Here is a 57,671-nt window from a genome sequence, read left to right as displayed (position 1 = left end):
GAGCGGACTTCATAGTTTGTTAAACCAGGGAAGTCTTGCCAGATCTCCTCAATGGCTGTATTGCTGTTATTACGGCCTGATTCCTGCTCAAAGTAGCCAGTCTCTAAAAACTCGCCCTGGTCAATCTTGCCTGAGACCGGTGGAATGATGCCAAGCAGTGTTTTTAGAAGCGTACTCTTACCAAGGCCATTTACGCCGCGAATCGCCACTTTTTGCCCGCGTTCCAGAAGAATATCTACAGGTTTAGTCAACGGTTCATTGTAGCCAAGGACAAGATCTTTGGCTTCCACTATCGTCCGTGACGGTGTGCGGGCTTCCACAAAGCGGAAGGTTGGTTTCGGTTTTTCTCGGGGTTTTTCAAGAATTTCCATTCTATCAAGCTGCTTTTGGCGGCTTTTCGCCCGGCCAGTTGTGGAGATACGGGCTTTGTTGCGGGCAATGAAGTCTTCTAGCTTATCAATTTCCTGTTGCTGCCGCTCATAGGCTTTTTGCTCCTGATCCTTACGGATCGAGTGTAATTGCTGGAATTGTTCATAATCGCCTGTATAGCGGGTGAGAAGCGTGTTTTCTACATGATAGATCACATTGACGACAGAATTTAAGAACGGAATGTCATGGGACACAAGAATGAAGCTGTTTTCATAGTTCTGCAAATACCGTTTTAGCCATTCAATGTGTTCGACGTCGAGATAGTTTGTCGGTTCGTCTAGGATGAGGATACTAGGGTTTTCTAAAAGTAGTTTGGTAAGGAGAACCTTGGTACGCTGGCCGCCGCTGAGATCCTGCACTTCGCGATCGAGGCCAATGTCACGTAGGCCGAGGCCGCCTGCTACTTCTTCGATTTTCGTATCAAGGATATAAAACCCGTTTTCTTCAAGGATGCTTTGAATTTCGCCGACATCTTCCATCATTTTGTCAAGATCTTCCGGTGAAGCGTCGCCCATTTTGTCATAGAGGCTGAGCATTTCCGCTTCTAAATCATACATACCCTTGAAAGCGTCACGCAATACATCGCGGATCGTTTTTCCTTCTGTTAGTGTCGTATGCTGGTCTAAATAGCCGACTGTGACGCGGCGGGCCCATTCCACTTTACCGGCATCAGGCGTTAATTCACCAGTAATAATATTTAAAAAGGTCGATTTGCCTTCGCCGTTGGCGCCGACAAGACCGACATGTTCGCCCTTTAAGAGGCGGAAGGAGGCGTCTTCAAGAATTTTACGGGCGCCAAAGCCGTGGGTTACATTTTCAACAGTTAAAACACTCATGCATAACTCCTGTAATATAAGATTTTGTTGGATCAAAGATTTACTTATTTGCTATAACGATCATACAGGAGAAAGGCCAAGAATTCAAGGCTCTTTCGCTAGGAGAATAGCGGAAGAGTTATTTTTATGGCGAAAAAGTAATTTTTCGACTATTTTGATGGTTTCCTTGGTTTCTAAGGCGGGAGAGTAGCAGGTAAAATGTTTTTTTTCGAGAATTTATTACAAAAAGCGCAAGAACGACATAACGGTGTTAGAGCTAGGATTAAGCGGGGAGGTTTGCCGAAATGAACTTAAAACAAAAATTAATTGCGGCATTTTTGGGAACCGGTTTGACTGTTGTCTTGATTTTAAGCGGGTATTACCTTTTTGACACCATGCAAAAGGAGAAAAAAGATTTACAGGAATATCGTTCGGTACTTATGGAGCAATTCGATTATGATATAAAAAATCAGGTAGAGGTCGCCTATACGCTTGTTGATACCATTTATAAACAGCAGCAAAAAGGGCTGTTATCAGAAGCGGAGGCGAAAAAACGAGCTGCCGATATTGTTCGCGAACTTCGTTTTGCTGGTGGAAACTATTTTTGGATTGATACAGAGCAAGGCGTCAATATCGTTCTGTTAGGGCGTCCGGCAGAAGGCAAGAGTCGCTTTGATGATGTCGATAAGAAAGGTAATAAATTTATTCAAGACATCATTGCGAATGGGAAAAAAGCAGGCGGCGGCTATACGGATTACTGGTTTCCTAAACCCAATCAACAGGAAGCGCTGCAAAAACGCAGTTATAGCCTGCTATTTAAGCCCTATGGCTGGATCATTGGCACAGGAAACTGGATTGAAGATATTGATAAGCTTGTTGCTGCAAAAACTGCGGAATACAATCAGCAAATGATGCGAAATATTGTTGTGCTTGGCGGGGTCAGTGTCTTAAGTTTTGTTATTTTACTTTCCATGGCTCTGGCTATTAGTAAAAAGGTTGCCGACCCGATTATTGCCATTGAAAGAAATGTGGGTGAAATTGCTCGAGGAAATTTGAGTGTAGACGATATTGTTATGGAGCGGTCTGACGAGATTGGCGCTTTGGCAACCGCTTTTAATGCGATGAAAGCGAATTTAAATAATTTACTCAAAACCGTATCAGGGTCTTCCACTCAGGTGGCTATGGCCTCACAGCAACTTATGGAAAACTCCGATAAATCAGCCGAAGCATCCAATCAAGTAGCAGTGGCAATCACTGATGTAGTACAAGGGACGCAAGAGCAAGTAGAAGCTGTTAATCTGGTTTCTAATATTGTAGAAGGCTTTTCGACATCTATTAAACAGATTGCTTCGCAGTCCAATAATGCTTCCGATAAAGCCATAACCGCAGCAAATCGAGCTGATGCAGGACGTGATTCTATGGGGCGGGCCATTTCCCAAATGGGACAGATTGAAACAACAGTAGATCATTCCGCACAAGTAATCGGGCAGCTTGGCAATCGATCTAGTGAGATTGGCGAAATTATTGGCACCATTGTCGGCATTGCTGGTCAGACTAATTTGCTTGCTTTAAATGCGGCAATTGAAGCGGCACGAGCCGGAGAACAAGGCAAAGGCTTTGCCGTGGTAGCTGAAGAAGTTCGCAAGCTAGCTGAGCAGTCAGCAGAGGCGGCGAAAAAAATTACAGCTTTGATTGGTGAAGTGCAACACGATACTGGGAGAGCTGTTGAGGCTATGGAAAAAGGTCGTCAAGAAGTCAAACGCGGCTCTGAAGTTGTTCAAGAGGCCGAAACAGCTTTTGATGGCATTCGTCAGCTTGTTTTAGACGTATCAGGACAAATCAAAGAAATTGCCGCAGCGATTCAAACTATGGCGCAGGGAAGCCAAAAAATTGTTACATCAGTTCAAGCCATTGAATCTTTAAATAAGCAATCGGCGCAAAGGGCTCAGACCGTATCGGATGCGACAGAGGAACAATTAGCATCTATGCAGGAAATTGCCGCTTTCAGTCGTGAGTTAGCGCTCATGGCTGAGAAAATGGAAACGGTCATCAAGTCTTTCCGGGTATAACGGTTAGCTATAATGAAAATAGATCAGCGATAGACGAGAATTCTTAGCGAGTAAGAATCCGGCCTATCGCTTTTTCTTTTAAGGTGCGGAAACTTTTTTAGTCGCCTTCACATAAAATAAGGAAGAAGGCGAGTTATTGTAAAGGAGGCTTATTTTATGGAAGAACTATATCAAGATGATGAATTTCTTGCCGATTGCCAAGAAGACGCTGTGAGCCGCGAAGGTCGCTTTGTATTGGCTCATGCTTATGTTCCTTGGCAGTTTTATAAACGCGCCTATAAACCGGCGGAAGCCTTATGTAAAGGAACCTTATTTCCTGAGCTATTTGGCGTTTATCCAATTCCAAAGTAGCAATGGAGTCAAGACTGAGCGATTAAAAACGGAGGGGAGCCTGTTATGGAATGCGACCAAATGGCGTTATTGAAAAAGATCCAGGAAATACAATTTGTCGCCATTGAGCTTGCCTTATATTTAGATACTCATCCTTGCGACAAGGAAGCCCTTGACGACTATAATTGCGCCGTAGAGGTGGTAGAACGTTACCTAAATGAATATATGAATCAATTTGGATCACTCTTATGGTTAGGCCATCACGGCGTCGAAGGCAAATGGGATTGGGCCGACCAGCCCTGGCCCTGGCAAATGTAGAGGGGGAGAAACAATGTGGATTTATGAAAAGACAATGGAGCATCCCGTACGGGTCAGCCGTCCCGATGTCGCTTTTGCCAAGCTGGTGATTACCCAATACGGCGGCCCTGATGGGGAACTATCTGCCTCGCTGCGCTACTTAAATCAGCGCTATTCTATGCCGACAGGGGCAGCGAAAGCTATCCTTACGGATATTGGCACGGAAGAACTTGCCCATATGGAGATGATTGCTGGTCTTGTTTATAAACTGACCGATGGCGCTGACCCGAAGGATTTTCAAGAAGCTGGCTGGGACGGCCAATATGTACAGCATGACCATGGTCTTTTTTGGACCGACGCCAATGGCGTGCCCTGGACGGCAAAATACATTGCCTGCTTAGGCGATCCGATTACCGACTTAACGGAAGATATGGCAGCCGAGCAAAAGGCCCGTTCCACTTATGAACATTTGATTCATTCTACCTGCGATCCTTTAGTGAAAGATACGCTGCGCTTCTTGTGGGAAAGAGAAGTGGTCCACTTTCAGCGCTTTGGCGAAACACTGGATCGGGTGCAGCAATGGATGAATGAAAATAAGCATGCCTGGTGCGGCTGTGAAATGAAGAAATAGAAAATCGAGAAATTGAGTAATTTGAGAAGATGCGGAAGGCTTGTGGCGAGGAACCACAGGCCTTTTAATATTCATAAATCTCTTTGATTCTTTCTTTTCATAAATTTCAAATAGTTTTATTCTCAAAAGTGTGTACTTTACACTGCTCTTCTGTGGTATTTTATACTAAAGTAGTAGTAGATGAAATGCTAAGGGGGATGCGCTGTGAGTGAAATGGATAGCCGGATTCAGGAGATTTTAAAAAAGCGCGGCATTGCTGTAGGTAATGTGGATACTTTATTAGAATCAGATATTCCTGAACCGAAGGAAAGCACGAAAAAATTAATGGATATTTACTATAAACTCAAAGTAACGGCTGATATGGAGGCTGCTTACTGGTATAACCGCACTTGGTGGGAAAATGATGGTGAAATTCTTGAGGTAAGACGAGCCAAAGCAGTGGCGGCCTCATTAGCTCATATGACACCGACTATTCTGCCTTATGAAAAACTGGTTATGAATAAAACGAAGCATGTTCGCGGCGCCTTTCCTTTTCCTTGGGTTTGTGCTAGCTTTTTTAATGCCCAAGCAGAAGCACTCATGGAGGAAGTGGATGCACCAGCGGAGAGTGAAGCTGATTCCGTCAGCGTCGTTGGCTCTGGCGGCGGCAATGTAACGCAAAGTCAGGGAAATGTCATTTCGATTGCTAAGAAATTTGGCATGCGTAAAGAGGAAATTCCGGTTCTCGTAAAGACGGCAAAGCCTTGGAAAGGCATTTCCGTGGAAGAATTGAGTGATAAATATTCACAAATGACGCCAGGCTACAGTCAGTTTAAAGAGATTATGGACAGTGTCATCTGTATGTTTGACTCCTTTGCCATTCCCCAAGGACGAGAAGTCATGAATTATTATTTACCGCTGCAATATGGATTTGATCGCATTATGGAAATGTGCGATCAGAAAATTGCGGAACTCATGGGCGAAGCTGGCGAAGACGGCGATTTTGGCATGAGTCGGGGGTACTATTATGTAGCCATGAAAGAGATTACCAAAGGGCTGAGTACTTGGTGTGAAAACTATGCCCGACAGGCTCGGTATCTGGCATCGATTGAAACCGACGCGGCGCTTAGGCAAAACTATGAGAAAATTGATGAAGTGATGAGCAATATTGCTCATAAGAAACCGGCTTCGTTCTGGGAAGCGCTGCAATTGACTTTATGCTGTCATTTAGGCGTTGTTAACGAAGATCCGCAGTCAGGCCTGTCGATAGGACGGCTTGGTCAAGTACTTCAGCCCTTTTATGAAAAAGATATCATCGATCAAGTAATGGATCAGGAAGCAGTTATTGAACTCTTGGAGTTATACCGCATTAAGATTACTTGTATTGAATGTTTTGCTTCAGCTGGCGTATCTGGCGGTGTTTTATCAGGCAATACCTTTAATAACTTGTCGCTAGGCGGTCAGAATTATGATGGTCTCTCAGCAGTAACACCGCTGGAGTATTTGATTATTGAAGCAGGCATGCGCAATCAGACGCCGCAGCCGACGCTCAGTATTTTATATGACGAAAAGACACCGGAAGATTTCTTGATGAAAGCAGCGTCTTGTACGAAGCTGGGGCTTGGTTATCCCGCCTGGATGAACAACCAAACTGGTATGAATTTTATGCTGCGTAACTATGGACCGGAAGGAATGGATTTGCATGATGCCAGAGCCTGGTGTTTGGGCGGCTGTCTGGAATCGGCGCCAGGCTGTTTTTTACCGCTCGACTATAACGGCAAACGTACCATGATTCCTGGCGGCGCTTCACCGACTTGCGGTACAGGCGTTCACTTTATTGCGATGCCGAAGGTGCTAGAACTTGTTTTGACAAATGGTTTTGACCGTAGAACTGGCAAGCAAGTCTATCCGCCTCATAAGCAGTCGATTGATTCCTATGATGCAATGCTTGATCAATGGAAAGCGTATATGGAACTGACCACAGAGGTAGTCAATCGTTGTAATAACTTACAGATGGATATTTGGCGTAAATATAATATGCCGGTAGTGAATTCGCTTTTAAAACCGGACTGCTTTACGAAAGGAAGACATATTGGCACAATGGGAGCTCGCTATAATGCTTCGATTAATTTCGAATCCTGCGGGACGATCACCTTCATTAATTCCTTAGCCTCGCTGAAAGAGAATGTGTTTGATAAGCATCGTTTTACCTTAGCGGCAATGACTGAAGCGATGCTGCATAACTTTGGCTTTAAAACAGCTTATGATACAGGCGTATATTCACCGGATTACCGCGAGAATACGGCAGAGAGCGCTCAATTTGAACAGATTTTTGCGGCTTGTCTCAACGCTCCCAAGTATGGCAATGCCAATTCTTATGCTGACGAAATTTTTAAAGCCTATCATGACTATATGCATGCAATGACGCAGCGTTATCGCTCCTACTATGGCAAGCCTTTATATCTTTGCCAGATTTCTGTTTCGACACATGGGCCGCAGGGCTTTGTGACGTTAGCGACAGCAGATGGACGGCTAGCGGGGACGACCTATTCCGATGGTTCCGTGTCAGCGGCTGCCGGTACGGATCAAAATGGAATCTATGCAATCTTTGAATCCGCTACGGTTTATGACCATTCGCTTCATCAAAATTCGCAAATGAATTTAAAACTGCATCCTTCGGCGGTGCGTGGCGTAAGCGGCACGAGAAAATTGCTTGATGTCGTTCGCTCCTATATGCGAAAAGGCGGTTTTCATGTACAGTTTAATGTCGTAGATAGTGCGACCTTGCGTGATGCCCAAAAGGCGCCGGAGAAATATCGCGATCTCATGGTGAGGGTTGCCGGATTTACGCAATACTGGTGTGAAATTGGCAAACCAATTCAAGATGAAGTCATCTATCGGACGGAATATGACGAAGCATAATAATCTGTAGCGGAGGCGAATACTATGACTCATTATGACTGTAAGAATTATATTAACTTAGATTGTGAAAAGGGCATGTGCGCTATTAGTAAACAGTTTGTAGTAATTGACGGCGAAGGCAGCGAAGCTTGTCCTGACTTTAAGCCAGCGGAAAAATGCGGTAACTGCAAACATTTTAGTAATCCTGACGATTATGGCGTCGGGACCTGTACGGGCTTAGAAAAAGAACACTGGGCTTATGCAACTTGCGGCGCTTTTTCCTGCAGCGGCTATGCTGGTCGTTGAGGTTAGTTGATGGAAAAGAAAGGCTATTTATTTGATATACAAAGTTTTTCGGTTCATGATGGGCCAGGCTGCCGAACGAATGTGTTTTTTTCTGGCTGTCCGCTACAGTGTCGGTGGTGCGCCAATCCAGAAAGCTGGATTGTGAGACCTCATCTGTTGTTTGCCGAAGCGGTTTGTAAAGGGGATAAAGGCTGTCAGGCTTGCGCTGGCACTTGTCCGAACGAAGCGCTTACAGTGCAAGCAACAGGAATGCCTCGGCTTGACTGGGAGATTTGCCAGAACTGCACGACTTTTTCCTGCATAGAACTCTGTCCCAATAAGGCCTTAAAGCAGTGTGTTAAAACTTATACTGTGGCGGAATTGTTGCAGTTACTGCGCCGTGATTTTAACCATTGGGGACCAACAGGCGGTGTGACTTTTTCTGGCGGTGAGCCCTTGTTGCAAGCCGATTTTTTACTAGCGATCCTGGCAGGCTGTCGGCAGCATCAGATTCATACGGCGATCGAAACAAGCGCCTATGCGAAACAGTCGGTTTTTTTAGCAATATTAGAAAAAATTGATTTTGCTTTTATTGATGTAAAGCATATGGAGGAAGCGGCTCATCGCCAGGGAACTGGGGTTTCGAATCAGTTGATTTTAGACAATATTGCAGCTTTAAAGCCGTCAGGGTGGCAGGGGCGCCTCGTATTGCGCCAGCCAACGATTGCCGGATATAATGACAGTGTAGAAAATGCCCTTCACGTAATTGATTTTATGAAACAACATGATCTGTATGAAATTAACTTGCTGAAATTTCATCGCTTTGGCGCTACGAAGTGGCAGCAGTTAGGCAAGAATTACGAGTTTATGAATCATGGCGATGTAACCGAGGAAACTTTATACAACTTGCAAAATCTGTATCTCAATCACGATATAGCCTGCTATATTGGTGATGATACGCCTTTTTGAAGAGTGTTTATAAAGAAAAACGATGAGGAATTGCTGCTTGCGATTCCTCATCGTTTTTTATTATGATTAAGATAGAGAAACGAACGAGCGAGTGGGGGATACTCTGTGGAGTTAGTTAATACTTGTATTTATGAACATATTAAAGCGTATTTGCCGGTAATTGCTATTGTCCAATATAAAAAGGGACAATATATTCTTCGCTCTGAGGAAGATTTTAGAGAGATTTACTTTATTCTTGAGGGAACGGTTCGCGTGGAGTGTATTACGGAGTATGGCAAGAGTTTTCTTGTTGACGAGCTTTCGGAAAATGAGTTTGTCGGCAAGATCAGTTATATCTATGAACAGAATTTTTCCTGCGATATGAAAGCCGTCAGTTCGGTACGACTCTTAAGGCTTGACCAAGCAACCTTTGATAAGCTAAAAATGAATCCAGCATTTCTTAAGCTTTTTTTATATAAAACAAGTCATCGGATTTATATTATGTACAAAAAATTGATGATGAAGAATCTCTTTAGTTCGGAAGAATTATTTGCTTTCTATCTATTACAGAATGCCGAGACTGACCGCTTTCAATTTAAAAGCGTAATGGAGCTTTGTAATTTTTTCCCCATTAGTCGTAAAGGTTTATATAACGTGATGAATCGTTTGATTGCAAAAAAAATCATCAAGAAAGAGAAAAACTGTATTCGCATTCTTGATGAGGCTTATATTGAGAAGCTAGCTGTCCATGTTAAGGCCTTTAATCAGGAAAGTGAAAGTACGATTCGCCTTGAATGAGTAAATTTTCAAGATTTCTTTGTTTTATTGAACAGAGTTTGACGACTTACGCCTAATACTTTAGCCACTTGTGTTTTAGAGAGTCCTTTATCAAGGAGATTTTGAATAATTACGCTATCGATTACACTATTTAGTTCTTTGAGGTTTATTTGCAGTTGATCATCAATGAGATCTCGTTTTTGTAAAGCTTCTTTTTGTTTTGTTTCCGCAAATAAATATTTATATTGATCCCTGTCCTGCCAAATTAAATATTTCTCTACTGCTCCGGTTAATTCGCGGATATTGCCCCACCAATTATGGTTCAGAAGTATTTCTTCCAGCCCGCTTGCGAGCTGGATTTTTTCTAAGGGCTCGTTACGCCGCTTGGCTATAAAATGCTTAAATAAAAATAAAATATCTTCTTTGCGTTCATTGAGGCTGGGGAGATTTAAGGTAAAGGCATTGAGGCGGAAAAAAAGATCTTGGCGAAAATTTCCATGGTGGACTTCGGATGTCAAATTGCTGTTGCTTGCCGAAACAATACGGATATCTAAAGGAATTATATAATCAGATCCTAGTCGCATGACTTCTTTCGTATCCAGAACGCGCAGCAATTTTGACTGCAAATGTAACGACATACTGTTAATTTCATCAAGAAAGATCGTGCCTTGATGAGCTAGTTCAAATAGTCCTGCCTTGCCTTCTTTGCGAGCGCCCGTAAAGGCGCCGCTTACATAACCGAATAATTCGCTTTCCAGAATGTTTTCCGGCAGGGCGGCGCAGTTCACAGCAATAAAGGGGCCGTTACGGCGCGGACTTTCGTTATGAATACTCTGAGCAAATAGTTCTTTGCCTGTTCCGCTTTGGCCTTGAATTAAAACAGGAAAGTCATGACAGGCGATCGTTCTCGCTGTTGCAATTAGTTCCTTCATAGCTTTGTTTTGCGTAAGAATATCAGAAAATATATAGGCAGCTGTTAACCCTTTTTGGGTCAGCTTCATTCGGACTGTTTTCTCTAACGCTTGGATTTTGCTGACATCCTGAATTACGATGATATATTCTTTGGTTTTATTGGCGGGAAAAGAAGACAGACGGACAATTAAAGTATATTTGCCTCGTTCGATTACATGCTCTCTAGTTGGAAAGGTCATAGTCTGCAGGTTGAAATCAGGAAATAATTGCGTTAATGCAGGAATTTCTATCAACGAAAAGCCTAAATAATCGGCTGCTTTTTGGTTTGCATGGGCGATTTTTTTCTCGCTATTAATAAATAAGATGCCGTCTTCAATATTCGATAAAATGGCTTCTAGTACGGAAAGACGATAATTGTCGCGAAGATTTAGTTCAATCAAGTCTCGGGCATATTGGTAAATCGATAAAATGGTAGACGAGCTTGGCATAATGGACACGGTGGGAACAGAGCCATCAGTTAAGCGAGCTAGCAAGGCACTGCCAACGATAATGCCTGTGGGGTCAGCGGGGATTTTTTGTAAGAGAAGCGCTAGATCTTCTTTTCCTTGATAACGCAGAAGATGAATCTCTTTGTCGATTACTTCTTGACAGCAATCCTGGTCAAAGAGAATGCGCTCATTTAACAGGAGATAAATAGAGCGGTGGTGGTTTTGAATTTTACTCAGTGTGTAGATGATATCATTCGTGGAAATCGACAAATTGATAATGGGGATGGAATCAATTGCTCGGCATAAATCAAAATACGTTCCGCCACTCGTAATAATTACTTGAACGCCGCTGTCAACTAAGGCTTTGCCTTGGCTGATAATATCTTCAAAGCGTAATGCTTCGATAAGAATTTCATCTTCTTGGCCCGGCAAATTTGCCAGGGATTTTTTTACGAGTTGCGTAACTGTGTCGCTGGCTGTTAAAAAAGCGATTTTTCGCATTAAGCTTCCTTTCTATTCCAAAAGTATTTGTCATAATTATTTATAAATGTAGCTTGAATTTGTGGGAAAGTAAAGCAGTTGCTAAAGAAAAAAATCAAATATTGTCACGGCATTTAATCGTGTATCAGAGCAATCCCCTCAACTTCTGACTATCAGAATGAAGTGAGGGGATTAATTTATGTAAAAATGCGTAAAGAAATTTTTACGAATGGAGTTGACTGCTTTTTAGGATGGGTGGCGAAAGTGTGCGTAAAATCTGATTTTTTTGTGATTGCTGGAATTTGGCATAGTTATTGCAAAAATATAAATTCGTTAGAGCGATGAGGTATTCCCTAGCATCACTTAGTATGCAGATGTTTGAGGAATGCCCAACACATACGCTGGTATGTGAATTAAAAAGAAAAGGATGTTTGATTAATGAGCAATGGCGTATTAGCAGGAATTCGAGTCTTGGATTTTACTCAGTTTTTATCAGGACCTTATTGCGGCATGTTTTTAGCTGATATGGGCGCTGATGTAATTAAAGTAGAAAATCTAGTGACAAAAGGTGAGTTTGTCAGAAATGCCCGACCAAAAGAGCAGAAAACCGGGCGCAGTATGTATTTTCAGAACTTAAACCGGAATAAGCGCGGTGTCAGTCTCAATCTAAAAACCGAAGAAGGAAAGAAGATTTTTGCGGAACTGATTAAGGGTGCTGATGTGTTGATTGAAAATATGAAACCAGGCGTTATTGGTAAACTCGGTTTTAGCTATGAAGCCTGTAAAGCTTTAAATCCAAAAATTATTGTTGCGTCTATTTCTGGTTTCGGTCAGTACGGGCCTTATTCGAATCGTCCCGGTTATGATTTAATTGCGCAAGCTATGGGCGGATCTATGAGCATTACAGGCTGGCCGGGAGAAGAACCAACACGGGCTGGTATGGCTATCGGCGATATGATGGCTGGCATGAATGCGGCGATTGGAATTTTGGGTTCGATTATCAAACGTCAGAAAACGGGAATGGGTCAGCATATTGATGTGGCCTTAGTGGATAGTATTGTTTCCGGCTTGGAAGCCAAAGCCATGCAGTATGTCTATGAAGGTAAAGCGCCTGAAAAGACAGGCAATAAATATATTTCTTCGGCGCCCTATGATTCATTCCGGGCGAAAGACGCTGATTTTGTGATTGCCAGTGGTACGGATAAGCATTTCGTTGCTTTGTCAGAAGCGATGGGACTATCGGAACTAGCGAATGATCCCTTATATATTGATACAGAAGCCAGAAAGAAAAATGCCGACTCGCTAAAAGCAATTATTAACAAATGGGCCAGTGATAAAACGGCGAATGAGTGTGTGGATATTATTCTTGGCGTAGATGTTCCGGCAGGTCCGATCTATGATATCAAAGATGTTTACGAAGACAAAAATATTAGCGAAGTGCGGCAGATGTTCGTCAAGGTAAATCACGCGGCGGCAGGCGAACTGACTGTACTGGGCAACCCGATTAAGATGAGCGAATATCCTTGCGAATATAAACAGGCGGCGCCTGATTTGGGCGAACATAATACCGAGATTTTGCTTGAAGCTGGTTTTAGTCAAGAACAAATTGCTGCTTTTAAAAAGGATGGAGTCATTAATTAATTGGGAGATGAATTTATGAGCCGGAAGATCAGGATTGTGGAAGCTTGTCCGCGCGACGGTTGGCAAAATCATAAAACAATGATTCCGCTAGCAACAAAAATTGAATATGTGAAAAAAATGATTGATTATGGCGCCCGGAGTTTTGATGTCACTTCTTTCGTGAATGCAAAGCGAGTGCCGCAAATGGCCGGGGCGGCTGAACTATTACAAAGTCTGCAGTCATATGGCGCTGAGAATAATTTAGAGCTTGAATTGATGGCGCTTGTTTTGAATAAACGCGGCGTAGAAGATGCGATTGCAGCTGGGGCCAAAACGATTCAGTTCGTATTGTCAGCTAGCGAAGAACACAATATGAGAAATTCACGCTGTTCTATTGCAGAATCGTTAGCAGCGTTTAAAGAAATGGCAAGTGAAGTACAAGACGTAAAAATTACCCTGGCGCTAGCTTGTGCCTTGGGATCTTCTTTTGGGGATGAGGTGCCTGTAGAGCGGCTTATCAATTTATGCCAAACTGCTTTTTCACTTGGTGTTAAAAATATTGGATTAGCTGATACGGCCGGAATTAGCAGCCCCGCTCATACACGCGCTGTGCTGCAGCAGTTGAAGCAGAAATTTACAACTTTAGAAGCTTTTTCAATGCATTTGCATGATTCGCGCGGTATGGGACTTATCAATGCCTTCGTTGCTGTTGAAGCCGGAATTACTTCCCTAGATGCTTCCTTAGGCGGCATGGGCGGCTGTCCTTTTGTGCCGCGAGCTAAAGGAAATATTGCCACAGAGGATCTGGTCAACATGCTGCATTCGCTTGGCTATGAAACAGGCTATGACCTAGATAAGGTGATTGCTACTGCCCTGGAAATGGGAGAAGCAATTGACGCGGAAATCAATACGTGCCTTACCAAAGTAGGCGTATGTAAAGGAGAGGAAACAAGATGAAAGAATTGCTAACAGGAGATGAGGCCGTAGCTAGAGGCGCCTATGAAGCAGGGGTGGTTTTTGCTTCTGCTTATCCCGGTACTCCCAGTACGGAAATTCTCGAAAATGTAAGTTTGTATCAGGAGATTTACTCAGAGTGGGCGCCTAATGAGAAAGTCGCTATGGAAGCGGGGATTGGAGCTGCCATTGCCGGGGTTCGCTCACTAGTCGCTATGAAGCATGTCGGTGTTAATGTAGCATCAGATCCGTTATTTACTTATAGTTATCTTGGGGTGAACGGCGGCTTTGTTTTTATATCAGCTGATGATCCGGGCATGCATTCTTCCCAGAACGAGCAGGATAACCGCAATTATGCCAAATTCGCCAAAATTGCTATGTTTGAGCCGTCCGACTCCCAGGAATCGAAAGATATGATAAAAGAAGCGTATCGCGTTAGTGAGGAATATGGCGTAGCTGTTATGTTTCGCATGACAACTCGTGTCTGCCATTCTAAAAGTTTAGTGGAATTAGGGGAAAGGACGGAAGTGCCTGTAGTTCCTTATGTGAAGAATCGCGAAAAAATGGATCCTGTTCCGGCTATTTCCAAGAAATTGCGTATTGGTATGGTCGATCGCGATAAACGACTGAAAGAGTATACCGAAACAACACCGCTTAATTTTGAAGAATGGAATACGGACGAAATTGGCGTGGTAGCAGCTGGCGTTGCCTATAATTATGCGAAGGAAGTGTTTGGCAATAAAGCTTCTTATTTGAAACTAGGCTTTACTTGCCCGCTGCCCCTGGAAAAAATCCGTAGTTTCCGTCAAAAAGTGAAGAAATTATATATCATTGAAGAGCTTGATCCTTTTATGGAAGAGCAGATTAAAGCAGCTGGTATTGACTGTATTGGCAAAGAAGTGATTCCGGATATTGATGAACTCAATCCAGATATTATTGCTAAGGCTGTGTTTAATCAGACCGTAGAAGCTCTGGAGGTACCAGGAAATTTAACGACAGATCGTCCGCCGGCTCTTTGCGCTGGCTGTCCTCATCGCGGCTTTTTTTATGAGTTGAAGCAGCGAAAAGATACTGTTATGGTCGGTGATATTGGCTGTTATGCGCTTGGCGGCTCTGAACCGCTCAATGCGAAAGATATGGCTTTGTGTATGGGCAGTGCCTTTTCCGTTGCGCACGGAATGCAGAAAGCCTTTGAGAAAAGCGGTCAGAAGAAGAAGATTGTCAGTGTCATGGGCGATTCGACTTTTTTCCATACAGGCATTAATGCGCTGACCGAAGTGGCCTATAATAAGTCTTCGGTGATCTGTGCGATTTTAGATAACCGAATTACTGGTATGACTGGTCATCAGGAGAATCCTGGTACTGGCTATACTCTTTCAGGTGAGGTAACCGAAGTTCTTAACATTGAAGCTGTCGTCCGTTCGCTAGGGATTAAGCAGGTTAGAACAGTAAATCCCTTAGAGTTAGCTGATATGAAAGCGGCTTTTGACTGGGCTTACAGTATAGAGACAGAACCAACTGTTATTATTACGAAATGGCCTTGTATTTTGAAAAAATTCTCGAAAGAAGATAAAGCAGAGTTTGATCTTGATAGGACGCCTTGCATGGTAAATGCAGAGAAGTGTATTGGCTGCAAAAAATGTTTATCCACAGGCTGTCCGGCGCTGCGGTTCAATGGGGCCGCGAAGAAAGTTGCCATTAGTGAGGCCGATTGTACAGGCTGCCGGATTTGCAGCCAGGTTTGTCCGGTAAAAGCTATTGAAAGGAAGGGGAAATAATCCATGTCTGACGTAAAGAATGTATTGTTTGTCGGCGTTGGCGGACAAGGCGCAATTCTAGCTAGTAAAATTCTTACTATGGGATTAATCGAAAATGGTTACGATGTGAAAATGTCAGAAGTTCATGGCATGAGTCAGCGTGGCGGCAGTGTTAGCACGCAAGTACGTTTCGGCAAAAAAGTATATTCGCCGATTATTGGCCAGGGCAGTGCTGACGTACTCGTTGCTTTTGAAGAAATGGAAGCCGCACGATATGCCAAGTTTTTGAAAAAAGATGGCAAGATTGTTGTAAATACCTATCAGATTCCTTCTATGCCAGTTCTGGCAGGAAAAACTATGTATCCAGACGGAATTATTGCAGCTCTGAGCGGTAAGGCGTCTACTTTGGCAATTAATGCTGCCAAGTTGGCAATTGAAGCAGGCAATCCGAAGAGCGCTAATGTGGTGCTGCTAGGCGCCTTGGTTAAAGCTTTGAAGATGGAAGATATTGATTGGCGGGCGATTATTACTAAAGCAGTAAAACCGCAGTTTGTTGCAGTAAATGTCAAAGCTTTTGAAATTGGCTTAGCCAGTTTGTAAAGTGAAAGGAGTAAGTTATGGATTTTGCTGTTATTTCGCTAGTTTTTCTCGTGCTAACGATTTTAATCGGTCTAAAAACCAGGCAAAATGTAGGGCTTATTGCGCTGATGGCGGCATATATTTTATGCCGTCTCAGCGGGACTCCTGAAGTAGATATGATCAAAGGTTTTAATACAGGTTTGTTTTTGATGCTCCTTGGTGTAATGATTTTATTCGGTGTGGCTCAAGTGAATGGAACAATGGAGCTGATCGCTAAAAAAATCATTGCTTTAACTGGATCTAAAACACACTTGATTCCTTTTGTCATTTATTTTGTGAGTATTCTGATTTCATCTGTGGGCCCGGGTGCTTTAGCTGGTTTGATTCTAATGAGTGTCTTTTCTATGTCGCTGGCCAAAGAAATGAAGGTCTCGCCGCTGTTGTTAGGAGCGATGGGCTTTTTCGGTACGAATGTAGGCGGCGTTTGTCCTGTTGCTGTAAATGGGATTATTCTTGATACTCTAGCCCGTGAAGCTGGACAGGGGGCATTAAGCGCCTCAGTGATGATTAGTGAATTTGTTTCTGTTACGATTTTAGTTACTTTGCTCTATTTTTATTATGGCGGTCATAAAATTAATGTCGCTTCACCTTTTAAACTTAAAGAACTGCCTGCTTTTAATAAAAAGCAAAGTGTCACTCTCTTGGGAATTCTCTTAATGGTTTTCTTTGTGTTTGCCTTTAAAGCCAATGTCGGATTAATTTCCTTTGTGATTGCCACCTTATTGCTGTTAATTCATACTGCTGATTCGAAGGAAGTTCTAGGGACTGTTGGTTGGAACACGATTATATTGATTACTGGCTTTGGTGTATTGATGAAGATTATCATTAGTCTTGGCGGCATTGCTCTGTTAGCTAAAGGTCTAAGCGCTTTTATGAATTCCTTTACTGCGCCAGCCTTTGTATCACTGACTAGCAGTCTATTATCACTATTTTGCAGTGTATCTGGTGTTGTACTGCCTACTGTAGCGACTATGATTCCTGACATTATCAAAGCATTAGGGACTGGATCTTATCCCGAAATGATGGCAGCCATGTCGGTTGGCGCCCATATTTCAGGTATTTCGCCGTTTACAGGTGGGGCGATTCTTCTATCCGCCTATGAAACTATTTTGCATGAAAGCGCCCAGGCTAGAGAAGAGTTTTACCAAGGCTTAATGAAGATTGCTGGTGCCGCGATGCTTTTGGCTGCTGTAGTCGCGCTTACTGGTATCTTTAGAGTTATGTAAGGATTTATAAAAATATTGTTTGTTTCGGTTTTGCTAAGACGAAAGGCTCCCCATCATGTTATTACATGGGGGGCCTTTTACTTTTTGTATAGGGGAATTTTCGTGATGTAAGTACGATTTGCCTTGAATGAGCTATCTTTTATTTGAATTTTATGAAATGCCATAGGAGATAGCAGATAAAATGCTATAATAATTGTCAGATGAAGTGAAAGCGAGGAAGTTATGTGAGAAATCAACCGGAAGCGATTCCATGGTATCGTGATTATCGATGGATTATTGTCGCGATTATGTTGTTAGGATCTGTAGTCAATTATTTGGATCGGGTAAATTTAAGTATTGCCAATACGACAATTTCGCGGGAATTTGGCTTAGATCCGATTCAAATGGGCTTGCTGTTATCGGCGTTTATGTGGCCCTATTCGCTGGCCAATTTGCCAGCAGGCTGGTTTATCGATAAATTTGGTACTCATAAAATCTTTTTAGGCGCTATTGGAATCTGGTCACTAGCGACGATTGCCGGTGGCTTCGTGCTAGGTTTTACATCTATGTATATTACCAGAGTTCTGTTGGGAATTGCGGAAGCGCCCTTTTTCATTATTGGCGGGCAGATTACGCAACGGTACTTTGCCGAAAAGGATCGCGGTATGGCTTCTTCCGTCATTAATTTAGGACCAAAGATTGCTAATGGTTTTGCGCCGCCGCTGCTTACCTTTCTTATGATTTATCTTGGCTGGCGCGGCATGTTTATCTGTCTTGGCTTGATGGGCCTTGCGGTACTTGCTTTGTGGCTAAAGTTTTATCGTAAGGATGATCTGGAATTTGTCGTAAAAGGAGCTGTTGAGGTTACTAACAGCAAAGTAAAGCCTAATTTTTGGAAACTGTTCAATCATCCGACGTCTTGGTGGTTTAATATTGGCAATGCCGGTACGTCTTATGTATTTTGGCTTTACTTTACCTGGCTGCCTACGTATTTAACAACACAGCGTCATATGTCGCTGACAACGGCAGGCTGGGTTTCAGCCATTCCCTTTATTGCCGGAGTTATTGCCGTACCGATTGGCGGCTATATTTCGGACTATCTTATTAAGCGTGGTATGGATGTGATTAAGGCGCGAATGGTTCCGGCTGTAGGGGGCTGTATTTTAGCGGCTGTCGCTGTTATTCCGGTCAACTACGTACAGGATACAACGATTGCCATTGCGCTCATTACCGTGAGTCTGTTTGCTGGGGCGTTACGGGTTGGCGTTCTGTGGGCTTTAGTGGGAGATTTGGCACCGGCAGAAGCTGTAGGAACGTTTGGCGGGATTCAAAACTTTGCCAGTTTTGTCGGTGGTACGTTGGCGCCGATTTGTACAGGCTATATTTTGCAGGCGACAGGTTCCTATGACATGGTTTTTGTGGTGAGTGGTATTCTTTGCCTCTTCGGGGCTATTAGTTATGCCCTTGTGCGGCGGCCTATCACGAGTGAAGAAGTCTTAGAAAAAAAGTGCGCTTAAAAAAGTGCTCTTAAAAATGTAAACTGTCGCACTAAAATGCTTTCTTATAGGAAAGCTGCTTTTAGTGCGACAGTTTTTTTAGTGGGAGGATTCTTCTTTGATTTTTTGTGCGGCAGAAACTTTTAGGACTGTAAAGTAGACCCAACAGGCGTTGATCAGCATGAGTAGGCTGGTGACAAAGAAGACGGAGCGAATTCCGAGAAAAGCGGCAGTCTGGCCGCCTAGTACAGAACCACTGAACATTCCTAAAAATTGTGCCGATTGATTATAGCCGAAAATCCGTCCGGTTACTTGATCAGGCGTTGTTCGTTTAATGAGAGTGTTGACAGAAGGCAGTAAAGCCGCTGTTGCTAAGCCTAACAGAAAGCGCAGACCGAGAAGCTGCCACTCATTTTTTACAAATGCCTGAGGAATAAAGAGAATACTGGCAATAAATAAAGCAGCAGTCATTACTTTTTCCGGCCCGATTTTATCAGAAAGTTTGCCAAGGCGAGGAGCGGAAATCATGCTTGCCAGCCCGGAAGCTGCAAAAACTAAACCAGAAATTAAGGCTACATGATCGGTTTCCAACATGAGCTGTTTGATATAGACCGTGATGATGGGTTCGATGGAAAATAAGGCGGCGCTTAAGAGATAGGTAGTTAAAAACATGGATAACAGCAATTTTCTTTGTGGAATCATTTGCCAAACTTGCTTTGTCGTGAAGATTTTTTTATCGCCTAAAGTGAAGTTTTCTTTTACAAAGCAAAGTGTTAGGGCAAAAGCGATAAGGAGTAAAACGCTTGTTGATAAAAATACGCTTCTTACGCCGAGAAACTCTGCTAGAAATCCGCCAATGAGCGGGCCTAAGAGTGAGCCGCCAACCATGCCTGTAGACAAGGTGCCTAAAGCCCAACCAGCTCGATCTCGCGGTGTTTGCGTAGCAATCAAGGTAATTGCGCCGGAGTTGAAGCCGGAAATCGTCCCCATGAGTAACCGCAAGCCGACTAATTGATATACTGAAGTGACAAAGCTCATGAAAAATAATACAATCGCCATTCCGAGACTGGCCCTAAGCAGCATAGCTTTTCGGCCAAAACGGTCAGCTGCTTGCCCCCACAGTGGCGAAACGAGCGCCATCATCATTCCCGTAATGCCAAAGGCAAGGCCTGACCACATTTCGATGCTTTCCAGATCAGAGACTCCCAAGTGTTCCACATAAAGCGGTAAGATAGGAGCAATCTGACTTAGGGCTGAGGCGGTAGCGAAAGCGCCGATCCAACAGATGAACAAATTTCTTTTCCACATTTCCATAAACAGGCCTCCGCTTATCGGTTTTCTTTGAGAGCTTCAATACCGCAAAGAAAAGTAGCAATCATTTGCTCATAACTGTCTTCTTTATTTGCTTTTTGAATAAACCAACCAGCCGCTTCTAGGGAAAGAAAACCGTGCATGACGCTGCGCAGGCCCCGTAAGGCATGGGTTGTATTGTCTTCGTCTAGGTTATAGCCGTTCAGTACGGTTCGAATCACTGACATTAAATCCTGCAGCGCTTGCTGCAGATCTTTATTTTCCCGATTGGGTGTTGCGACAATGGCGCTGTATAAGCCAGGACGCTCATGAGCAAAGGTGCGATATTCGCGAGCAATTGCTTTAATGGCGTCGTGTTTTGCTTTGCCAATAGCGGCTTGGCTGATTCTTTGTTGCATTTCTCTTACGGCAAAGATAGAAAGGCTTTGTTTGAGATGGGCCAGACTATCAATATGATTATAAAGCGAGGGTTTTTGAACACCAAGTTTTGCAGCTACAGCTGTTAGTGTTACTGTTTCTAATCCGGTATGATCCGCTATTGCAGCGGCAGTTTCAATAATAATTTGAAAGGTAAGGCCGACAGGGGCTCCCATGGAGATCACTACTTTCTCTAATGATTTAAAACTAACTACTATAGTTATAAGACTAATCTTGTTAGTTGTCAAATTATAATAGTAAAAAATAAAAGTTTTCAGCGCGATTTATAAAAAAACTTCTAGCACGTTTATGCTAGAAGGTATGGGTATATTCGATTTCGGTTTTGCGAATGGGAATATCGAAGGTAATTGTTTGAGCAACTGTGTACTTTAGGGAAAGGCGATCTTGCGGCGTTAAAGCTTGGATGAAGGCGATTTGAAAGCCTCTTAGACTATTATCATAACCGCCAAGACTTGCTTTCCCTTCTGGTACGGCCTTATCTTGAATTTCGCCGCCAAGTATTTTTATCGCCTGATATTCTGTGGGCTGATAGTTGATTCCTACTAGGATTCCCTGGTTTTGATCAGGGGCGGAAGAACGGACATATTCAGCCAAATACTCTGCTTTTCCATGGGGTGAATTCACGCTAAAGCCGGTAAATGTTGTGGCTTTTTCCAGATGAGGGATGTGAAGGGCGCTGGCCATGAAGCGAGTAGAACCAGCAAAGTAGGCGATTTCGCCGCCGGAAATCATATGATTAGCACGATCGGCGAATAAGTCTGAATCTAACTTGCCGAAGGTGGCATGGTATTGAATGTGGCCTGTCGTTGTACGCCAGTCGATTCCTTTAAACATGCCAAAGCCGGCATTCGAGCTATTGTCAAACATCGCGCCGTAAGCCCCTAAGTAAGTATCTTGGCTGCCAATTTTCAATAGCATATTCTTGTTGTTAATCAATAAGCCATACTGATCTAGACTGCTGTTATTTTCCTTGGTGGCAGAGCCAGCGTAAGATTGATGGCCAAAGCGGAAAAAAATCTCGGTTTGTTCTGAAAGGGCTTGGTGAAAATTTAGCCGCAAGGTTCTCTCTGTATCGCTGATATCAGCTACGTCAGAGCGATGATAACGGATGGTTTCATATTTTAGAGTGGTTTCCCCGTCAATTGTAAGGGGGGCGGCAGTTACTGGGGAAGTGGCGGCAGCTAATAGAAAAGCGGTTAGAAGCATTGGGCGTAGGGCGGCATGGGCCATGCGATACATCCTTTCAGAAAAAAATTATTGGCATTTCTTATTCGCGCTTTCCGACAAAAGTCCTGTAATTTTTTCTGGTAAAATAATAAAAGAATTGTTTGGTATTTTTTTCCTGTTTATGACTTGGCAATTCTCGGTGAAATGGTGTACAATCTATAGAGTTGAGAAAGATATTCGCCAAGTAGTTTGTGTGATGAATATGGGAGGAACGAAAGTGAGCGAGAAAGACTCGAAAGATATCCGCTGCGAAGCAGCCGATGAAACAGCCGAAGCCTTGCATCAGGTGATAGAAGAGGCTCAGCGTCAGGAGAAAAAGTTAGCAGAGCGTTTATGGCGCGCGGTGAGTGGACCGGAAGAACTCACGAGTTACTTAGGATATTTGACCAAGGATGAATTGACGGAAATACGGATAAATTTAAAGGTTAAGAATGCTAGCAACTTGAAGAAACAGGAGCTTGCCGATTTACTTGTTATGGCGATTCCAGCGGGCGTTGCTGAGGCAGCGACGCTGATTTTTGATGAAGAGCGGTGGCGGTGGTTTAAACGATTTGCCACGCAAGAAGTAAACTTCTATACCACGAAAATACGACTTGACTTTATTCGATATTTTAAAAGCTATGGCTTTTTAGGCACTGGTACTTGTGATGAGAAGACGATTTTTTGGATTCCTACTGGTGTGAAGCAGGCTTTTCAGTCTTTAAATGAAGGCAAGCTTTATGAAATGATCAGACAGAATACTGAGTGGATTTATGCTACACAAGGTTTACTTTATTATTATGGTTTGTTGGAAAAAGATCAGCTTGTAGCATTAGTAGAGGAAAAGGGAATTGCGGCGAAAGCGGATATTTCTCGTTACTTAGCGGTCATTGCTGAAGCTGCGGCTTGCTATGGTCAAATTGTAATTGATAAAGAGGTTTATGCCGATTATCGTGTAAAAGATCGGGCCTATATTCTAGGAGAACAGAAAAGTCGTGCTGAACTTCCTTACTGCTCCTTTTTAAAGCAGCAATTTGTGAAGGCTGGTAAACCCGGTTTTGTTGATAAAAACTCTGCTTCAGAGAATTTCCTGCGGTTTATGAAAGAGTGCTATTCGCTCAATCGGGAAGAGGCGGCGGCATTAGCCGAAGATTGTTTTTATATTATCAACAATAGTAAAGGCAGTGGCGATCTCTTAGCTTACTTGTCAAAAGGGTATGAGTTTCCTAGTGAATCTTTTCAAGATACCTTGCTTCCCTATGTGGCAGCGCTTCATAATCAGACGCGCATGTGGGTGTTGAAGGGGTATAAACCGGTAGAACTTGTGGAGGATGAATCGGCGAAATTGCAGCCTTGTCAGGAACTGAGCAGCATGAGTGAAGTGGCGCCAGTGAAGGTAGGCCGCAATGATCCTTGCCCTTGTAATAGTGGGAAAAAATACAAAAAGTGCTGCGGCAAATAGCTGCAAAAAGCCCAGTTTTTCTATTTATAGAGAGCTGGGCATACTTGTAGTTCTAGTCGGATTTGTTTGACTTTTTTGCAAACAAGTGATATAAATAAGTTACATTAACTGTTATTTCATAATTGCATAAGATTGAAATAGGTGCCCATAGGGCTTAATAGGGAAGTCCGGTGCAAGGCCGGCGCGGTCCCGCCACTGTAATGGGAAGCGAAACCAGAAAATGCCACTGAGACGATTGTCTTGGGAAGGTTTGGATGAGCGATGATCCAGAGTCAGGAGAACTGCCTGTTTAACAATCACCGTTTTAACCCACGAGCGATGGGGAGGGGATTAAAGAGTTCGATCTTTTTTTTCCTGGCCAAAAGCCAGGATTTTTGATTTCAGCGCTCTTTTGAAATAAGACCTTTCTTGCTTTAAGAAAGGTTTTTTTATGACCTATTTTTAATTTATGGAGGTTTTTGCAATGGCAGGTATTTTTTATGGTGTGGGCGTAGGCCCTGGAGATCCGGAGCTTCTTACATTAAAAGCGATTAATTTGATTAAGTCGGCTGATATTATTATTGCGCCAAAAACGGAGAAGAAAGAAGGCAGTGTGGCGCTTACAATTGCTAAACCTTATATTAAGGACACGGCTGAAATTGCAACTCTTGTATTTCCTATGGTTTCCGACCAAATTCAATTGAATGATGCCTGGGCTAGTAATAAGGAAACGATCGTGAACTATTTAGATGAAGGAAAGACGGTTGTTTTTTTAACTTTGGGCGATCCTATGTTCTACAGTACTTATATTTATGTATACAGACTGTTAAAAGACTGTGGCCATCCCATTGAAACGATTCCTGGCATTACGGCTTTCTGCGCCATTGGCAGCAAATTAGGTTATCCTATCGTCGAAGGGGACGATGTACTGAATATTATTCCAGCTACGATGGAAGAAGAAAAAATGGAACAGGCTTTCGCTACAGCCGATAATGTAGTGCTTATGAAAGTTTATAAAAATTTCCCGCAAGTTTTGGAAAAATTAAAACGTCATGGCTTGGCCAAACAAGCAGTCATGATCAGCCGCTGCGGCCTAGACGGCGAACAAGTGGTACATAACTTGTCTGATCTGAATGATGATCATAAACTGAACTATTTATCAACCATTGTAGCAAGACGAGGCTAATCGCTTCCTGCATCTAACGGAGCAGCGAAAGGAAGAGACTGCAATGAAAAAGTATATGTTTTTGCTGGCACTCCTTTGTGGCGTGGCAGCACTTTTCTTTGCCGGCTGTGGTGCGCAAAAATCTGCCGATCAAGGGAAAGATGGGAATTATTTAACCATACAAGACAATGCTGGACGCACAGTTACTTTAACGAAAAAACCGGAAAAAGTCGTAGTGCTTTCTACCTCTTTTTTAGATCTATTGTATTCTGTCGATGGGAAAGCCGCAGGCAGGCCTAGTTCTAAAACGGAATCGGTGCCAGAGGCTGCTGCTTCTGTGCCGGAAGTCGGCTTTGTCTATAATGTGAATTTAGAAAAAGTAATGGCGTTGCAACCGGATCTAGTTATTGCCGTGCAGGGAATGCATGAAAAGCTTTTGCCAACGCTAGAAAGTAATCACATTCCGGTTTTGCTTTTGAAATATAAGACGTTAGAAGATACGCTGACAACGATTACTTTACTTGGTAAGATTGTCGGGACGGAGAGCAAAGCTTCTCAATTAGTGCAATCCATTCAAGACAAAATCAGCGCCATAAAAGCAAAAGTGCCGCAGGGACCGCCGTTGAAGGTGGCGATTTTGCATGCTACGTCGAAAAGTGTAACAGTCGAGCTTGATAATACGATTGCTGGCAGTATAGCGAAACGTCTGGGCCTTGTCAATGTTGCTTCAGGAACGACGGCGCCTGATAAAGACAGTGATAATGTGCCTTATAGTTTAGAAAAACTGGTGGATTCCAATCCTGATATGGTTTTTGTGGTCACCATGGGCAATGCCGCGGAAATTGGCGCAAGGATGAAAAGCGATGTAGAAAGTAATCCAGCTTGGAGTACTCTCTCTGCTGTGAAAAACCAGAAGGTTTACTTTTTGCCGTCTGATTTGTTTTTGCTCAATCCTGGTCTAAAGATTCCTGATGCTGTAGAATATATGGCTAAAATCGTCTATCCTGAGGTGTATGGCCGTGTTCAATAAACAAAACTTTTCTGCTGGCGATGGTCGACTTGGGCGTCGCGTACTTGTTTTAGCTTTGCTTGTTTTGGCTTTTGCCGCTTCCTTTGTCTATAGTTTAGCTACAGGCGCTGTAACAATTTCCTGGCAGGAAATTGTTACAACGCTTTTTTCGCAAGGGGCGGGAAATCCGATTATTTTTAATATTCGATTGCCGCGCACACTTGTAGGAGCTTTAGTGGGACTGAATCTAGCCTTATCTGGGGCTATTTTGCAGTCGATCATGAAAAGTCCTTTGGCAGATCCCCACATTATTGGCGTTTCCTCTGGGGCTGGCCTTGCTGGTATTTTAATTTTGATTTTATTTCCTCACTGGGAGTATTTACTCACGCCAGTAGCTTTTTGCGGTGCTATGGCGGCGACGATGGCAATTTATATTTTGGCCTGGAAAGGCGGCATTCGTCCGGTACGGATTATTTTAGCGGGTGTAGCTGTTTCGGCTTTTCTGGGAGCAGGCATTGCTGGTTTATTAGTCTTCTTTAGTGATCGGGTTCATGGCGCTCTCATGTGGATGGTTGGCGGGCTATCGGCAAGAAGCTGGCCCCATTTTTATGCCATGCTGCCTTACACGGTACTTGGCTCTCTCGTGGCTTTTTTCAGTACACGTAGCTTAAATGTATTAGAACTTGGCGATGAAGTGGCTGCTGGTTTGGGACTTGCTGTCGAGAGAACGCGTCTCTTACTCACTGCTGTGGCCGCGCTGCTAGCGGCTAGCGCTGTCAGTGTAGCTGGGTTGCTTGGCTTTGTGGGCCTGGTAGTGCCGCACGCAGCAAGACTGCTTATTGGTTCTGATTATCGTTATGTGCTGCCTGCTTCCGCGTTACTAGGTGCGGCGGTTGTGACTTTTAGCGATACAATGGCCCGAACGGTTTTTGCGCCAGTGGAACTGCCTGTGGGCATTATTATGGCTTTTGCTGGCGCTCCCTTTTTCCTCTATCTATTAAGGAGGGAACCGTAATGCTTATAGCGCAGAATGTAACCGTTCAGTTTGGCGCGAAACTTTTGTTCCAGGATTTATCTTTGAGGATTCAAGAAGGTACGATCGTTTCGATTATTGGGCCAAATGGGTCTGGCAAGAGTACCTTTTTAAAAACCTTATCGCGTGCTTTAAAACCGCAGCAGGGAAAAATTCTGCTTGATGGCAAGGAGCTTTATGCTGTTTCGGCAGCAGAGTTGGCCCGAATTATGGCTGTATTGCCGCAGACGCCGAGTGCTCCCAGTGATTTGACAGTGCGTGATTTAATTAGTTATGGTCGCTTTCCTCATCAACGTTGGTGGAAAAATACGCAAAAAGAAGATGCATCTTTTATTGAATGGGCGATCGAAACAACGCAGCTGACAAAGTTAGCTGACCGGATTGTGGCAACTCTTTCGGGCGGTGAACGTCAGAGAGTTTGGTTGGCGATGGCTTTAGCCCAAAAACCACGTCTCTTGCTGCTTGATGAACCGACAACGTATCTTGATATTTCTCATCAGTTAGAAATTCTCGAACTCATTGCCAGACTCAATCGGGAAGAAAAAATTACTGTTATCATGGTACTTCATGATATGAATCATGCAGCACGATATTCTGATCAGATTGCTGTGCTGAGTAGCGGCGCTTTATATAGCGCTGGTTCGCCTGCCGATGTAATTACCAAGCAGATGTTGCGGGAAGTGTTTCGGATTGAGGCCGATATCTGGCTTGATGAAACAGGTAGGCCCTTATCACTGGCCCGTTCGCTGGCGAAAGGAAATGAGGAGACACTATGATTGAAATTTGCGAACTTGTAAAACAGTATGGGCAAAGGCGAGCCATTGACCATTTGAATCTTTCCATTGGCGATGGTGAAATTTTCGGTTTGCTAGGCCCCAATGGCGCTGGCAAGACCACTTTGATCCGGATTCTAACAATGCTGACATCCTATCAAGAAGGTTCTGTTTTGATTCAAAAAGAACCTATTGCGACAGACTCCATTGCCATAAAGGCTTTGATTGGTGTTGTACCGCAGCATTTTAATCTCGATTCGGACCTTACGGCGTGGGAAAACCTAGAGCTTCATGGGCGTTTGCATCATATTCCTAAAGAGGTTCGCCATAAGAAAATTGATGAGTTGCTTGCTTTTGTCGAATTAGATACTCGGTCTGACGATATGGTTCAAACCTTTTCTGGCGGCATGAAACGGCGGCTGATGATTGCCAGAGCTTTGCTGCACGAACCCAAAATTCTCTTTTTAGATGAACCGACAGTGGGCCTTGATCCGCAGGTACGACGTAAACTTTGGGACCTGATTCGCAGTCTCAATCAGTCTGGTTTGACTGTACTTCTTACAACACATTATATTGAGGAAGCAGAAGCGCTTTGTGATCGTGTGGCTATTCTCGAAAAGGGACGACTCTTAGTAACGGACACGCCGACAGAGCTCTGTCGGCGTGTTGGGCAGTTTGCTTTGGAATGGATGGAAGAGGGCGTTTTGCAGGCACGGTTTTTTGAGGAGCGCGAAACTGCTGTGGCGGCGATGGGGCAGTTAAGCGGTACGGCGGCCTTACGAAAGACGAATTTGGAAGATGTGTTTGTGGAACTTACGGGAAGGAAGGTTTCAGAATAATGCTATCTGATATTTTTACAGTTTTTTGGCGGGACTGGCTAGTTTTGAACCGACGCCTAGGGCGATTTATTTTATCGCGTATGGTATCGCCAATTCTCTATCTTGTTGCCTTTGGCTGGGGCCTTGGCAGTCAAATCCAGGTACAGCAGGGAAGCTATCTTGATTATATTGTACCAGGCATTGTGGCGCTGAACTCGATGATTATTAGCTTTAACGCCGTAGGGACGCCCGTAAATATGGCGAGACTGTACCATAAAACACTAGAAGAATATCAGATTGCGCCGATTGAGCCTGCTGCTTTTGTGTTGGGAAAAGTCCTTTCCGGGATGCTGCGCGGCGTCATTTCTTCCCTGGTTATTTTGATTTTAGCGTTTGTATTTGGCGCTAAATTATCGCTTTCTATGGGCTTTTGGTTACTGCTACTATTAAACTGCGCTCTGTTTGCGTCACTTGGCTTTGTTGCGGCGATGTTAATGAATTCTCATGAGGAAATGGCAAATTTCAACACGTATGTATTGACCCCTATGTCGTTTCTCTGCGCTACCTTTTTTTCTAGCGACAGACTTCCCGTTGTTTTGCAGGGGGTTGTGCAGTTGCTTCCGTTAACTCATGCTAGTCAAGGATTACGTCTTGTTGGCAGTGGGGCGCCGCTGCCGCTGTTTTCTGCTGGCGTATTAGCATGCTATGTGATCATTCTTATTGGGACAGGACTTTGGCAGATGAAGCGGCTTAGTCGCTAAGCAATTCGTTACTATAGTGATTACAATATAGTAACCTGATCCAGTTCTTGCTATTTAATCGGGAAATAAAGGATAGACAAAAAGCGTTGCCTTGTATACAATAAATTTATAAACGATTTATTTGTAGAAAAATGTAATGTTACGGTGATCGTATTGATCTTTTATTTCTATTCGTAAGGGCTGGTGAGAGTTTGATGAAGCGGGTACTTATTGTGGATGATGCAATGTTTATGCGCCTTAGTATTAAGACAATGTTGCAGAAAAATGGCTATGAAGTTGTGGGGGAAGCTGCAGACGGCAATCAGGCTGTAACGCAGTTTCAAACGTTACAGCCTGATATTGTGACTATGGATATTACAATGCCAAATTCTGATGGGGTAACAGCGTTAAAGCAAATTAAAGCGATTGATCAAAACGCCACAGTCTTAATGATTACTGCGCTGGGACATGAGAATAGTGTTCGTGAAGCCATTATGGCTGGTGCGAAAGGCTTTGTAGTCAAGCCTTTTGAAGAAGCAACATTAGTCAAAGCTTTGGCGAAACTTTAATTTTCTAAGGTGCTTGTCGATAGTTCTTTGGCAGCTGGCTGGTCAAGAAGCCACAGGATTTCTCCTTGGGTTGGTTGAACAAGCTGGGCAGGATAGGGCGGTTCATGTGGCGGAGTGTTTAGAATTTCTGCCAAAATAGCCGCTTTTGCTGTTCCTGTTGCTAAAAAAACAATTTTTTTTGCTTGGTTTAAAAGTGGATAGGTAAAGGTGATACGGGCCTCTGGCTGTGTTTGCGGAAATACAGCTCTCACGAGAGCCTGTTTTTCTTTTAGGGCGGGGCACCCGGGAAAGAGTGATGCGGTATGGCCGTCGGCGCCAAGTCCGAGAAAAATGAGGTCAAAGCGAGGGGGAGCGGAAGCAAAGGTGTTTTTTAAATCTGTCTCATAGCGAAGCGCTGCTTCCTCTGGCGCTTCTTTCGTATTTATGGTGTGAATGTTTTCCGGCGGCAGCGGGACATGACTTAGCCAAGCGTCATAGGTCATTTTCTGATTACTGCGCGCCGAGTTAGCGGGGACACAGCGCTCATCACCCCAGAAAATATGGACTTTTTTCCAGGGGATTGTTGTGAGGTAGGGCGGTTCTTTTAGGAGTTCATAGACTTTTTGCGGTGTTGTACCGCCTGCTAGGGCTACATAGAAACAGCCCTGTTTCTCTATGGCTTGTAAAGCAGTCTGGCAAAAAAGATCGGCAGCTGCCTTCGCGGCAGCTGCTTCCGTTTCATAAATTTTTAGCATGAGGAGCCTCCTTTTTTCGGTTCCATACAGGCTGGTAACAGCCAGGAACGACGGTCCCGGGCAATCAACGCTTCGGCATCAGGCGGCCCCCATTGACCAGCCTGGTAATTCGGAAAGTTAAGTTCCGGTGCATTTTGCCAAACTTCCAAAAGGGGACGCATAACGGACCAAGCGGCTTCCACTTGATCGGCCCGCATAAAGAGAGCCGGATCTCCGCGCATTACGTCGACGAGCAATGTTTCATAGGCGTCAGGTGACACGGAGGAAAAGGCTTCGCGATAGGAATAATACATGTCGACCGGTTTTAATTTCATGCCGAGACCCGGCTCTTTCGCTTGAGTTCGCAGCAAAATGCCTTGGTTTGGCTCAATTTTAATAACGAGTCGGTTCGATTGGATCAATTGGGTGTTTAGATGGGAAAACGGGTGATGGGGCACAGGACGAAACTGCAGAGAGATTTCGGAAACCCTAGCTGGCATGCGTTTTCCTGTACGGAGATAGAAAGGGACTCCCTGCCAGCGCCAGTTGTCGATAAATAACTTTACGGCAGCAAAGGTTTCAACATTTGAGTCGGGGGCGACGGCATGTTCCTCGCGATAACCAGGAACTTCTTTGCCGTTAATCCAGCCTCGGCCGTATTGGCCGCGTACGGCGTAGAAGGGGACGTCATCTTCCAAGATGGGATGGATGGCATGCATAACATCAATTTTTTTATTATGAATTTCGTCGGCTTGGAATGACGTAGGCGGTTCCATAGCCATGAAACAAAGTAGCTGCATCAGATGATTTTGCATCATATCGCGAAGGGCTCCGGCCGTTTCGTAGTAGCCGCCGCGTTCGCCTACGCCGAGCTGCTCGGCTACAGTAATTTGAATATGATCAATGAAATTGCGGTTCCATACAGGCTCCCAGACTGCGTTGGCAAATCGGAAGGCTAGGATATTTTGCACTGTTTCTTTACCAAGATAGTGATCAATGCGGTAAATTTGTTCTTCCGCAAAATATTTGAGCAGTTCGCTGTTGAGTCGTCGAGCTGATAAAAGATCATTGCCGAAGGGCTTTTCAATGACTAAGCGATACCGACGGTCGCCGCGTAGCGGAGCGCTTTCGCCCAAATGTTGGACAATCGGCGAAAAGAGCAGTGGCGGTGTGGCCAAATAAAACAAGAGATTAGGCGGCGTTGGCCAGTCGCGGCCTGCTGTGGATAAGAGGTATTCGTAAGTGGCGGGATCACTATAATCTGCCTGCAGGTATTCCAGACAAGCGGCAAAGTCTTCCCAGTCGGCATCCTGTGAAGGACCGCGGCGGGAAAATTTATCAATTCCCTGGCGCAACCGATCGCGAAATGTTTCTACAGTAAAGCTGCTTCTAGCTAGTCCGATGATCTTGATAGGACTCGGCAAATAACCGTCAAGGTATAAATTATATAGGGCAGGAAATACTTTGCGCTGAGCCAGATCGCCGGAAGCGCCGAAAACGATAATGACGGTTGGGTCAAGTTGCAGGTTGCGTGCCAAGTGAATCAACTCCTTTTGGTGGTAAATCAGGTTTACATTTACCTGTAGTATTTCTCTAAAAAGAGTAAAAATCCTTTGGTAGTCAGGAAAGAACCCCGATTTTACTGTTGGAGCAGGAAAGAATCGCTGTAAGGCGAATCCTTAATAAGGAAATTTGTTTAGGAAAATTGGAGGGAGTGGATAAGACATGAATTTTCGTTTTTTACACAATAACCTAAATGTATTCGATCTTGATAAGAGTTTAGCCTTCTATCAAGAGGCTCTGGGCCTTAAAGAGGTGCGGCGGAAGGAAGCGGCTGACGGCAGCTTTATTCTTGTTTTTCTCGGCGATGGACAAACAAGTCATCAGCTTGAATTGACTTGGCTCAGAGATCGCAAAGAACCTTATAATCTCGGCGACAATGAAATTCATCTTGCCTTTGCGGCGCCGGATTTTGCTGCTGCTCACGAGCTCCATCAAAAAATGGGCTGCATCTGCTATGAAAATGCCGCTATGGGAATCTATTTTATTAGTGATCCTGATGGCTACTGGTTGGAAGTTATTCCGCCTCGCGATTGATTTCTAAAATTATATTGTTTTTTATGAGAAAAGCTGCCCCAACCAAGGCCTGTATCAGGCGATGGTTGGTGGCAGCTTTTTTGTAAGCCATGATTTTGGCGAAGCATTTTTTAAAACTCTACCGTTTAAGGATTTACTTTTTCCCGGAAAGTTTGTAAACCGTCCTTCATTTCAATGATTACAGCACTCTTAACGGGATCATGGAATTCATTGAACGTAATGAGACCGGAAACCGCTTGATAATCTTTGGTTTTTGCCAGCTCATCTTTGATTTTTACTGGTTCGGCGCTATTGGCCCGTTTCATAGCTTCAATGATCATTTTCGTTGCGTCATACGATAAAGCGGCAAAAGCGTCTGGTGTTTGGCCATATTCTTTCTTATAGCTTTCGACAAAGGTCTTTACAGCCGGGCTGTTGTCATCAGGTGAGTAATGATTGCTAAAGAAAGTGTTATTTAAAGCAGCTTTACCGGCAATTTCCGGCAGTTTTGCTGAATCCCAACCATCGCCGCCCAGGAAGGGAACATTTAAGCCTAATTCGCGGCTCTGCTTAATAATCATGCCGACTTCTTGATAGTAGCCAGGCACAAAGACAACATCAGGATTCGTTGCTTTAATTTTGGTCAAGGTTGCTTTAAAATCAGTATCTTTGGCTAGATAGGCTTCTTCTGAAACAATAGTTCCGCCATTTTTAATAAATGTTTCTTTAAAGAATTGGCCAAGGCCTTTGGCATAATCGCTGGAATTATCGAGGTATAAGGCCGCTGTTTTTCCTTTGAGGGATTTCGTGGCAAAGTTAGCCATAACAGAACCTTGGAAAGGATCAATGAACGCAGCTCGGAACATGAAATCACGAACTTTATTCGTACCAGGGTCAACGGTAACTTTCGGGTTGGATGCTGTTGGACTGATTGCTAATACTTTATTGTCCTGATTGACCTGTGCACCAGCAATAACACTGGAGGAGGCAATTGGAGCAATTACAGCAGCAACTTTATCTTGTGTAATTAATTTTTGCATAGCATTGGCTGCTTCGGCTGCTTCGCTCTTATTATCAGCAACGACAAGGGAAAGCTGTTTGCCAAGTACGCCGCCTTGGGCGTTGACTTCTTTAATGGCTAGCTTTGCTCCGTTAGCAGCAGATTGGCCGAATGTAGCATTCGTTCCTGTCATTTCTAGGTTAGCGCCTAACTTAATTTCATTTGCGGCTTGTTGGCTACCGCCGCAGCCGCTCAATAAAGACGCAGCAAGCAGGCCTGACAGCAAGAGGCTTGTCAGACGAAATTTTTTCGTTTTTAACATCTCTTTTCTCCCCATCTCATTAGAATGTCATAAAAACTTCCCTTAATGTCTTTTTCAAAAGGGTGTTTGTACGCCTACATAGATCATTATAGAATTTTCACCGAATTGTGTCAATGCACAATGGAAAAAAGTTTATTATTTTATGAAAGGTGTCTTTTGGGACGAAACAAGCTAAGGACTTCCTCTTTTCGCGGAAACTCTAGTAGGAACCAAGGCTTTTATACAGAATATAAACTAAGAAGCAGATTATTAGGAGGAATAAGATGAGAAAGACTTTTTTGATGATTACAACGATTTTTCTTGTGAATATGTTTTTTGTAAGCGGCTGTTTTAGCAGTACGCCCACTGAAACGGAAAAGCAAGCAAAGCAGTCTGAGCCGCAGGCGGCAAACCAAGCCGAGAAGGCACAAAACCATGTTGCTGTTTTCGATACGTCCATGGGAACTTTCAAGGTTGAGCTTTTTGAAGACAAGGCGCCGAAAACTACTAAGAATTTTATTGATTTAGTGAATAAAGGGTTTTATAATGGGTTAACCTTTCATCGGGTCATTGACAATTTTATGATTCAAGGCGGCGATCCCAATGGCAATGGCACTGGGGGGCCTGGCTATACGATTCCTGACGAGTTCCATCCTGATTTAAAGTTTAACTCTCCTGGTATTTTGGCAATGGCCAATGCTGGACCGAATACCGGTGGTTCACAGTTTTTTATTACGGTGAAAGAAACGCCATGGCTAGACCGCCATCATGCCATTTTCGGCAAGGTGGTTAATGGTTTTGCTGTTGTTCTTAATATTAGTAAAGTTTCGACGGATGGCCGTGACAAGCCCGTGAAACCCGTTATCGTCAATAAGATTACGATTGAATAGAAAATTATGGCTTATGTATATATGGTAAAATGTGTTGATGGGACTTTTTATACAGGCTGGACGGTCAATCTGGAGCAGCGGCTTCAGCGGCATAATGCTGGCAAAGGGGCGCGTTATACAAGGGCGCGCCGTCCCGTTTCCCTGATTTATTGGGAGGCCTGCTCTGACCGCAGTGAGGCGCAAAAACGGGAAGCAGCGATAAAGAAACTTGACAGGGCGCAAAAAGAGCGCCTTGTCGTTATGTTTAGGGAGATACGAAGTGATGAATATTCTAGCTTGTGAAGAGCTTTGCAAAGGCTTTTCTGATAAAACTTTATTTGACCATATTACACTGCATATCGATTCTGGCGATAAAATTGGTTTGATTGGTGTAAATGGTACGGGAAAATCAACGCTGCTAAAATTGATTGCCGGACAGCTTTCGCCTGATGCTGGTAAGCTTTGGGTGAATAGCCCAGCTACGGTGCGCTATTTGCCGCAACAGACGGATTTTGTGCCGGAAGCAACTGTACTGGAAGAGGTATTTAGCGGCGATTTACCAGTGATGGTCTGTCTGCGCCAGTATGAGGCCGCGCTGCAGGCCTTAGAGCAAGATCCTGGTAGCCAAGCGGCCCAACAGCACTTGCTGAACTTAACGGCTAAAATGGATGAGTTAGAAGGCTGGCAGCTCGAAACAGAAGCGAAAGCTGCTTTAACAGCTCTTGGCATTACTGATTTTTTGGCGCCGATGCAACAACTATCAGGTGGTCAAAGAAAGCGAGTGGCTCTTGCGGGGGCCTTGGTTTATCCTTCCGATCTCTTGATTCTTGATGAACCAACAAACCATGTAGATGCTGAGGCCGTCGAATGGCTCGAAGAGTTCCTTAATAAACGCAAGGGCGCCTTGCTGATGGTTACCCATGATCGTTATTTTCTGGATCGTGTCGCCAATCGCATGATTGAACTTGATGGCGGTCGCCTTTATACGTATAAAGGCAACTACAGTGATTTTCTCACGTTGAAGGCGGAACGGCTGGAACGGGAAGAAGCAATGGCCGAAAAGCGCGAGAATCTGTATCGCCGAGAGCTTGCCTGGATTCGGCGCGGGGCGCAAGCTCGTTCGACGAAACAGAAGGCGAGGATTGAGCGTTTTGAAGAGCTGAAGGAACAGCCGCGGCGTGTAAATCGCGAATCGCTTCAGATGGAAAGCTTGTCAAGCCGCTTAGGTAAGCAAGTATTGGAATTAAAGGAAGTTACGCTGTCCTTTGACGGACAGGTCATTTTACAGGATTTTAGTTATATTGTCTTGAAAAATGATCGCGTCGGAATTGTGGGCAGCAATGGTCGTGGTAAATCAACGCTCTTAAATCTTATTGATGGTAGGCTGACGCCAGACAGCGGTGTGATTGAGCGAGGTCAGACTGTGAAGATCGGCTATTTTTCTCAGGATACCTTGGAAATGGACGATTCTTTGCGGGTCATTGAATATATCGAAGAAGAAGCGCATTATTTAGAACGGTCAGACGGCACGCGAATTACTGCCGCTCAGCTTTTAGAACGGTTTTTATTTCCTCGTAGTCAACAGTGGACGCTGCTTGGCAAGCTTTCTGGCGGTGAGCGGCGGCGGTTGCAGTTGCTGCGGATTTTAATGGGAGCGCCTAATGTTTTGCTGTTAGATGAGCCAACGAATGATTTGGATATCGAAACTTTGACGATTTTGGAAGAGTATCTCGATGAGTTTGCAGGAGCCGTGGTCGCTGTTTCCCATGATCGCTACTTTTTAGATAAAATGGCCGATAAAATCTTTGCTTTTGAAGGCCCAGGGGAAGTTGTTCAATATAGCGGTTCTTATAGTGATTATGAAGCAAAACGACAGGAAAAAGAAAAATCTGTAGAGCTGCTTTCAACTAAAGAAAAACCGGTGGCGCCTGTTGTGAAGGAAACCTCCCAACCGCCGCGCCGTCAAAGCGTTAAGCTTACGTTTCAAGAACAAAAAGAATATGATGGGATCGAAATGGCTGTTGCAGAGACGGAGGGGCTCATTAAGGCTTTGACTTTGGCTATGGAGGGAGCTGCTAGTGATGCTTTTCGGCTCCAAGAACTCTATGACGAGAAGCTGGCTATGGAAAAAAAGCTCGATTTTCTGCTGGAACGCTGGGCTTTTTTGAGCGAAATTGTCGAAGAAATGGAAAGAAATCGCTCGCAATAATTGCCTACAGAAAAGTAATTTTTAGAAATTGCCTCGAAAAATTTGCAAAATCCGTTTGCTGTGGTATAATGATTATGGACATGGAAAAAAGTGAAGTAATACATAAGACGATCTTGCGCCTCTTTATCGTCACAGGTTGAAGGAACAAAGCAGTTTGAGGTATTCCGCTTTTTTCATGGATTTCTTTTACGGGAGGCCATTCATAATGGTAGGAAAAGTTAAATGGTTTAATGCAGAAAAAGGTTTTGGATTTATTGCTCGTGAAGATGGAGACGACGTTTTTGTTCATTTCTCCGCAATTCAAGGCGAAGGTTTCAAAACCCTTGAAGAAGGTCAGAACGTCGAATTTGATATCGTTCAAGGAAACCGTGGACCTCAAGCGGCTAACGTTGTTCGCCTGTAATAACGCGTTGCTTACTAAAAGCACTTCTCACACGAGAAGTGCTTTTTTTGTGGATTTTTTTATTTTCCAGGTGGTATAATTCTCTAAAAGACACTCTGGAGGCTATGATTATGAAATTGCCGAAAATTGGTTTTGTTGGTACAGGCGTTATGGGGAAAAGTATGGCTGGGCATTTACTGACAGCAGGTTATTCCGTGATGGTTTATAATCGGACGAAAGCGAAGGCGGAAAAGCTGTTAGAGCAAGGCGCCTTATGGGCGGAAACCGTCGCTATGATGGCGCAAAGCTGCGATATTATTATTACGATGGTTGGTTATCCGAAGGATGTGGAAGAAACCTATTTAGCTCCTAGCGGACTGATCGCGCAGGCTAAGGCTGGAACGATTCTTATAGATATGACAACTTCTTCGCCGCTTCTAGCAAAAAAACTTTATGAAGCCGGAAAAGCACGCGATGTGGCCGTGCTTGATGCGCCTGTTTCCGGCGGTGATGTGGGGGCTCGGCAGGCCAAGTTATCCATTATGGTGGGCGGTGAGGCCAAGGTTTTCGAAACGGCCCTGCCTATTTTTCAGTGCCTTGGCACCAATATTGTGAAACAAGGCGGTCCTGGTGCGGGGCAGCATACAAAAATGTGCAATCAGATTGCCATTGCTTCAAATATGATGGGGGTTTGTGAAGCCATGGCTTACGCCAGAGAGGCCGGGCTTGACCCACAGCAGGTTCTCACAAGTATTGCTACAGGGGCGGCAGCTAGTTTTTCCTTAAGTAATTTAGCGCCGCGCATGCTTTCTGGGGATCAAGCGCCTGGTTTTTATGTGAAACATTTTATTAAAGATATGAAGATTGCCTTGGAAGCGGCGGCGGAAATGAAGCTGGCTTTGCCAGGTCTTGCTTTAGCGAAAGAGCTATATGAACAACTTGCGGCAGCAGGCCATGAAAATAGCGGTACTCAGGCTTTATATCTTTTATATCAGGCCCATAATGAATAGAAAAAATTCTTTGGGCGATTTTCCGGTGATAGAAGCTGTTTTTATTAGGCGGCCCAATCGTTTTGTTGTGATTTGTACAGTGAATGGACAGGAAACAACTGCCTATATGCCGAACCCTGGAAGAATGTGGGAGCTTTTATTTGCCGGTGTAGCTCTCTATGTAAAGAAAAATCCACCAGAACAAAAATTGCCTTATACGGTTTTGGCTGTGAAGCGGGAAGACACTTGGATCATGCTGCATACGCACTGGGCCAATGATGTAGCGGAAGTGCTTTTGCGCTCAGGTCAGGTTCCAGGACTAGAAACAGCTACGGTAGTGAGGCGGGAAGTGAAATTTGGCCAGCATCGCTTTGATTTTTTGTTGACTAAAGATGAAAAGCCTTATTATCTGGAAGTGAAATCCTGTACGCTCTTTGAGGGATCTGTGGCTATGTTTCCTGATGCGATTACCGAACGGGGACGTAGTCATGTAGAAACCTTGACGCAATTGGCCCAAGCAGAGATCGGCTGTGGTGTTCTCATTTTAATTCACTGGCCCTATGCACGCTACTTTCTGCCTGACTACCATACGGATTTTGCCTTTGCCCAGACTTTTTGCGCTGCTAGCGGTCAAGTGGATTTTTATCCTCTCGCGCTAAATTGGCACGACCAATTAGCCTATGAAGTGATGCCGCAGCAAGTTACAATTCCTTGGAATTTTTTAAGGGGAGAAGTGCAAGACGGCGGGTATTATTTAGCGCTGTTTCAGTTTACGGCAAAAACTGCTGTAGTGGCGCCAACAGGAGAGACCTTCGATTTGTTGCCAGGATACTATCTTTATGCGGACAAAGTAAGCGAGAACTTGACGCAGGCAATCAATCGACTAATGCGGCAGCGTAAGAAGCCGATTACCTTGGCGGAAAATCTACGTAGTAAATCAGCGAGTTGCAAAGTTTTGGCAATCCGGACGACAGAAGCTTTTGACCAACAGCTTCATAATGTTTTAGAGGAGTTGGCTCTGGCGCGGCAAGTGATCCAGTGGTCGCCTCGCGAAATGGAGGAAGCCGTGCAGCTCTATAAGCTTGCGGGAAATCCGGTGCAAGACCGTCGATTTATAGCGCTATTACAATTCTTCCGTATGGAGCGCCTTACGACTGAATTAGAGTTGAAGAAATGATGTATCGGTTTACTTAAATGAAACGATAGAAGGGAACTACATTTACTTATGAAAAAATGGATTGATCAGGCTTCACTGTGGATTTTTGATCGCTCTTTGTCGATTAGCTTTATGATTCTTTTAGCTACGATCCTTTGGATTGGGGCCAATGTGTTTTATCAAGATATGTCAAGTATTGATTTACGTCAGTTAGGGCGAGACGGCAAAGAACTTGGCAAAGTGTCGCTGCTGTTTGCTTTTGGCGCTTTTGCGTATTATGGCTTGCGCGAGTTTTATATTTATGGCCGTAAAAAAATTCCTTTGGTAGCAAAGTATCAGGCTAACTTCCAGTTTGCTGTGACGGTTCTAAGACGGCTGCATATTTGGTTTGGTGTTTTGGCGATTACCTTGGCAATTGACCATGGTTATTTATTATGGAGCATTTGGAATGTGCGTCATCCGGGTCTGGATTCTTTGCAGCGAGGAGCAGGATCGGGTTTTTTGGCGTTGGCCTTCCTCGGCTGTTTGGCTATCTCAGGACTTTTGATCCGACGTTATGCAACAAAGCGCTCTTGGCGGACCGGTCATCGGTTTGGCGCTTTGCTGTTCTTTGCCGGCTATTTAGTACATCAGGCTAGATTTTTTTAAGTTTATTTTAGCAGCAAAGGGGTATTTCTTATGCGCTCTGTTACATTACTCCAAAGTAAGCTGACGATTCCTGCTTTAGAAAATGATGTAATTCTTCGCGAGAGTCTGATTCAGATGCTGCAAGAGGCTGCTCGTAAGCGCTTAGTTGTTTTTACTGCTGGTGCTGGCTATGGTAAGACAACCGTTTTAGTGCAATATTTAATGGGGAAAAAACGAATCTGCTGGTACAATCCTGGACCGGAAGATGATAATGTATATACTTTTTCTTTGTATCTGGCCGGAGCGCTTGATGCTTTATTGCCGGGAATCCGTTTATGGTATGAAGAAAAAATCAGCGAAGAAGAAAAATTTGACTGGAAAATTGCTTTTTCACTGTTAATGGCTGGTATGGAGCTGTTTAGTTCCAAATCGCCAGCGAGTATACTGGTAATTGATGACTGGCATCATGTACAGGATAGTAGCGAAATTCGCCTTTTCTTTAATCGTTTTCTCGCTTGCCGACCGGAGTGGTTACAGGTTATTTTGCTATCAAGGCAGCAGGTGGCTTTAGCTGAAGTGGAGCGACTGCGAGCGAGCGACGATGTTTTGGATATTACCGAAACGGAGCTTACTTTTTCTTTGACCGAAACGAAAAGCTTGCTCCAACAATTTCATAGCAAACTCGATCATAAGCAGCAGATCAAGCAGATTTATGAATATACCGAGGGCTGGGTTATTGCGATTCGGTTGTTCATGAATTATTGGCAAAAGGAGGGGCTATTTCCAGGGGAATCTTGGCAATTGGAACCAGATAAGCTAAAGGCTCTTTTTGAATATTTAGCCTATGATGTACTAGAAAGACAAACGCTAGAAATGCAGAACTTCCTATTGCAAACCGCTTTAACCGATTCTTTTTCCTTAGCCTACTGCAAAGAGGTTATGGGAGATCGGTTTTTTGCCGCTTTATTGGAGAAAGCCTTAAAAAAGGGCTTGTTTCTTTATAAAGTGGGACCTGATGTGTATCGTTATCATAATTTATTTCGTGAGTTTCTTTGTCGGGAAGCAAAATTTCGGATTGGCGACTTGGCGGCAACTTACAATAAAATTGGCCTTTTTTACAGAAAGCGCAAATTGATCGAACGGGCGCTACCGTTCTTGCTGTTAGCAGAAAATTGGCAAGCTCTTTGTGAATTACTTTGCGAAGAAGGCCGTCACTGGGTTAGCAGCGGCCGTGGTAAATTGCTCAAAAACTATATTGAGGAATTACCTGTCGAATATCGACAGCGTCCGGAGATTTATCTTGCTTTGGGCGACGATAGCCGTTTTGCCTGCCATTATGATCAGGCTATTGCCTGGTACAATCAGGCTAAGACTGCTTTTGATGCAGCAAAGTGTTCTAGTGGCTGGAGTAAGGCCATGCGAAGCATTGGCGAAACTTACGTTGATATTATTCAGCCAGTTCATGCGCAAAATTATCTTAAATTAGCTTATAAAGCGCTAGATGTAGAGCTGACGCAAGAAAAAGCAGCGATACTTGGACTGATGGCTGAAAATATGATTAACCGCGGCAATCCGCGGCGGGCCGAGCGGTATCGTCGCCTAATGACTGGAATTATGCCCTTGGGGTTAGAAGATAAAAATAATTTAGCAGCTCGTATTTTATTGCGAACAGGACGATTGAAAGAAGCAACGGAAATGCTAGAAAAACGCTATAGTCGTGAACAAGCATCCTATCACGTGCCGCGCTCGTTTCGTGAAACGACGCTATTATTATCGCTTTGTTATACCTATAGCGGCAAACAGGAAGCGGCGATTTCCTTAGCTCAGGCTGGTATTGCTTTGGCGGAGAAGATGCGCTCGCCCTTTGTTTTGGCGATTGCCTATGTGCGCAAGGGCCATGCTTTGCTTCTGCGTGAAGCCACAAGGAAAGAGGCCTGGGAACTTTATGGCAAGGCCCTAGAAATTGCGGAACGAATGGGGATTTCTCGCAGTAAAACAGAACTGCTGCAAGGCTTATCGCTGCTTCATGCATTGAAGGGCGACTGGACGAAGGCTCGTAAAATTGGTTTAGAAGGAATTGCCATTACTGAAACAGTACAGGACCGCTGGTTCACCGCTGTCTTATACCATACCTTGGGAATGGGAGCAGTCATGGTAGAAAATCAGGCAGATGCCAAAACCTTTTTGCAGAAAGGGTTAGCTTTATTTTCTGCGTGCGGTGATTCGTTTGGACAGGCCGTTTCTTTCTGGTGGCTCGCCCTTTTGGCGGCAAAGTTGAAACAACGGACGGAATTTCAAGAATTCTATCAGCAGTTTTCGCAGCTTGTTGGGGAATATGGTTATGAGTTTTTGTTGGAAGGCCCTTCTTTGCTAGGAAATGTGGCCGCGTTATCTTATCAGCCTTTTGCGGAATGGTCGGCGGAATATGACGAGAGCGATAGGAACGGTGATAAAACCAATATCGAGTTGCGCATCAAGACGCTAGGCCCCTTGCAGCTGTGGCGGTACGGCGATGAAGTGGCGCCAAGAGAGTGGCGGCGCGGTAGTTCACGACAACTTTTGGGGCTGCTGTTGACAGAAAGAAACTGTTTAGTGAGTAAAGAGCGAATTATGTGCGAGCTATGGCCTGAGGTAAACCAACAAACAGCTTTGCGGAATTTTAAAGCTGCTTTGCATGATTTACTTGCTGTATTAGAGCCGTTGCGCCGTCCTCGTTCGCCTAGTTCTTATATTATAAGGAAAGGCAGCTGCTACCAATTGCTTTCTGAAAATATGGTGATTGATGTAAGTTGCTTTGAGACCGATTTAGCGAAGGGGATGAGGCTGGCCGAAGAAAGTTTAACTGATGATGATCAAGATAAGAATCAGAAGGCTCAAATGATCCTGGCAAACGCTTTGAAAGGGTATGAGGGCGAGTATTTGGCTGGCGAAAGTGGCAGTGATGCTGTGCAAAAAGAACGAGAACGACTCAGAACTTTAGCTGTAAACGGGGCTGAACTATTAGCCTTGCTGCATATGAAGCGGCAAGAATATGAGCAGGCGCTAAGCTGGTCGCAATGGATTTTGCGTCAGGATATTTGTTGGGAGAAAGCCTATCAATTTATGTTGGAGCTATATGGTAAACAGGCAAATCAAGTGATGCTAGTACGGACGTATCAGCGGTGCGTAGATGTACTAGAGACGGAATTAAGTGTTACGCCTTCGCCTGAAACAGTAAAACTGTTCCGGCGTTATCGGGAATAATCATATATTTTCCTAGAAAACTGAAAATGTATCATTTCAAAAGGCTAAATTGCTAATTTTCGCAATTTGGCCTTTTTTGTGACTATTTCGTAACTTGTTAGTAACTTCCTTTCGTTACAATAAAAGCAATCTAATTAAAGGAGGCTGATATTGTGTTAGCTCAGGTGAATGGGATTCAGCTTTATTATGAAACAGCAGGCGAAGGTGAGGCCATTGTGTTTATTCATGGCCTAGGGGAGAATAGTAGTTCCTGGCAGCGGCAAATGGAAGCGTTTCAGAAAACGCATCGTGTTATTGCCATGGATCTTAGAGGGCATGGCCAAAGTGAAGACAATGACGCAGTCATTACGATGGAACTTTTTGCGCAGGATGTACTTGGACTCATGGATATCTTGCACATTGATCAAGCCCACTTTGTCGGTCACTCCATGGGCGGGCTGATTAGTCAAGAGATTGCAGCACATAATCTTTCGCGCATTCTTACGATGACCTTAAGTGATAGTGCTGGCTTTTATCCTCCGCCCATGGGAACAACAGGCTTAGAAACACGGTTGCATAATATCGACACTTTGCCGATGGCGCAAATGGCGGCAACAATTGCTACTGTGGCTTGTCGTCCTGATGTACCAGAAGCAGTAAAAGCCGATATTGAAGCGATGTTTGCTCAGAACCGCAAGAAACCTTATTGCGAGGCGACCATCGCTACGCTGCAGGCCGATTATCGCCACGAACATCATAAAATGACAGTACCTGTATTATTACTTGTTGGTGAGTTTGATCAAACTACGCCACTTTCTTATGCCCAGTTTTTGTTGGAAGCTTTGCCAAATGCTACGTTAAAAGTCATTTCGCAAGCAGCTCATATGACAAAAATGGAAAATCCCACGGAGTATAATGCGCTGCTTAGCGAATTTTTGCAAGGGGGGAAATAATATGGGCCAAGAAAAGAAATTCTTTTACGGCTGGTGGATTGTTTTCGTTGCCTTTTTATCGGTAGCGATTACTTATGGGACGAAAGGTGTTTTTGGCGTCGTTCAATTGCAGATGCTTGACGAGCTTCACTGGACACGAGCTTCGATTGCCGGTGCTATGTCGGCAAATATGCTTGTTTATGCTTTGGCAGCTCCCTTTGTTGGCAAATTTATGGATAAAGTCGGAATACGGACTGTTTTGATGGTTGGCGGGTTTTTGACAGGTATTGCTTTTTTACTTGTCACGACAGTCACTGAGACTTGGCAGTTTTACTTATATTATGGTTTATTACTTGGTCTTGCCAATACGGGAATGGGCATGATTCCTGGTCCGACAGCGGTCAATCGTTGGTTTGTTCGTAAACGCGGCAGAGCTTTGTCGATGGCCTTGGTGGCATCTCCCGGCGGTATCGCTGTGTTTACTTTTTTGGCGAAAGACTTGCTGCCGACAATTGGTTGGAAAGGTCTTGTAAGTATTATGGGGATTGCCTCTTTTGTTCTGGTTATACTGCCTGCTTATTTTTTCATGCGATCTAATCCAGAAGAAATGGGACTGCTACCTGATGGCGATACGGAGAAACCGCAAGCGATGGTGGCCGCTGCAGCAGGACCGGATCAAAGCGGCGAACGGCAATGGACCTTAACGCAGCTATTTACATCACCATTAGCCCTTGGTGTGTTTTTCGCTTATTTTGTTATGGGCGGCAACGGCTGGGCGCAGCAAGTACACCAGGTGCCGCATTTGATTAAAATGGGTCTGAGCAAAGACGCGGCAACAGTTGCGCTTGGCATGAATATGATCCTTGCCGTATTATCTATGTTGATTTGGCCAGCTATTTCTGACTTTATTAAACGTCGTACTGCTGTTATTTTATCCTTACTCATTCAAGCGGCAGGGACCATGCTGCTGCTAAATGCGCATGATATGACCATGACTTATGCTTTTGTCGTGATTATGGGCATCTCTCATTATGGTAGCTATGGTTTGTTCTCCGCTTTTGCTGCAGATACGTTTGGACGGAAAAGTCTTGGCACGGTTAGCGGTGCTATGGCGATGATCGGAGCAGGCGGCGCAGCCCTTGGCATTTATGCTGGCGGAGCTATTTATGATGCAACAGGCAGTTACAATCTGCTCTGGCAAGTCGGTTTTGGCGGTCTCTTGGCAGGAGCGCTGCTGGTTTTTTTGATGCGGTCCAAAGATGCGGCACAAAGCACGACAGCAGGTCATGCTAGCTAAAGTGAGGATGGGGAGAGTGAGAGTGGTGCGAAGTAAAATCAAAATTTTATATCTGGCATTGCTGCTGATTTGCTTCTCTGTACCAGGATATGCAATGTCCACACTGCTTCCTGGAGCACATACGGTCAATGTGATTGAATATGACGACCTTACTACGAATAATCCGGCTATTGGCGCTCTATCAGAAGCGCGGCGTGTGGCCCTAGGCGAAAATGATTGGTCTTCCGGAAAGCCAGTTCGTCCGGAATGGTATAAACCGAAATTGAAAATTCCCGGGAGGGAAGTCACGGGGTATTTCGAGGATTGCTATTTTTTAATTAGAATCCCGCAGAATTGGAATGGACGACTTGTTGTTGTCGGGGCGCCAGGGTTTGGTGATGCTCGTTCTACTGACGCTGTAATTAGCGATTATGTCTTGACGAAAGTCGATGAGCAAGGCGGCAGCTATGCCTATGCTGTATGTGATAAGGGTACAACAGGCGAGCAAATCCCTGCTCCTGATGGGAAAATTTATCCTTGGGCGAAAGCCATGAACGCTTTAAGCAGTCAAGAGGATTCCTTAGAAGAATGGAATTTGCGGCTGCATCAGCTGACTGTTGCTGCGAAGTCGCTGCTAAAATCCTGGAAGGGAAAAGAACCTGTCTATACTTATTTATGGGGGTATTCGAACGGCGGTTATATAGCGCGCTACGCCATTGAACAGGACAGTGCTTTATATGATGGCATGCTTGACTGGGAAGGTGTTCTCTGGCGAGCTAGAGAGGAGAATCTAATATCAAGTTTAACTACGGCAGTAAACTCCTGGGAGATACTGAAACAATCACAGGTCGATCCACTGCGGCGACAGCAGGCTATTGCGGCGTTAGAACGTTTGGGACTGCCGATCGAATCAGAATTTCTCTGGCCACTCCATGGTACGGCCTATTGGTTGCCCACACTAAATCTTCACCGAATGAAATACGATCCTGAGTATCTTACGCGTAATTGGTGGGAGTTTTTATCTCATCCTGAAGATTATCAGCATTATGATTGGTTGGCGCGGCCAGAATTTATTAAAGACCGTATCGCTCGTTTTGAAAATAACGGGAATATACAAAAACCAGTGATTACCGTTCATGGAACCTGGGATTCACTGCTCTTTGCGAATGTTCATGCGAAAGCCTATGAACGGCTGGTAAAGTCACAAGGTAAAGAAGACTTATACAGGCTGTATATGGTTGAACAAGGGAATCATTTTGAAGGTTTGGTTAATAAACCAGGCGTCGATTCAGAGCATAAATTACAGCCCTTGATGCCTTACGTGCATCAATCTTTTGATGTACTTGTGAACTGGGTGGAAAAAGGGATTCCAGCGCCTGCCAGTATGACGCTGCCTGTTCCCGCCAATAAAGACAAGGCCATTGATCTTTGGACAGGTTATGAGATTGACAAATATTAAAAAGGCAGGGAAACCTTATGACATCGCGTAAACTTGCGTATTTGACGCAGGGAAAGGGCTCTACAACTGTTGTCTTTATTCATGGAAATTTAGCTTCTTCTCAGTGGTGGAACATGGTCATGAAGCGGTTGGAATCTGCTTGTCAAATGATTGCTGTTGATTTAAACGGTTATGGTGCGAGCCAACCGGGACGTGAGGCTGTGACGCTAACGGATCACGCAAAAGATATACAAAAAACCTTAGAATCTATGGAATTAACAAGCTTTATTTTGGTCGGCCATTCTCTTGGCGGTGCTGTAGCTATGAAGTTTGCTGAATTGTTTCCCGAAAAGCTGCTGGGCCTGATTCTGATTGACTCTGTTTCTTTGCACGGACTCGATACGATGAATTATGCCGCCTTGGAGACGGTTGTTTCACAGGAAGAACTGCTGATTGCTTCTCTGCTACACACTTTAGCGGTTCCCGTAAGACCGGAAATTAAAGAACTTATGACAAGAGAGTGTCTGAAAGCTAAGGCTGCGTTTATTCCCAATACACATGCTTTGGAAAGGGCTGATTTTAGCCAAATGGCGGCAGCTTTTGCGAAACCTGTTCTTGTAATTCATGGGAAACTTGACAATGTGATTCCTTATGAAGCGGGGCAAGCGCTAGCCAAGGCTTTTCCCAGTGGTGAATTTATTCTATTTGATGCGGTTGGACATAATCCGCCGCTGGAAGATCCCGATTTGTTAACGGCGCAACTGGTGCGGTTTTTGGCAAAAGTATAAATGTGAGGAGTTTGGGGTAAAGGAGAGACGGGGAGGATATGAGAATAATGCATAAGCAAAAAAGCAAGAAAAGGATGCTAATGGCGCTAGTAATTTCTTGTTCAACTGTATTTTCTGGTACGGTGTGGGCGGCACCAGAAACGTTTGCTGACGTTCCAATGCAACACTGGTCCTATCATGCCGTACAGGAGCTTGCCAAAGAGGGGATCATATCAGGTGATGCCGGTCGGTTTAATGGCGATCGTACCGTAACTCGCTATGAAATGGCAGTCATGATTGCCAATGGTATGACAAAAATGGCGAAAGCTGACGCGCAGCAAAAAGCAATGCTAGAAAAATTGGCGGCGGAATATGATAATGATTTAAAACAAATCGGTGCGCGGCTAGTCAAAGTAGAGGCTCAGGCGGCGCGCGCCGAAGCAAAGGCGAAAGTCAATTTCTTTTTTGATAATCGCTTGGAATATACCCATAATTCGCTTGATTCGAATAACAATACAGGTGCTTGGGCAACAAATGGCAAGGTGAAAGATAAAGATCAATTTATGGAACGGATTCGTATTTATATGAACGTGCCAGTAGGCGATCAATGGGACTGGAATGCGCGATTTGTTCAGGCGAAATGGAGTTTCAACTCAACAAGTGACACAGCTACAGCGACAAGTAACAATGGAACAGCCCGCTTTGATCGGTTTTGGTTAACTGGTAAGAATATGTTTGGCGGTACCGTAGAAATGGGGAAAATGCAATTGTATCCTGGTAAAGGCGCATTTTTTGGCAATACAGGCGACACGGAAGGGCTTTATTATACGAGGCAAAAAGGCAAGCTCACAGTTCGCTCTGGCGTAGCTCGCAGTAGTTATTTAGTAGCTTCAGGGCAGATGATTAATTTTGGCGAGGTCACCTATCGTCCGACAAAGACGATGGATATTGGCGCCTATGTTTTGCGGCAAAACTATAATAATGGGATTAAAGATTTGAATCTTTTCGTAGTAAATGGCGCAGCAGAAGTGATTCCAGGCGGGTTAGCTTTGTCCTTTGAATATGCGAAAAATAGAGCAGATGATATTGCTTCCTTACGTTTCAAAGGTAAGCAGAGTGGTTACTTTATCGCTCTTCAGTCGAAGTATGCGGCAACCAATTATAATCCATCACTATATACGAATATGGTAAATCCCTTTAAACAGGGCGACAGCGGCTGGGGGATTTCTTATCGGCATATGCCGAGCGGCGTAGCCGGGTATGTGAATCGCGGCGCCTTTAGCTGGATACCACTCACGACAGATAGTGCTGGATCTTGGCAAAATACTTTTGATGGCATCAATGCTTGGCGCTTTGATTATGTTTATGTTCCATGGAAAAATGTGCAGTGGACTCTTACTTATGACAGAATCAAACCGATTAATGGAAATTGGACCAATAACAGCATTCAATCCACATTTAACTTTTTCTTCTAAACAAAATCATTTAGCTTCCGGCGACGCTGGAAGCTTTTGTCCTTTACAAGTGTACAAAATGATTAGTTTTGATTGACGTTTCTTTGCAGGCTATGATAATATGAACAAAAAGTCTGAAAAGGAGGAAAGTTTGTGGCGAAGTCGTTTAAAACAGGCGAGAGGGAAACCTTTTCTTCTGGTCTGGCGGTCTTTTTTGCAACATTAGGCTCAGCAGTTGGATTGGGAAATATATGGAAATTCCCTTATTTAACAGGCGAATACGGCGGGGGCGCTTTTTTACTGGTCTATTTTATTTGTATTTTGTTTATTGGCCTGCCGATTATGGTTGGTGAGTTTTACGTAGGTCGTAAGACGCGCAAAAATCCTGTTGGTGCTTATAAATCTTTAAAACCAGGCAGTGGCTGGCATACATCAGGCCTCATGGGTGTGGCGGCAGCGTATTTAATTATGTTTTTTTACAGTTGTGTGGCTGGCTGGGTGTACTTATACCTATTTAAGGCTCTAAAAGGGGATTTTGCAGGAATTACGATGGCGGCGGCCAAAAGTGAATTTGGCAGCACCATTGCCGGTCCTCTATCGCCAATTATCTGGCAGTTTATAGTGCTCTTGGTTGTTTGTGCGATTTTGGTAATGGGAGTACAGAAAGGGATTGAAAAGATTACGAAAACTTTAATGCCTTTGCTGTTTATCCTAATTATTATTTGTGATATCAGGGCCCTCACTTTACCGGGAGCTTCGGAAGGCCTGAATTTCTTATTCCAAGTGGATTTCAGTAAACTTACGTCGACAGCAATTTTAACTGCCATGGGACTGGCTTTCTTTAAGCTTTCACTTGGCATGGGCACGATGGTTACTTATGGCAGCTATTTTACGAAAGACAACCATCTTTTTGCTACCGCCGGAAAAGTAGCGCTGTCTGATACGGCTGTTTCTATGCTTGCTGGCATTGCGATTTTTCCTACGGTCTTTTCTTTTGGTATGGAGCCTGGTGCTGGACCGGGACTGCTCTTCATGACAATTCCGCTTGTTTTTTCGCAAATGCCTTTTGGCAGTATTTTGCTTGTAGCTTTTTTCTTTTTGACATCCATTGCAGCAACAACGGCCATGCTTTCTCTCGTGGAAGTGCCGACAGCCTATTGCGTAGAAGAGCGGAAAATGGGACGTTCAACAGCGGTTATTATGAATGGCGTCATTATCGCTCTAATTGGAATTCTAGCATCTTTATCAGTTGATAAGGATAGCTTGTTAGGCGGAGTGACCATTTTTGGTAAAGGGTTCTTTGACTTATTCGACTATATTTCCTCAAATATTCTTCTGCCTGTGGGCGGGCTGTTAATTTCAATTTTTATTGGCTATGTGCTCAAAAAAGAAGATTTGAAACGCGAACTTTCGAATGATGGCACTTTGTCGATTGACGGAATTTTTTCCGCTTTCTACTTTGTGATTCGTTATGTTACGCCGATTCTGCTTATTGTAGTTTTCTTAAATTCTATTGGGATTCTTAAGGTTTGACGCTACGGTAGTTTCAGTGGTAAAATAAAATGACGAAAGAAAAAATTGGCCTGCCCAGATTTTGGGCTGGGCCTTTTTCTACTTTGACAAAGGAGGTTGAGTGGTTGCTGTTACTGATAAAGCTCCTTTATTTTGTCGTAGATGTTATTTTACCGCTCTGTGTTGGTTATTTATTGCGACGATTTTCGGCTGGACGCCAAGCTTTTTTTGATAAGGTTATCGTAGTGAATTTGCTCGTGGTGTATCCTTTTTTGACGATCCTTTCTTTTTGGCAAATGAAAATTTCAATGCATATGCTATATTTGCCTATTCTTGGTGTGATTATGAGTTTTGTACCAGCCATGATCGCCTACCGCGGCAGTAAGAAAAAGTATCCTGATCCGCTCGATCAAGGCAGTTATATGCTTGCGGCTACTTTGTCTAATACTCTCACTTTAGGCGGCTTAGTCGCTTTTATTTTATATGGCGAACCGGGGTATGCTTATACGGTACTTATTTTACTTTTTGGAAATTTGATTTTGTTCCTGTTTTGTTTTCCCATGGCTCAGCACTATTACGATTTAAGTAAGGGTGATAAAAGTCATAGAATCTCATGGAAAAAGATTCTTTGGAATCGAAATCAATTACCAACCCTTAGTGTTTTTGTGGGACTCGGTCTTAGTATTAGTGGTTTTGAACGACCTGCGTTTTTTGAATGGATATTTCAAGCACTTGTCCATGTTGGCGCTTGGACAGCGTTAATTCCTGTAGGCTATGCTATGGATTTCGGCCAAATTCGTTCGCATTGGCGGCAAACTGCTGATTTACTATGGGTAAAGTTTATTGCAACTCCATTGATTTTGTTTGTCATGGCCTATCCTTTTGTTGAAGAAAAAGTCGCACTGTATACGCTTCTTGTTATTTCCAGCACGCCTACAGCCATTAATGCTGTGCTTACAGCTAGGCTATATCGTTTAAATATTCATATCGCTACAGCCTCTTTTGTATTAACAACTGGTTTTTACTTATTTTTGTTTGTACCTATTTTATTTTGGGTGCTTTTATAAATAAAGTCTTTATCAATAAGAAAATATTTGCCAATAGTTTTTGTTTGCAGTACTATAAGGGTTAGACAGAAAAAATTTGAGGGTGTGGTTTTTATTTTATTTCGACCAATTGTTTTAGAAGATAAAGAGCTTATTGACAGTTACTTTCAAGCGAATCGCTATGAAAGTTCGGTGTATACTTTCACTAATTTTTACATGTGGCGGAAACCTTATAATATTGAGTGGGCCGAAGTAGAAGGCTGCTTGTGTGTTAGAGCCGCTCATCACGACCATACTTACATGTTACCGCCCATTCCGAAAGCTACAGGCGGATCGATTGCCGCCGCGCTTACTGTGGTAATTGATTATTTTAAGGAGTTAGGTCAGCCTTTTTTATTAAAAGGAGCGACTTTAGACGATAAGGCAGCGCTTGAGGCAGCGCGTCCTAACCTTTTTACGTTTGAAGCAGACCGAAAAAACTTCGACTATGTCTACCTAGCCGAAGATCTAAAATGGCTCAAAGGCCGCAAATATAGCAGCAAGAAAAATCATTTAAATTACTTTAAACGCACTTACAGTCAATACCAGTATTTGCCGTTGACGCCAGATCTTTTGCCGAGTTGTAAGAAAACGGCTTTGGAATGGTATGAACTCAGAGGTCTTGATGAAGATAGTGAAATTGATCTGGAAAAGGATGCCGTCATTGATATGCTGGATCATTTTGCCGCGATGAAATTGACTGGCGGTGTCATCTTGATTGATGGGAAAATGGAGGCTTTTTCGATTGGTGAACCTCTTAATAGTGATACGGCGGTCATCCATGTAGAAAAAGGCAATCCCAATATTCGCGGTCTTTATCAAGCCATTAACCAAGAGTTTTGTCGTAACGCTTGGGAAAATATGACTTATATTAATCGGGAAGAAGACATGGGAATGGAAGGCTTGCGCCAAGCGAAAGAGTCTTATCATCCCGTGAAAATGGTAGAAAAATATGATGTGATGATTACTGCCGAGGGGTGACTTTAGGTGGAGTATCGATTGATTGAACCGCGAGAAGAAACGGCCATCAAAAAATTATGGTCTTACTGTTTTGAGCCAGAGGGACACCCTTTTTTTGAATGGTATTTCGGGAAATATTATAAGCCAGAAAATGTTTTGGCTGGTGTTAAGGATGGGCATCTCTTGTGTTGTCTCCATCTAAATCCTTATAAAATTTTTCTACGGGGCCAAGAGTTTGCTACGTCGTACATTGTGGGCGTGGCCACAGCGCCGGAGGCTCGCAGCCAAAAGTCGATTGGGGGGCTTCTAGCCGAATCTTTGGTCGAAATGAGGCGGCGTGGTCAGTGGGTAGTTTTGTTAATGCCCTTTAAAGGCATTTTTTATTATCCTTATGATTTTGAGTTTTGTTATCATTCATTGCTGTATGATGTTGATTTGGCAGATTTGCGTTTTGCTGCATCTGGAGATGGCGTATTTAAGGCTGTGACCGAAGAAAACATTTGTTTTCTACAACCAGTTTATGAAGCTTATACGAAAGATCTGCATGGCTATCCTGTGCGCCAAGCGGCAAGCTGGCGACAGCTTTACGAAGAACATCAGACTGATCAGGGCCATGCCTATCTGCTGTTTGAAGCCGATGAGGCGGTAGGCTATATTTTTTATATGTTGAAAGAAGATAAAGTTGTGGTAAAGGAAATGGCTTATCGGAGTGAAACGGCTAAACAGGCGCTGTTGCGTTTTTGTTATAATCACCGCTCTCAAGTAAGTCGTCTCTATTGGCTGGCGCCGATTGATGATGGAACGTTATTTTCATTACCAGACCCTAAAGTGGGCGTATCAATCTATCCTTTTATGACAGCTCGTATTGTCGACGTGGTAAAAGCTCTGTCGGAGGTTTCTTATCCGCCAGTAGCAACAGGGCGAATTGTGTTTGCCGTAAATGATCCCTTGGCGACGTGGAATCACGGCACCTTTGCGCTTACGGTTCAAGAAGGGCGTGGGCAAGTGGTAAAGCTGACAGATGAGATGATTAGCGGGGCTGAATGCTGTTTTACGAGCGGTACCTTAGCGCAATTGCTTTTTGGTCGAGTTTCTGCTAGCCAACTACACAAAATGGGAAAAATCAAAGCGCCGCTGGCGGCGTTGGCACTTCTGGATCAATTCTTTCCTGCTTGTATGAATTACATTAACGAATATTATTAAAACTTCACGAACAATTTAGCTCTTTTCATAGGGCCTAGAGATAAGAAAAGAAGAGTGTAGCTACCGATTTGGCGGTTAGCAACACTCTTCTTATTCATTTTACTGATTGCAGTCTAAATTAGTGAAAGAAGCGGCTTAGCGAAATAATTCCCCAAACAACGCCGCTGGCAATCAGCGGACCAATGGCCAAACCTTGAAAAAAGCAGACACCGATAATGGTGCCAATTAATAGCGGCGTAATGACTTCCGGTGCAGACGACATAAAGGGAACGCCTCGTCCGGCAATCCAGGCCATAAACAGGCCGACTCCTAGTGCGATAAAAGCTACAGGTGAGCGAAAAGATGTTACCATGTCTTTAGCGGTAATACTCTGATTGGCAATGGGAACAAGAATGGCCATTGTGAGGATAATGATGCCCCAAGAAAGACCGTGGCTTTCGATAAAGGGAAAGTACTGATCAAGGCCGAGTAACTTTAAAAATAATAAGGATGCAGCAGCAATCGCGACTGAATTGTTATGGCCAATGACTGAAAGAACAAGAATGGCCAGCAAAGGTAAGTTATCAAAGTTCATCGAAAAATCACTCCGTAAAGGCAAGTTTTGCTGTTACTCTATTCCGCGCATAGGGAAAAGGGAACTGCTGTCTGTTTCGTTTATAAATGAAAGGTAGCAACAAGCGGGGCGTGGTCTGATGGTCGTTCTGTTTGACGCAGTTCTGTGGCTACGAAGGCTTTTTGGGAAGCTGCGGCCAAAGGCGCAGTAGCATAAATATGATCAATTCGCCAGCCAAGGCCGCGCGGTAGCGCATCTTTAATCCGATAATCCCAAAAAGTATATAAGCCGCCTGTCGGGCAATGCTTGCGAAAAATATCCGTAAAGCCCCATTCGCGGACACTAGCTAGCGCTTCTTGTTCAGCTGGATGGAAGCCGACACGACCAGCAAGACGCTTCGGATCATAAACATCAAGGGGATCTGGCGCTACATTAAAATCGCCGAGCCAGAGGAGCGGTTCATTAGGCTCATGGTGTCGTCTGAAATAATCGCCCATATGGCGCAGCCATTCTAATTTATAGTTGAAATAATCTGTGCCAACTTCACGTCCTTGAGGAACATAGGTATTTACAATCGTAAAGGCGGAAAATTTAGCTGCAATCAGGCGAGCCTCGCCGTCAGCGCCCCATTCGTCAAGGCCAAAGGTGACACTGATCGGCTTTTCTTTGCTGAGAATAGCGACGCCGTTTTTTCCTTTTTCCCCGCGAAAGGTAGCGTGATAGCCAATTTGCTGGAGTGGTTCCCAGGGGAAGTCTGGATCTTGTACTTTCGTTTCTTGTAAGCCGATCATATCGATGTTTTCTTTCAGTAGCCAATTGCAAAGATCTTGCAATCGAACACGGAGCGAATTTATATTAAACGTAGCAATTTGTATTTGACTCATCGATGGCAGCCTCCTATGCAGCAAGTTTTTACTACACTTCGCAGTTTTATGAAAAAAGTCCTTTTTTTCGTAAGGCAGGCAGAATTACTCAATAAAATGTAAAAAAAACATTTATATTGCAGGAATTTGTTTCAAGTAAAGATAATATATGTAGCGTAGGCAATCGTAGGTAGTATCACCTATTTCGTATTGGATAAACGCAAAGGGAAAGGGAGACGAATGATGGAAGTGGCTAAAATAAAAGTGTTGATCTGTGATGATTCGATGCTTGTACGTCGGCAGCTAAAAACATTATTAGAGAATGAGTTTAACTGCGAGGTAGTTGAAGCAGCCAATGGACAGGAGGCAATCGCAAAATATCAGTCTGAGAAGCCTAAATTAGTCTTAATGGATATTGTTATGCCTGAATGTGATGGGCTCGAGGCTTTAAAACAAATTCGTTCTTTTGACGGTAAGGCTCAGGTTGTAATGGTGTCATCGACAGGTACGTCGGAAAAGCTGATTACTGCTTTGAAATTAGGCGCTGTTGACTTTATTCAAAAACCCTTTGAGCAAGAGCAAATTTCAAAAGCCATTGCAAACGTACGAGGCTAAAGGAGAGAGAATATGTTTAGTCAATATTTTGGACAATATTTATTGAATAAAGGAATTCTTCGAGCAGAACAGGTGGAAGAAGCGCTGGACTTAGAGCAGTCTGTTCGTGTAAAACTCGGTATTTTAGCTATGAATGCAGGTTATATGACAGTGACGCAGGTAGAAGAGATCAATGCGTTGCAGAAAAAACGTGACCGTCGGTTTGGTGAGTTGGCTATTGATAAAGGTTATTTAACGGAACAGCAGTTGGAACAACTTCTAAAATCACAGGAACAAAAATATTTGAATTTGAGTCAGGTTATTGTCGATAAAGGCTTTTTGTCTCTCAGTGAAGTAGATGAGGCCTTATCAAATTATAAAGCGGAAAATCAACTTTCCGATGAACATATTCAGGCTTTGGCTAAGGCGGATATTGATGCCATCGTACGTTTTAGTCTTGATTTTCGCCGCGAAGAAAAAGCTGACGCATACTACAATTATGCAGCGCTCACTTTGCGGAATATTGTACGCTTTTTGAATGAGACACCGGTCTTGTTAAAGAATAATCCGGTTGTGGGCGCCTCCTTTCCTTGGCTTGTTACGCAGAATATGGTCAGTAAAGATTCTTTGCTTACCGGCTTAGGAATGGATGATAGCACGTTGTTAGCTTTGGCAAAACGATTTAGCGGCGAGGAAATCAGTAGTACTGTAGATGCCTTTGCCAAAGATTGCGCCGGTGAGTTTTTAAATTTAACAAATGGAATTTTCAGTGTAAATTCTTCGAATCAAGGAATTAGCTATGACTTAGAACCCCAGGAAGTAATGGCGAAAAAAGCATTTCCATCAATTAAAGGGCAAGTCATTCCAGTACGGGTATCGTTTGGTCTAATTTGTATTTTTGTCAATTAAAACAGCCTAAGGGCTGTTTTAATTTTGACTATTTCGTGTGATTATTCAAAAAAATCTTGACGATTTTCTTAACGGCGTTTTATACTGTTTATAGACAGATATGTGAATGGCATTCATATATGTGAATGGAGTGTGGTTATGGCAAGTGTTCGATCGAATAAATCTGCCGCCCGCGTTGTAGATATTCTCGTCCTTTCAGCGAAGAGCAGCCGCTCTTTAACTTTAGCTGAGATTGCGCGTGAACTTCAGATTCCGAAAAGCAGTGCGTTTGATTTAGTCTATACGCTGGTGGAAAAAGGTTTTTTAGAATTAGATGAGCAAAATGGCGCAGCTTTTACTCTGGGACTTAAAGTATTTGAAGTGGGAGCCGCTTTTCTTTCGAAGGCTGATTTGCATCGTGCGGCAAGAGCTCGCCTAGAATATTTAGTGGCTGCTACGGGGCGAACAGCTTTTTTGGCGACAGAAAATCATGGGGAAATCGTTTATCTTGATAAAGTGGAGCCTCATTCTGCTATTTTTACGGGCGCGTTGCTAGGATCGCGCAATCCGATGAGTTGTACGGGACTTGGTAAAGCCTTGTTAGCTGCTTGGCCGCAGGAAAAAGTAGAAGCTTTGTTGCGTGAAAAGGGTCTTGCCTGTAAAACCGCTTTTAGCATTACGGAGCCGCAGCGTTTATTTGCTGAGCTTTCTCTCATCAAACAACGCGGCTATGCTTTAGATGAACGTGAAAATGAGACGGATATTTTTTGTGTGGCTGCGCCGATTTTTGACCGCAGAGATAGGGCAGTTGCGGCAATTAGTGTAGCGAATCCCGCCAGTTCCATGGATGAGGCGGCGATCAAAATACAAGGAACCTTGATGGTAGAAAGTGCGTTAGCAATATCGCGTCAACTTGGTTTTTTGCGGCAGAAACTTTATGAACTTTAAAATGAAGGAGGCCCTATTATGGCTGATATTGTAACAATTGGTGAAACTATGATGCTGCTGAATCCGCAGCAAACTGGTTCCTTGCGGTATGTAACAAATTTTACGAAAACTTTAGGCGGGGCAGAGTCTAATTTATGTA

General features: G+C 43.9%; 54 protein-coding genes and 1 riboswitch (2 of these 55 cut by a window edge). Of the genes, 44 read left to right on the top strand and 10 right to left on the bottom strand.

Features of this window, described 5'->3' with window-relative positions:
- Positions 1-1,265, bottom strand: the 5' portion of a protein-coding gene (locus tag AC0MXB_RS09385; protein ID WP_474039407.1) for an ABC-F family ATP-binding cassette domain-containing protein. The gene continues 292 nt to the left of window position 1, outside the view; 1,265 of the gene's 1,557 nt are visible here — the first part of the coding sequence; its start codon is at positions 1,263-1,265; its stop codon lies off the left edge, out of view.
- 284 nt (positions 1,266-1,549) lie between these two features.
- Between AC0MXB_RS09385 and AC0MXB_RS09380 the strand changes: the two genes are divergently transcribed.
- From AC0MXB_RS09380 to AC0MXB_RS09345, 8 genes are all read left to right on the top strand, one after another.
- Positions 1,550-3,313 carry a methyl-accepting chemotaxis protein gene (locus AC0MXB_RS09380; RefSeq protein ID WP_474039406.1) on the top strand — a complete coding sequence of 588 codons (1,764 nt, stop codon included), beginning with the start codon at positions 1,550-1,552 and terminating at the stop codon, positions 3,311-3,313.
- Positions 3,314-3,469: 156 nt separating this feature from the next.
- Positions 3,470-3,664 carry a spore coat associated protein CotJA gene (locus AC0MXB_RS09375; protein ID WP_474039405.1) on the top strand — a complete coding sequence of 65 codons (195 nt, stop codon included), beginning with the start codon at positions 3,470-3,472 and terminating at the stop codon, positions 3,662-3,664.
- Between the two features lie 45 nt (positions 3,665-3,709).
- Entirely contained in the window at positions 3,710-3,961 is a 252-nt protein-coding gene (locus AC0MXB_RS09370; RefSeq protein WP_474039404.1) for a spore coat protein CotJB, read from the top strand.
- A 13-nt stretch (positions 3,962-3,974) separates the two neighbouring features.
- On the top strand, positions 3,975-4,571 hold the full coding sequence (locus AC0MXB_RS09365) for a manganese catalase family protein (RefSeq protein WP_474039403.1): 597 nt from the start codon (positions 3,975-3,977) through the stop codon (positions 4,569-4,571).
- A gap of 213 nt (positions 4,572-4,784) precedes the next feature.
- On the top strand, positions 4,785-7,472 hold the full coding sequence (gene hpdB, locus AC0MXB_RS09360; RefSeq protein WP_474039736.1) for a 4-hydroxyphenylacetate decarboxylase large subunit: 2,688 nt from the start codon (positions 4,785-4,787) through the stop codon (positions 7,470-7,472).
- Positions 7,473-7,496: 24 nt separating this feature from the next.
- A complete protein-coding gene (gene hpdC / locus AC0MXB_RS09355) occupies positions 7,497-7,757 on the top strand; it encodes a 4-hydroxyphenylacetate decarboxylase small subunit (RefSeq protein ID WP_474039402.1) in 261 nt (86 codons plus the stop codon).
- A gap of 9 nt (positions 7,758-7,766) precedes the next feature.
- Positions 7,767-8,705, top strand: coding sequence for a 4-hydroxyphenylacetate decarboxylase activase (hpdA, locus tag AC0MXB_RS09350; RefSeq protein ID WP_474039401.1), 939 nt, complete (start codon positions 7,767-7,769; stop codon positions 8,703-8,705).
- A gap of 105 nt (positions 8,706-8,810) precedes the next feature.
- Complete coding sequence (locus tag AC0MXB_RS09345) at positions 8,811-9,482, top strand: Crp/Fnr family transcriptional regulator (protein ID WP_474039400.1); 672 nt, start codon at positions 8,811-8,813, stop codon at positions 9,480-9,482.
- 8 nt (positions 9,483-9,490) lie between these two features.
- Here the strand turns inward: AC0MXB_RS09345 and AC0MXB_RS09340 are convergent, their stop codons facing one another.
- A complete protein-coding gene (locus AC0MXB_RS09340; protein WP_474039399.1) occupies positions 9,491-11,362 on the bottom strand; it encodes a sigma 54-interacting transcriptional regulator in 1,872 nt (623 codons plus the stop codon).
- 417 nt (positions 11,363-11,779) lie between these two features.
- On the opposite strand from AC0MXB_RS09340, the gene AC0MXB_RS09335 reads away from it, so the two are divergent.
- From AC0MXB_RS09335 to AC0MXB_RS09310, 6 genes are all read left to right on the top strand, one after another.
- Positions 11,780-12,982 (top strand): CaiB/BaiF CoA transferase family protein, encoded by a 1,203-nt coding sequence (locus AC0MXB_RS09335; protein WP_474039398.1) that lies wholly within the window; start codon positions 11,780-11,782, stop codon positions 12,980-12,982.
- A 15-nt stretch (positions 12,983-12,997) separates the two neighbouring features.
- Complete coding sequence (locus AC0MXB_RS09330; RefSeq protein WP_474039397.1) at positions 12,998-13,918, top strand: hydroxymethylglutaryl-CoA lyase; 921 nt, start codon at positions 12,998-13,000, stop codon at positions 13,916-13,918.
- Positions 13,915-15,693, top strand: coding sequence for an indolepyruvate ferredoxin oxidoreductase subunit alpha (gene iorA, locus AC0MXB_RS09325; protein ID WP_474039396.1), 1,779 nt, complete (start codon positions 13,915-13,917; stop codon positions 15,691-15,693). The genes AC0MXB_RS09330 and iorA overlap by 4 nt, the downstream gene beginning before the upstream one ends.
- Positions 15,694-15,696: 3 nt before the next feature.
- Positions 15,697-16,272 (top strand): indolepyruvate oxidoreductase subunit beta, encoded by a 576-nt coding sequence (locus AC0MXB_RS09320; protein WP_474039395.1) that lies wholly within the window; start codon positions 15,697-15,699, stop codon positions 16,270-16,272.
- Between the two features lie 17 nt (positions 16,273-16,289).
- Positions 16,290-17,537, top strand: coding sequence for an SLC13 family permease (locus tag AC0MXB_RS09315; RefSeq protein WP_474039394.1), 1,248 nt, complete (start codon positions 16,290-16,292; stop codon positions 17,535-17,537).
- A 224-nt stretch (positions 17,538-17,761) separates the two neighbouring features.
- A complete protein-coding gene (locus tag AC0MXB_RS09310) occupies positions 17,762-19,033 on the top strand; it encodes an MFS transporter (RefSeq protein ID WP_474039393.1) in 1,272 nt (423 codons plus the stop codon).
- A 78-nt stretch (positions 19,034-19,111) separates the two neighbouring features.
- On the opposite strand, the gene AC0MXB_RS09305 is transcribed toward AC0MXB_RS09310, so the two are convergent.
- The 3 genes from AC0MXB_RS09305 to AC0MXB_RS09295 form a co-directional block, all read right to left on the bottom strand.
- Complete coding sequence (locus AC0MXB_RS09305; RefSeq protein WP_474039392.1) at positions 19,112-20,326, bottom strand: multidrug efflux MFS transporter; 1,215 nt, start codon at positions 20,324-20,326, stop codon at positions 19,112-19,114.
- Between the two features lie 14 nt (positions 20,327-20,340).
- Positions 20,341-20,916 (bottom strand): TetR-like C-terminal domain-containing protein, encoded by a 576-nt coding sequence (locus tag AC0MXB_RS09300; RefSeq protein WP_474039391.1) that lies wholly within the window; start codon positions 20,914-20,916, stop codon positions 20,341-20,343.
- Between the two features lie 136 nt (positions 20,917-21,052).
- Complete coding sequence (locus AC0MXB_RS09295) at positions 21,053-21,991, bottom strand: hypothetical protein (protein WP_474039390.1); 939 nt, start codon at positions 21,989-21,991, stop codon at positions 21,053-21,055.
- Positions 21,992-22,205: 214 nt separating this feature from the next.
- On the opposite strand from AC0MXB_RS09295, the gene AC0MXB_RS09290 reads away from it, so the two are divergent.
- From AC0MXB_RS09290 to AC0MXB_RS09255, 8 genes are all read left to right on the top strand, one after another.
- On the top strand, positions 22,206-23,429 hold the full coding sequence (locus AC0MXB_RS09290) for a YecA family protein (protein WP_474039389.1): 1,224 nt from the start codon (positions 22,206-22,208) through the stop codon (positions 23,427-23,429).
- 122 nt (positions 23,430-23,551) lie between these two features.
- Positions 23,552-23,732, top strand: a riboswitch (cobalamin riboswitch).
- A 160-nt stretch (positions 23,733-23,892) separates the two neighbouring features.
- Positions 23,893-24,594: a precorrin-2 C(20)-methyltransferase gene (cobI, locus tag AC0MXB_RS09285; protein WP_474039388.1), complete on the top strand. Its 702-nt coding sequence runs from the start codon at positions 23,893-23,895 to the stop codon at positions 24,592-24,594.
- Positions 24,595-24,637: 43 nt separating this feature from the next.
- The gene (locus AC0MXB_RS09280; RefSeq protein WP_474039387.1) at positions 24,638-25,603 is read left to right on the top strand and encodes an ABC transporter substrate-binding protein; all 966 of its coding nucleotides are present in this window, start codon (positions 24,638-24,640) and stop codon (positions 25,601-25,603) included.
- A complete protein-coding gene (locus tag AC0MXB_RS09275) occupies positions 25,587-26,597 on the top strand; it encodes a FecCD family ABC transporter permease (RefSeq protein WP_474039386.1) in 1,011 nt (336 codons plus the stop codon). The genes AC0MXB_RS09280 and AC0MXB_RS09275 overlap by 17 nt, the downstream gene beginning before the upstream one ends.
- Positions 26,597-27,391, top strand: a complete 795-nt coding sequence (locus tag AC0MXB_RS09270) for an ABC transporter ATP-binding protein (protein ID WP_474039385.1) — start codon at positions 26,597-26,599, stop codon at positions 27,389-27,391. Before AC0MXB_RS09275 ends, AC0MXB_RS09270 begins: the two co-directional genes overlap by 1 nt.
- The gene (locus AC0MXB_RS09265; RefSeq protein WP_474039384.1) at positions 27,388-28,227 is read left to right on the top strand and encodes an ABC transporter ATP-binding protein; all 840 of its coding nucleotides are present in this window, start codon (positions 27,388-27,390) and stop codon (positions 28,225-28,227) included. The genes AC0MXB_RS09270 and AC0MXB_RS09265 overlap by 4 nt, the downstream gene beginning before the upstream one ends.
- Complete coding sequence (locus AC0MXB_RS09260; protein WP_474039383.1) at positions 28,227-28,967, top strand: ABC transporter permease; 741 nt, start codon at positions 28,227-28,229, stop codon at positions 28,965-28,967. Before AC0MXB_RS09265 ends, AC0MXB_RS09260 begins: the two co-directional genes overlap by 1 nt.
- 194 nt (positions 28,968-29,161) lie before the next feature.
- Positions 29,162-29,515 carry a response regulator gene (locus tag AC0MXB_RS09255; protein WP_474039382.1) on the top strand — a complete coding sequence of 118 codons (354 nt, stop codon included), beginning with the start codon at positions 29,162-29,164 and terminating at the stop codon, positions 29,513-29,515.
- On the opposite strand, the gene pgl is transcribed toward AC0MXB_RS09255, so the two are convergent.
- Positions 29,512-30,249, bottom strand: a complete 738-nt coding sequence (pgl, locus tag AC0MXB_RS09250; RefSeq protein ID WP_474039381.1) for a 6-phosphogluconolactonase — start codon at positions 30,247-30,249, stop codon at positions 29,512-29,514. The two genes, AC0MXB_RS09255 and pgl, sit on opposite strands and share 4 nt — an antisense overlap.
- Positions 30,243-31,766 carry a glucose-6-phosphate dehydrogenase gene (gene zwf, locus AC0MXB_RS09245; protein WP_474039380.1) on the bottom strand — a complete coding sequence of 508 codons (1,524 nt, stop codon included), beginning with the start codon at positions 31,764-31,766 and terminating at the stop codon, positions 30,243-30,245. The genes pgl and zwf overlap by 7 nt, the downstream gene beginning before the upstream one ends.
- A gap of 187 nt (positions 31,767-31,953) precedes the next feature.
- On the opposite strand from zwf, the gene AC0MXB_RS09240 reads away from it, so the two are divergent.
- The gene (locus tag AC0MXB_RS09240; RefSeq protein ID WP_474039379.1) at positions 31,954-32,325 is read left to right on the top strand and encodes a VOC family protein; all 372 of its coding nucleotides are present in this window, start codon (positions 31,954-31,956) and stop codon (positions 32,323-32,325) included.
- Positions 32,326-32,450: 125 nt separating this feature from the next.
- Here the strand turns inward: AC0MXB_RS09240 and AC0MXB_RS09235 are convergent, their stop codons facing one another.
- Positions 32,451-33,626, bottom strand: a complete 1,176-nt coding sequence (locus AC0MXB_RS09235; protein ID WP_474039378.1) for an ABC transporter substrate-binding protein — start codon at positions 33,624-33,626, stop codon at positions 32,451-32,453.
- Positions 33,627-33,889: 263 nt separating this feature from the next.
- On the opposite strand from AC0MXB_RS09235, the gene AC0MXB_RS09230 reads away from it, so the two are divergent.
- The 17 genes from AC0MXB_RS09230 (at position 33,890) to AC0MXB_RS09150 (ending at position 53,686) form a co-directional block, all read left to right on the top strand.
- Complete coding sequence (locus AC0MXB_RS09230; RefSeq protein ID WP_474039377.1) at positions 33,890-34,495, top strand: peptidylprolyl isomerase; 606 nt, start codon at positions 33,890-33,892, stop codon at positions 34,493-34,495.
- A gap of 6 nt (positions 34,496-34,501) precedes the next feature.
- Positions 34,502-34,777 carry a GIY-YIG nuclease family protein gene (locus AC0MXB_RS09225; protein ID WP_474039376.1) on the top strand — a complete coding sequence of 92 codons (276 nt, stop codon included), beginning with the start codon at positions 34,502-34,504 and terminating at the stop codon, positions 34,775-34,777.
- Entirely contained in the window at positions 34,758-36,683 is a 1,926-nt protein-coding gene (locus AC0MXB_RS09220) for an ABC-F family ATP-binding cassette domain-containing protein (protein ID WP_474039735.1), read from the top strand. The genes AC0MXB_RS09225 and AC0MXB_RS09220 overlap by 20 nt, the downstream gene beginning before the upstream one ends.
- 202 nt (positions 36,684-36,885) lie before the next feature.
- A complete protein-coding gene (locus tag AC0MXB_RS09215) occupies positions 36,886-37,086 on the top strand; it encodes a cold shock domain-containing protein (RefSeq protein ID WP_474039734.1) in 201 nt (66 codons plus the stop codon).
- A gap of 110 nt (positions 37,087-37,196) precedes the next feature.
- The gene (locus AC0MXB_RS09210) at positions 37,197-38,075 is read left to right on the top strand and encodes an NAD(P)-dependent oxidoreductase (RefSeq protein WP_474039375.1); all 879 of its coding nucleotides are present in this window, start codon (positions 37,197-37,199) and stop codon (positions 38,073-38,075) included.
- Positions 38,068-39,231 (top strand): DNA/RNA nuclease SfsA, encoded by a 1,164-nt coding sequence (gene sfsA / locus AC0MXB_RS09205; RefSeq protein ID WP_474039374.1) that lies wholly within the window; start codon positions 38,068-38,070, stop codon positions 39,229-39,231. The genes AC0MXB_RS09210 and sfsA overlap by 8 nt, the downstream gene beginning before the upstream one ends.
- 48 nt (positions 39,232-39,279) lie before the next feature.
- Positions 39,280-39,858: a hypothetical protein gene (locus AC0MXB_RS09200; RefSeq protein WP_474039373.1), complete on the top strand. Its 579-nt coding sequence runs from the start codon at positions 39,280-39,282 to the stop codon at positions 39,856-39,858.
- A gap of 30 nt (positions 39,859-39,888) precedes the next feature.
- On the top strand, positions 39,889-43,080 hold the full coding sequence (locus AC0MXB_RS09195) for a winged helix-turn-helix domain-containing protein (protein ID WP_474039372.1): 3,192 nt from the start codon (positions 39,889-39,891) through the stop codon (positions 43,078-43,080).
- Between the two features lie 152 nt (positions 43,081-43,232).
- Complete coding sequence (locus AC0MXB_RS09190) at positions 43,233-44,012, top strand: alpha/beta fold hydrolase (RefSeq protein ID WP_474039371.1); 780 nt, start codon at positions 43,233-43,235, stop codon at positions 44,010-44,012.
- A 1-nt stretch (position 44,013) separates the two neighbouring features.
- Positions 44,014-45,288 carry an MFS transporter gene (locus tag AC0MXB_RS09185; protein ID WP_474039370.1) on the top strand — a complete coding sequence of 425 codons (1,275 nt, stop codon included), beginning with the start codon at positions 44,014-44,016 and terminating at the stop codon, positions 45,286-45,288.
- 22 nt (positions 45,289-45,310) lie between these two features.
- Complete coding sequence (locus tag AC0MXB_RS09180; protein ID WP_474039369.1) at positions 45,311-46,726, top strand: tannase/feruloyl esterase family alpha/beta hydrolase; 1,416 nt, start codon at positions 45,311-45,313, stop codon at positions 46,724-46,726.
- 17 nt (positions 46,727-46,743) lie between these two features.
- Complete coding sequence (locus tag AC0MXB_RS09175) at positions 46,744-47,493, top strand: alpha/beta fold hydrolase (RefSeq protein ID WP_474039368.1); 750 nt, start codon at positions 46,744-46,746, stop codon at positions 47,491-47,493.
- Positions 47,494-47,540: 47 nt separating this feature from the next.
- Entirely contained in the window at positions 47,541-48,947 is a 1,407-nt protein-coding gene (locus AC0MXB_RS09170; protein WP_474039367.1) for an S-layer homology domain-containing protein, read from the top strand.
- A 132-nt stretch (positions 48,948-49,079) separates the two neighbouring features.
- The gene (locus tag AC0MXB_RS09165; RefSeq protein WP_474039366.1) at positions 49,080-50,459 is read left to right on the top strand and encodes a sodium-dependent transporter; all 1,380 of its coding nucleotides are present in this window, start codon (positions 49,080-49,082) and stop codon (positions 50,457-50,459) included.
- 104 nt (positions 50,460-50,563) lie between these two features.
- Positions 50,564-51,505 carry an AEC family transporter gene (locus AC0MXB_RS09160; RefSeq protein WP_474039365.1) on the top strand — a complete coding sequence of 314 codons (942 nt, stop codon included), beginning with the start codon at positions 50,564-50,566 and terminating at the stop codon, positions 51,503-51,505.
- A gap of 84 nt (positions 51,506-51,589) precedes the next feature.
- Positions 51,590-52,504, top strand: coding sequence for a DUF2156 domain-containing protein (locus AC0MXB_RS09155; protein WP_474039364.1), 915 nt, complete (start codon positions 51,590-51,592; stop codon positions 52,502-52,504).
- 6 nt (positions 52,505-52,510) lie between these two features.
- Positions 52,511-53,686, top strand: coding sequence for a GNAT family N-acetyltransferase (locus tag AC0MXB_RS09150; RefSeq protein ID WP_474039363.1), 1,176 nt, complete (start codon positions 52,511-52,513; stop codon positions 53,684-53,686).
- Positions 53,687-53,804: 118 nt separating this feature from the next.
- Here the strand turns inward: AC0MXB_RS09150 and AC0MXB_RS09145 are convergent, their stop codons facing one another.
- Both AC0MXB_RS09145 and xth read right to left on the bottom strand, forming a co-directional pair.
- Positions 53,805-54,260 (bottom strand): DUF441 domain-containing protein, encoded by a 456-nt coding sequence (locus AC0MXB_RS09145; RefSeq protein ID WP_474039362.1) that lies wholly within the window; start codon positions 54,258-54,260, stop codon positions 53,805-53,807.
- Between the two features lie 80 nt (positions 54,261-54,340).
- Positions 54,341-55,123 carry an exodeoxyribonuclease III gene (gene xth, locus AC0MXB_RS09140; RefSeq protein WP_474039361.1) on the bottom strand — a complete coding sequence of 261 codons (783 nt, stop codon included), beginning with the start codon at positions 55,121-55,123 and terminating at the stop codon, positions 54,341-54,343.
- 222 nt (positions 55,124-55,345) lie between these two features.
- Between xth and AC0MXB_RS09135 the strand changes: the two genes are divergently transcribed.
- From AC0MXB_RS09135 to AC0MXB_RS09120, 4 genes are all read left to right on the top strand, one after another.
- A complete protein-coding gene (locus AC0MXB_RS09135; RefSeq protein WP_474039733.1) occupies positions 55,346-55,717 on the top strand; it encodes a response regulator in 372 nt (123 codons plus the stop codon).
- A gap of 12 nt (positions 55,718-55,729) precedes the next feature.
- A complete protein-coding gene (locus tag AC0MXB_RS09130) occupies positions 55,730-56,605 on the top strand; it encodes a hypothetical protein (RefSeq protein ID WP_474039360.1) in 876 nt (291 codons plus the stop codon).
- Positions 56,606-56,743: 138 nt separating this feature from the next.
- Positions 56,744-57,532, top strand: a complete 789-nt coding sequence (locus AC0MXB_RS09125; RefSeq protein WP_474039359.1) for an IclR family transcriptional regulator — start codon at positions 56,744-56,746, stop codon at positions 57,530-57,532.
- Between the two features lie 18 nt (positions 57,533-57,550).
- Positions 57,551-57,671 carry the start of a sugar kinase gene (locus tag AC0MXB_RS09120; protein WP_474039358.1) on the top strand. The gene runs 827 nt beyond the window's last position, so the window shows 121 of its 948 coding nt (coding positions 1-121); its start codon is at positions 57,551-57,553; the stop codon falls past the right edge of the window.

This window comes from Pelorhabdus sp. sgz311001 (assembly GCF_055901755.1).
This window is presented reverse-complemented; position numbering and strand designations above follow the sequence as displayed.

Excerpts from the sequence above, each read along its gene's own strand:
- AC0MXB_RS09380 (WP_474039406.1), top strand. The coding sequence starts at position 1,550 with ATGAACTTAAAACAAAAATTAATTGCGGCATTTTTGGGAACCGGTTTG.
- AC0MXB_RS09375 (WP_474039405.1), top strand. The coding sequence starts at position 3,470 with ATGGAAGAACTATATCAAGATGATGAATTTCTTGCCGATTGCCAAGAA.
- AC0MXB_RS09370 (WP_474039404.1), top strand. The coding sequence starts at position 3,710 with ATGGAATGCGACCAAATGGCGTTATTGAAAAAGATCCAGGAAATACAA.
- AC0MXB_RS09365 (WP_474039403.1), top strand. The coding sequence starts at position 3,975 with ATGTGGATTTATGAAAAGACAATGGAGCATCCCGTACGGGTCAGCCGT.
- hpdB (WP_474039736.1), top strand. The coding sequence starts at position 4,785 with ATGGATAGCCGGATTCAGGAGATTTTAAAAAAGCGCGGCATTGCTGTA.
- hpdC (WP_474039402.1), top strand. The coding sequence starts at position 7,497 with ATGACTCATTATGACTGTAAGAATTATATTAACTTAGATTGTGAAAAG.
- hpdA (WP_474039401.1), top strand. The coding sequence starts at position 7,767 with ATGGAAAAGAAAGGCTATTTATTTGATATACAAAGTTTTTCGGTTCAT.
- AC0MXB_RS09340 (WP_474039399.1), bottom strand. The coding sequence starts at position 11,362 with ATGCGAAAAATCGCTTTTTTAACAGCCAGCGACACAGTTACGCAACTC.
- AC0MXB_RS09335 (WP_474039398.1), top strand. The coding sequence starts at position 11,780 with ATGAGCAATGGCGTATTAGCAGGAATTCGAGTCTTGGATTTTACTCAG.
- AC0MXB_RS09330 (WP_474039397.1), top strand. The coding sequence starts at position 12,998 with ATGAGCCGGAAGATCAGGATTGTGGAAGCTTGTCCGCGCGACGGTTGG.
- iorA (WP_474039396.1), top strand. The coding sequence starts at position 13,915 with ATGAAAGAATTGCTAACAGGAGATGAGGCCGTAGCTAGAGGCGCCTAT.
- AC0MXB_RS09320 (WP_474039395.1), top strand. The coding sequence starts at position 15,697 with ATGTCTGACGTAAAGAATGTATTGTTTGTCGGCGTTGGCGGACAAGGC.
- AC0MXB_RS09315 (WP_474039394.1), top strand. The coding sequence starts at position 16,290 with ATGGATTTTGCTGTTATTTCGCTAGTTTTTCTCGTGCTAACGATTTTA.
- AC0MXB_RS09305 (WP_474039392.1), bottom strand. The coding sequence starts at position 20,326 with ATGGAAATGTGGAAAAGAAATTTGTTCATCTGTTGGATCGGCGCTTTC.
- AC0MXB_RS09300 (WP_474039391.1), bottom strand. The coding sequence starts at position 20,916 with ATGGGAGCCCCTGTCGGCCTTACCTTTCAAATTATTATTGAAACTGCC.
- AC0MXB_RS09295 (WP_474039390.1), bottom strand. The coding sequence starts at position 21,991 with ATGGCCCATGCCGCCCTACGCCCAATGCTTCTAACCGCTTTTCTATTA.
- cobI (WP_474039388.1), top strand. The coding sequence starts at position 23,893 with ATGGCAGGTATTTTTTATGGTGTGGGCGTAGGCCCTGGAGATCCGGAG.
- AC0MXB_RS09280 (WP_474039387.1), top strand. The coding sequence starts at position 24,638 with ATGAAAAAGTATATGTTTTTGCTGGCACTCCTTTGTGGCGTGGCAGCA.
- AC0MXB_RS09275 (WP_474039386.1), top strand. The coding sequence starts at position 25,587 with ATGGCCGTGTTCAATAAACAAAACTTTTCTGCTGGCGATGGTCGACTT.
- AC0MXB_RS09270 (WP_474039385.1), top strand. The coding sequence starts at position 26,597 with ATGCTTATAGCGCAGAATGTAACCGTTCAGTTTGGCGCGAAACTTTTG.
- AC0MXB_RS09265 (WP_474039384.1), top strand. The coding sequence starts at position 27,388 with ATGATTGAAATTTGCGAACTTGTAAAACAGTATGGGCAAAGGCGAGCC.
- AC0MXB_RS09260 (WP_474039383.1), top strand. The coding sequence starts at position 28,227 with ATGCTATCTGATATTTTTACAGTTTTTTGGCGGGACTGGCTAGTTTTG.
- AC0MXB_RS09255 (WP_474039382.1), top strand. The coding sequence starts at position 29,162 with ATGAAGCGGGTACTTATTGTGGATGATGCAATGTTTATGCGCCTTAGT.
- pgl (WP_474039381.1), bottom strand. The coding sequence starts at position 30,249 with ATGCTAAAAATTTATGAAACGGAAGCAGCTGCCGCGAAGGCAGCTGCC.
- AC0MXB_RS09240 (WP_474039379.1), top strand. The coding sequence starts at position 31,954 with ATGAATTTTCGTTTTTTACACAATAACCTAAATGTATTCGATCTTGAT.
- AC0MXB_RS09235 (WP_474039378.1), bottom strand. The coding sequence starts at position 33,626 with ATGTTAAAAACGAAAAAATTTCGTCTGACAAGCCTCTTGCTGTCAGGC.
- AC0MXB_RS09230 (WP_474039377.1), top strand. The coding sequence starts at position 33,890 with ATGAGAAAGACTTTTTTGATGATTACAACGATTTTTCTTGTGAATATG.
- AC0MXB_RS09225 (WP_474039376.1), top strand. The coding sequence starts at position 34,502 with ATGGCTTATGTATATATGGTAAAATGTGTTGATGGGACTTTTTATACA.
- AC0MXB_RS09220 (WP_474039735.1), top strand. The coding sequence starts at position 34,758 with ATGAATATTCTAGCTTGTGAAGAGCTTTGCAAAGGCTTTTCTGATAAA.
- AC0MXB_RS09210 (WP_474039375.1), top strand. The coding sequence starts at position 37,197 with ATGAAATTGCCGAAAATTGGTTTTGTTGGTACAGGCGTTATGGGGAAA.
- sfsA (WP_474039374.1), top strand. The coding sequence starts at position 38,068 with ATGAATAGAAAAAATTCTTTGGGCGATTTTCCGGTGATAGAAGCTGTT.
- AC0MXB_RS09200 (WP_474039373.1), top strand. The coding sequence starts at position 39,280 with ATGAAAAAATGGATTGATCAGGCTTCACTGTGGATTTTTGATCGCTCT.
- AC0MXB_RS09195 (WP_474039372.1), top strand. The coding sequence starts at position 39,889 with ATGCGCTCTGTTACATTACTCCAAAGTAAGCTGACGATTCCTGCTTTA.
- AC0MXB_RS09185 (WP_474039370.1), top strand. The coding sequence starts at position 44,014 with ATGGGCCAAGAAAAGAAATTCTTTTACGGCTGGTGGATTGTTTTCGTT.
- AC0MXB_RS09175 (WP_474039368.1), top strand. The coding sequence starts at position 46,744 with ATGACATCGCGTAAACTTGCGTATTTGACGCAGGGAAAGGGCTCTACA.
- AC0MXB_RS09170 (WP_474039367.1), top strand. The coding sequence starts at position 47,541 with ATGCATAAGCAAAAAAGCAAGAAAAGGATGCTAATGGCGCTAGTAATT.
- AC0MXB_RS09145 (WP_474039362.1), bottom strand. The coding sequence starts at position 54,260 with ATGAACTTTGATAACTTACCTTTGCTGGCCATTCTTGTTCTTTCAGTC.
- xth (WP_474039361.1), bottom strand. The coding sequence starts at position 55,123 with ATGAGTCAAATACAAATTGCTACGTTTAATATAAATTCGCTCCGTGTT.
- AC0MXB_RS09135 (WP_474039733.1), top strand. The coding sequence starts at position 55,346 with ATGGAAGTGGCTAAAATAAAAGTGTTGATCTGTGATGATTCGATGCTT.
- AC0MXB_RS09130 (WP_474039360.1), top strand. The coding sequence starts at position 55,730 with ATGTTTAGTCAATATTTTGGACAATATTTATTGAATAAAGGAATTCTT.
- AC0MXB_RS09125 (WP_474039359.1), top strand. The coding sequence starts at position 56,744 with ATGGCAAGTGTTCGATCGAATAAATCTGCCGCCCGCGTTGTAGATATT.